Raw genomic sequence first — 57,671 nt, 5'->3', positions numbered from 1 at the left:
GTCAGTTGCCGGAGCACATGATCCCGTCCGCGATCGTCCAGCTGGACGAGTTCCCGCTGACCCCTAGCGGCAAGCTGGACCGCAAGGCCCTGCCCGCGCCCGACTTCGCCGCGCTGGCGGGCAAGGCCGAGCCCGCCACCGAACGGGAAGCGCTGCTGTGCCGGCTGTTCGCCGAGGTCCTGGGCCTGGCTGAGGTCGGCGCGCAGGACAGCTTCTTCGCTCTCGGCGGCGACAGCATCGTGTCCGTCCAGCTGGTCAGCCGCGCCCGCAAGGCCGGGCTGACCATCACGCCGCGGCAGGTGTTCGAGCAGCGCACCCCGGCCGGGCTCGCCGCGGTCGCCAAAACCGCCGTTTCGGACGCGGACGACGGCACCGGCCGCATCGAGCCGACGCCGATCATGCGCTGGAGCGAACGCGGCCTCGCCCAGGCGATGCTCCTGGTCGCGCCCGACGGCCTCACCCGGGACGGCCTGGTACGGGTGGTGCAGGCGATCCTAGACCGCCACGACGTGCTCCGCGCCCGCTGGGACGGCTCGCTGGTAGTCCCGGGCGAATCGTTCGACGCGGCCGAGATCGTCCGGGACGCCACCGGTGACCTGGACGCGGAGCTGCGCGCCGCGCGCGAGCGGCTCACCGACGAGCGGTTGGTGCAGGTCGTCCGGTTCCCGGAGCGGGTGCTGGTCGTGGCCGACCACCTCGTCGTGGACGGCGTCTCGTGGCGGATCCTGATGGACGACCTCGCCGAAGCCTGGCGCGGCACGGCGTTGACCCGCACCGGCACGTCGTTCCGGCGCTGGAGTGAACTGCTCGCCGCGCAGGACCGCAGTGCGGAAACCGAGCTGTGGCGGGAAATCCTCGACGGCGCCGATCCGGTGCTCGAACCCGGCGGTGAACGGCACGAAACCGAGTTCAGCGTGCCGCTGCCCGAGGGCGCCGAACAGGCCGGGGTGCAGGAACTGCTGATCAGCGCGTTCGCCGAGGCGCTGGAAACTTGGCGCGGGCGCGGGGACGCGGTGATCGCCGTCGAGGGGCACGGTCGTGAGGAACAGCTCGGGGCCGACCTGTCGGCCACGGTCGGCTGGTTCACCACGATCTTCCCGCTCCGGTTGCGGCCGGGCACGCGGCTGCGGGACGTCCGTGAGCAGCTGGACAGCCTGCCCGACCACGGCCTCGGCTACGGGCTGCTGCGCCCGCTCGGCCTCCCGGAGCCGACGATCGTCGTCAACTACCTCGGCCGCCTGCGGACCGGGACCGGCGAGCCGTGGTCGGTCGCGCCCGAAGCCCCGATGCTGCGGGTGCCGCCGCGCGTCCCGCAGTGGGCGATGGAGGTCAACGCGGTCAGCGTCGACGGGCACCTGCGCGTCGCGATCACCGGGCCCGCGCTGCCCGAGCTGACCGAGCTGTTCCGCAAGGCGCTGAGCAGTGCGCCGACCGCGGTGGACACCGCACTGGTGGACGTTTCCGAAGAAGACATCGACGAGTTCGAAGAGGAGCTGGGCACGTGGTGAGTCAGCAGCCGACGGTGGGAGAGCTCCTGCGCGAGGTCACCGACCTGCTGGGGCCCGAGGCGGCGGAGCTGTCCGAGAACGACAGCCTCATCGAGTGGGGCCTCGACTCGATCCAGCTCATGCAGGTCGCGAACAAGTGGCGCAAGCAGGGCATCAAGGTCGGCTTCGCGAAGCTGGCCAAGAACCCGACCCTGGCCGGCTGGCGCGAAATCCTGTCGGCCGCCGCCGGTGTCGCGCCGGAGCCCGAGGTGACCGTCGAGGTCGATGAGACCGAGCCGTTCCCGCTCGCGCTGATGCAGCACGCGTACTGGATCGGCCGGGACGAGGAGACCACGCTCGGCTCGGTCGCCGCGCACCTCTACGTCGAGTTCGACGGCCCGGACCTGGACCCGCGGCGCCTGGACGTCGCCGTGCGCAAGCTGGTCGCCCGGCACGGGATGCTGCGCGCGGCCTTCCTCGACGACGGCCGCCAGCGGATCCTGCCCGAACGCGCCCAGCCGTCGCTGCTCGTGCACGACCTGCGTGACCTCGACGAAGAGGCGGAAGCGCGGAAGCTCGAGGGACTGCGGGACGCCTCCTCGCACGCCCGGCTGGATGTCGCCAACGGCGAGGTGTTCAAGATCCAGCTCAGCCGCCGGCCCGGGGACCGCGCACGGTTGCACGTCGACGTGGACATGCTCGCCGCCGACGCGCTGAGCTACCGCGTTCTGCTGTCCGACCTGGCCCGGTTCTACGACGAGCCGGAAGCCGACCTGGCGCCCATCGACTACAGCTACCCGCGTTACCTGGCCGAACGCGCGGTGACCCGGCAGGCCGAGCAGGAGAAGGCCCGCGAGTGGTGGCAGCGGCGGATTCCCGAGCTGCCCGGCGCGCCCGACCTGCCGCTGGTGCCGGAGACCGAGCGCGCCGACGCCACCCGCGTCACCCGCCGGCACCACTGGCTCGCGCCCGAGGACCGCAAGCGCCTCGGCGCCCGCGCGCACGAGCACGGCCTGACCCCGGCGATGGTGGTCGCGGCCGCGTTCGCCGAGACCCTGTCGTCGTGGAGCGCGCAGCCGCGGTTCCTGATGAACCTGCCGATGTTCGACCGGCACAGCACCCACCCGGACGTCGACAAGCTGGTCGGCGACTTCACCAGCTCGGTGCTGCTGGAAGTCGACTTCTCGACCGAGGCGTCCTTCGTGGACCACGCGAAGGCGCTGCAGGACCGGATGCACGCCGACGCCGAGCACGCGGCCTACTCGGGTGTGGAGGTGCTGCGGGACCTGTCCCGGCACCACGGTGAGCAGGTGCTCGCGCCGGTGGTGTTCACCAGCGCGCTGAACCTGGGCGAGCTGTTCGACGCCCGCGTGCGGCGCTGCTTCGGCGAGGCCGTGTGGATCATCTCGCAGGGCCCGCAGGTGCTGCTGGACGCGCAGGTCACCGAGGTCAACGAGGGCCTGCTGATCAACTGGGACGTGCGGGAGCACGCGTTCCCGGCCGGGATGATCGACGCGATGTTCGCCGCGTTCCAGGACCTGATCACCCGGCTCGGGCAGCAGGACGACGCGTGGGAGCAGCCGGTCGGCGGCGCGCTGCCGCGGGAGCAGGCCGAGGTGCGGGCGCGGGTCAACGCCACCGACGGGCCGCGCAGCGGGCGGTTGCTGCAGGACGGGTTCTTCTCGCGTGCCGTCGCGCAGCCGGACGCGCCCGCGCTGCTGTGGGGTGCCGATGGGGTGCTCAGCTACGGCGCGCTGCGGGAGCGGGCACTGCGGATCGCGAAGTCGTTGCAGGACAAGGGTGTCGTCGCGGGCGATTTGGTCGGGGTGAGCCTGCCGAAGGGGCCGGACCAGATCGCGGCGGTGCTCGGCGTGCTGGCCGCGGGCGCCGGGTACGTGCCGATCGGGGTGGACCAGCCTCCGGCGCGGGCGGAGCGGATCCGGCGGATCGCCGCGGTGAAGCACGTGCTGACCTCCGCCGAGGAGGCGGACGAGCCGCTGGCCGAGCCGGTGCGGGTGGACGAGGAGCAGATCGCGTACGTGCTGTTCACGTCCGGCTCGACCGGCGAGCCGAAGGGCGTCGAGGTGCCGCACCGGGCGGCGATGAACACGATCGACGACCTCGACGAGCGGTTCTCCGTGGGCGCCGACGACCGGTGCCTCGCGGTGTCCGCATTGGACTTCGACCTGTCCGTGTACGACGTGTTCGGCCTGCTGTCCGCGGGCGGCGCGGTCGTGCTGGTCGAGGAGGGCGACCGCAAGGAGGCGCGGCAGTGGGTCGAGCTGGCCGCGTCGCGCCGGGTCACGCTGGTCAACTGCGTGCCGGCGTTGCTGGACATGCTGCTGTCCGCGGCGCGGCCGGGGGAGCTGAGCGGGCTGCGGACGGTGCTGCTCGGCGGTGACTGGGTGGGCACGGACCTGCCCGGCCGGGTGGCGGAGCAGGCGCCGCGGTGCCGGTTCGCCGGGCTGGGTGGCACGACTGAGACGGCCATTCATTCGACGGTGTGCGAGGTGCACGGAGTGCCGTCGACGTGGCGGTCGGTGCCGTACGGGACGCCGTTGCGGAACGTCGTGTGCCGGGTGGTGGATGCGCGGGGGCGGGACTGCCCGGACTGGGTCGCGGGGGAGCTGTGGATCGGCGGCGACGGGGTCGCGCACGGCTACCGGGGTGATGAGGCGCGGACGGCGGACCGGTTCGTGACGTACGAGGGCCGCCGCTGGTACCGGACGGGTGATCTGGCGCGGTACTGGCCGGACGGCACGCTGGAGTTCCTGGGGCGCCGGGACTTCCAGGTCAAGGTGCGGGGCGTCCGGATCGAGCTGGGCGAGGTCGAGGCCGCGCTGGCGGAGTTCCCCGGGGTGCACCGGGGTGTCGCTGGCGTGGCCGGGAACCAGCTGGTGGCGGCCGTCGGGGGTGCTGTCGATGGTTCGGAGGTGCGGGAGTTCGTGCGGACGTTGTTGCCGCCGCACATGGTCCCGGCGCGCGTGGTGGTGCTGGACGCGCTGCCGCTGACCGCGAACGGCAAGGTGGACCGGCGCGCGGTGGCGGCGCACTGGCAGGCGTCGGCGGACACGTACGTGGCGCCGGAGACGCCGTTGGAGCAGGTGCTGGCCAAGGTGTGGGCCGAGGTGCTCGGAGTGGAGCGCGTCGGCCGCGACGACCCGTTCTTCGCGCTCGGCGGAGACTCCGTCCTGGCGACGATGATCGTCGGCCGGCTGCGGGAGGCGCTGGACACGTCCGAGGTGACCGTGCGGACGCTGTTCTCGACGCTGACGGTGGGCGCGATGGCCGCGCGGTTGGTGGCGGACCAGTCGGTGCCGGGGCGGTTGGAGCAGGTGGCGGAGATCTACCTGGAGGTGGACGCGCTGTCGGAGGAGGACTTGAACGCGCAGTTGTGAGGGATTGCCGGTTGCCGAAACGGGCAGCCGGCAACCAACAAAAGGGCCCTCCCCAAAATCGGGGAGGGCCCTTCAGTCAGGAAATCAACCCAGCTTCGCGAACCCCGGCTTCAACTTCTCCAGCACCCACGGGATGTCCAGCACCGTCGGGTACCGCAGCGCCGAAATCGTCTGCATGTCCGTCACCAGGTAGTTGCCCGCCTTGATCCCCGACACCAGCTGGTTGCTCTCGAACGCCTGCTGCAGGTCCGGCGAGGTGAACGCGACGATCACCAGATCAGCGGCCACCTTGTCGTACTGCTCCGGCGTCAGCGTGCCCGTCGGGCTGCCGGACTCGTTCTTCGACGCGTCCGCCACGGCCGGGCTCAGCTTGAGGCCCGTCGACTGCAGCAGCTGCACCGCGAAGTCCTTTTCGGACGCCAGGGTGAACATCTTGCCCGCCGTGTTGCCCACCGACGCGGTGAACGTCTTGCCCGCGGCCGCCGGGTACTGGGTCTTTACCTGGTCGATCGCGGCCTGCGCGGACGCCTTCACCGAAGCCGCCTCGCCGGTCTTGCCCAGCGCCTGCGCCACCACGTCCACGTGCTCCTGCCAGGTCTGCGCGCCCCACTCGGTTGCGTACCCGATCGTCGGCGCGATCTTGGCCAGGTTTTCGTACTCCTGCTCCAGACCGTAGTCCGCGGTGGCCAGGATCAGGTCCGGCGTCAGCGCGCCGACCTGCTCGGCGTTGACCCCGCTCGCCGCGTCGATGATCTGCGTCTTCGCCGGGTCGAGCTTGCCCTGCAGCCAGGGCGGTACACCGTTCATACCGGACTTGTCGAAGTAGGCGACCGGCGTGACACCGAGAGCCACGGCGGCGTCGAGATCATCACTGGACGTGCCGATCACGACCACCCGCTGCGGGGCCTTCTCGATCTTCGTGGTGCCGAACTTGTGCGTGATGCTCACCGGGAAGGCCGACGCGTCGGCACTCGCTGAGGACGCCGTCTGCGTCGACGAATCCTGCACATTGCCACACGCCACGAGCCCGAGGCCGAGCACGCCCGCGACCGAGGCGGCCACGAGCGAGCGGAGTCCGGGCAGGCGAACCCTGCGAGACATGGCAACACCCTTTCGAAGGAACTGCGACAAAGTGCGCCAAGTCAAGCAAGGCTAACCTAACGAAAGCAACCCTCACCGATGCGACGCGGATCACCCGGCATCGCGTTCACCCGGCCAGCCGCAGGTCCCAGCCCTCCGGCAGCCCCCGGACCTTGGCCACTTCGTGATCTGCCTCGACGTGCACGGTCAGCTCCCCGAGCCGCAGGTCCGACAACCGCACCCGGCCCCACTGCCCGGGCAGGTGCGGCCGGACCACCAGCCGCTGCTGCGGGACGTGCGGTTCGAGCCCGAGGAACGACCGCACCAGCAGCAACGGCGCCGCGCTCGCCCACGCCTGCGGCGAACACGACGTCGGGTAGGGGATCGGCGGGCTGAACTCCGACCGCGAGAACCCGCAGAACAGCTCGGGCAGCCGCCCGCCGAACGACGCCGCCGCGTCGAGCAGCCCGGTCGCCAGCCGCTGCGCCAGGTCCACCGCGCCCGGCAGGTGCGCGTACCGCAGCAGCCCGGCCACCGCGATCGCCGTGTCGTGCGGCCACACCGAACCGTTGTGGTAGCTCATCGGGTTGTACGCGCCCATCGCCGAGGACAGCGTCCGCAGCCCGTAGCCGGTGTCCATCTCCGGCCGGCTGAGCCGCTCGATCAGCACGGCCGCGTGCTCGTCGGTCGCGATGCCCGACCACAGGCAGTGCGCGGTGTTGCTGGTCAGCGCGTCCAGCGGTTGCTTGCGCCCGTCCAGCGCGACGGCGTACCAGCCCTGCTCCGGCAGCCAGAACGCCTCCGCGAACCGCTCCCGCAGCCGCTCGGCTCGCTCGCGGCACCGCGCCGAGGTGGCCGGGTCGTTGAACGCGTCGGCCAGTTCGGCGCGCGCCAGCCACGCGGCATACGCGTAGCCCTGGACCTCGCACAACGCGATCGGCGTCGTCGCCAGGCGTCCGGCCGCGTCGTTGATGCCGTCGAAGCTGTCCTTCCAGCCCTGGTTGAGCAGGCCGCGGTCGGTCGCCCGCCGGTACTCGACGAACCCGTCGCCGTCGCGGTCGCCGTAGCGCTCCAGCCAGTCCAGCGCCGCGTCGGCGGCGGGGAGCAGCGCCCGCACCGCGGTTTCGCCCGCGCCCCAGCGCCAGCATTCGGCCAGCAGCATGACGAACAACGGCGACGCGTCCACCGTGCCGTAGTAGTGGCTGCCGCCGAGCACCTGGTCGCTGTCCGGACCGAGCCGCAGTTCGTGCAGGATCCGCCCGGGCTCCTCCTCGGTCAGCGGATCGACCCGCTTGCCCTGCAGTTCCGCCAGCGTCTCCAGGGTGCCCAGCGCGAGGCCGACGTCCAGCGGCAGCGCCATCCACGCGGTGAGCAGGCTGTCCCGGCCGAACAGGGTCATGAACCACGGCGCGCCGGCCGCGACGAACGGGCGGCCGTCCTGGCTGCTGTCGTGGATCTGCAGCGCGCCGAGGTCGCTTTCGGTGCGCTGCAACACCTGCGTGAGCACCGGGTCGTCGGCGGCGATCACCGTGCTCACGTCCCGCCACGCGCGGATCTTGCGCGCCGGCCCGCTCGCCTCGACCTCCTCACCGCGGTCGAACTGCGGCCGCACCCGCCGGTTCCCGACGGTCGGCTGCACCACGATCTCGGTCGACCACTCGCCCCGTGCGGGCACGACGACGCGCCAGTTCAGCACGCCGGGCGCGGTCAGCGGGTCCGCGGTGGCGCTCACCGACAGGCCGCGCGAGCCGTCGGACCGGTCGCGCAGCAGCAGTTCCGCACCGGCCACGGTGGCGTCCGCCCCGCCGTGCGCGGGGCGGCCCTCCTTGACCGCGAACAGGTCCGAGAAGTCAGCGTCGACGTGCAACGTCAACGTCGCGACGGTGTTCTCCCGGCCCAGGTTCCGCAGCGTGATCGTCTCCCGCAGGCCGTCGCCGACCAGGCGTTCCCGCACCAGCAGCAGCGTGCTGTCGGCCTGCCCCGGCTTCGGGTTGCGGCGCAGCACGAACTGCGCCGCGAACGCCTCCGGCGAGAGGACCGACAGCGGGTGCGGGGCCTGCCCGTCCAGCCGCAGCTCCCACCGCGAAATCAGCCGCGCGTCCCGGAAGAACAGGCCGTGCGAGGTGCCCGGCTGGATGTCGCCGTTCGTGCCGGACAGGCAGAACGTGCTGCCCTCGACGAGCGTGACCGTGCCGCCCGCGCTGGTCACGGGCACCGGTTCGCCGGCGTTGAACGCCTCCGGCGTCATGGCCGTCCTCCGGATGGCTGCAGGGCGGGTCCGTTGTTGTCCATCTGGTCGTACGCGCGGTCGAGCGCCGAGTCCAGCGCCGCGTAGTCCCGGCGCAGGCGGCTGACCTCGACCGCCCGCCGGTACGCGGCCTCGTAACCGGCGCCCAGCCCGCCGACGTCGAAGTGCTCGGCGACGTGGGCGCGGCACTTGGCCGGGTCGAGGTGGCGGACGTCGTGCAGCGCCTGGACCAGGTCGGCCGGATCGTCGCGCACCAGGCCGGTGACCCCGTCCACGACGACCTCGGGCACCGCGCCGGACCGCAGCGCCACGACCGGGGTGCCGCAAGCCATGGCCTCGATCATGACCATCCCGAACGGCTCCTCCCACTGGATCGGGAAAAGCAGGCAGCGGGCCTTGGCGAGCAGCTCGCGCTTCGCGGTCGCGTCGGCGACGCCGAACACGTGGTCGTTCTCGGTGAGCCGCGGCCGGACCTCCCGCTCGAAGTACTCCTTCTCGATCGGCTCGGCGCACTTGCCGGCCAGCACCAGCCGCAACCCGGCGCGGTGCGCGGCCTCCAGCGCGAGGTGCGCCTTGTCCTGGTGGAACCGGCCGAGGAACAAGGCGTAGTCGTCCTTTTCGGACTCAAACGGCCAGTCGGCCAGCCGCAGTGCGTTGTGGACGGTGCCGATCCAGTTCAGGCCGGGGGCCAGCTCGCGCTGCCGGTCGCTGATCGCCACCAGGTGCACGTCGTCGCCCAGCTCGGTGTAGTAGCGCGCCATGTCCTCGCCCACCGGGCCGTGCACGGTCACCACCGTCGGCACGCCGTAGGCGGGAGCGTTGAGCGGCCCGGCCAGCGAGTGGTCGTGCACCACGTCGACGCCCTCGGCCGCGGCGAGGCGCTGCACCGCCCGGCGCGCGGCGATCGCGTGCATGACCTCGGGGTAGGGCTCGCCGAGCAGCTCCGGCACGGTGCGGTCCCACACCGGCACGAACCGGGCCTTCGTGCCGGGACGGCCGGCGCCGATCAGGGTGACGTGGTGCCCGCGGTCGACCAGCGCGTCCGCGAGGTCGGCGACCACCGCCTCGACCCCGCCGTACGCCTGCGGAGGAACGTCGAAGTAGGGCGGGACGACCATCGCCACGCGGAGCGGGCGGTCGGGGTCGTCGCGGCGCACGGCGGCGTGCGAAACAGATCGGGCTTTCCACGCGGGGCGATGCGCGCTGCTCAAGCTGCCTCCTCGGACCGACTATGCAATTAGCACTCTCCTCCTAAGAGTGCTAATACAGCGGTGATCGCCTCGGCAAGCTCCGGGCGGGCGAGATCTCCGTCACAAGGTGATCCGCCGGGACGCGAGCACGCCCGCGAGGCCGAGCGCCGCGGTGCCGGCGAAGATCACCAGGAACGCCGGTGTGGCCGCGCCCTGGGAGGCGATGAGCGCGCCGCCCAGTCCACTCGCGACCGCGGTCGCCAGGGTTTGCGCCAGTTGGAGCGCCGCGCTGACCGAGCCCTGCTGATCGTCCGCCGCGCGGCCGAGGGTTTCGGTGGTGGCGGCGTTGAACGCGACACCCATGCCGAACCCGCCGATCACCCAGCCGAGCACCGCGAGCAGCCCGGGGCCGGCGAGCACGCCGTAGGCCAGCACCGCCACCCCGGCCACCAGGACCGCGAAGCCCAGAGCCACCGCCGCCCGCCGGTCGCGGTCCCACTTCGCCTGCACCGCGGAGCCGGCCACCCAGCTCAGCGCCCCGGCCGACAGGCCCAGTCCGGCCTCGAACGCGCTCACGTGCCGCAGTTCGGTCAACCCCAACGGCAGGAACGCCTCGGTGCCGAAGTACACCGCGCACAGCAGGAACCGCACGACCACCCCGGCGGGCACGCCGCGCCGGACGGTGAGGGTCCCGGCCGGCGTGACGTGCCGCAGCGCCAGGACGGCGACGACCAACCCGGCCGCGGCGAGCGGGATCAGGACCGCGGCCGTGCGGAGTTCCAGCGCGGCCAGGACGAGCGCGGTGCCGGCGGCGAGCGCGACGCTGGCGACCAGTGGGCGCCAGCGGGAGCCGTCCGCCGCCGGTGTGAACGGCGTCTTCAGGCCGGGGAGCGTGCACCAGGCCGCGATTCCGGCGAGCGGGATCATGGCCAGGAACACCCACCGCCAGCCGATCGTGCTCGCCACCGCCGCCGCGACGACCGGGCCGACCAGGGATGGAACCGTCCAGGCCGACGACAGCAGGGCGAACATGCGGGCGCGCAGGCGTTCCGGGTAGACCAGCCCGATCAGCGTGTAGGCCATCGCCATCACCGCGCCCACGCCGAGACCCTGCGTGAACCGGCCGACCAGGAACAGCGGCCAGGACGGCGCGACGCCGGCGACCGCGCTGCCGACCGCGAACGCCACCAGCCCGGCGGCCAACGGACGGGCTGGCCCGCCGCGGTCCGCGGCGTGACCGGCGAGGACGGTGCCGACGATGTTCGCCAGCATCAGCGCGGCCAGCGCCCAGCCGTAGGAGCCGAGGCCGCCGAGCAGGCGGGAGATGTCCGGGAGGATGGTGGCCACGCCGAGCGATTCGAGCGCGACCAGTCCGACGGTGAGCACGATGCCGACGGTGCGAGCCCGGTAGCGGGGCGAGAGCACGCCCTCGGAAGTCGATGGGAGAGTCATGACGGCAATTATGTTCCGTACCGGAACGAAATGAAAGTGATAAGCTGCGAGGTGTGACGAGCACCCGGGCCGGACGGCCACGCGACGAGCGCATCGACGGGGCTGTCCGCGAAGCGACGGTGGAGCTGCTGAACGAGGTGGGCTACGCGGGCCTCACGCTGGAAGCCGTGGCGAGCAGGGCAGGCACGAGCAAGCCCGCGTTGCGCCGCCGGTGGCGCGGCCGGCCGCACCTGGTCGTGGACGCCCTGGTGACCACCGTGGGCGCGATGCCCACCCCGGACACCGGGTGCACGCGCTGCGATCTCGTCGCGGGGATCGGGACGCTCAGCGCGGCCTTCACGACCCGGATCGGGCGACGGGTGCTGCCCGCGCTGGTCGCCGACCTCGCCGACGATCCGGAGCTGGCGGAGGTGTTCCTGCGCGACTACTTCCACACGCGACGGACGTCCACCGCGGCGGCCCTGCGCCGGGGCGTCGAACGCGGCGACCTCGACCCGGACCTCGATTTCGACCTGGTGCTCGACATGCTGGCCTCGACGACCTACTACCGCGTCCTCTTCGGACACCTCCCGGTCACCGAGGACCTGGCGGAGCAGGTGGTGGACGTGGTGCTCAGCGGGGTCGCCACGCCGCGATGGCGCGGCTGCGGCCACTAGGGAGTGTCCTGTAACTGATCTATCTGCAGGCCTGGTTTGATCTCGGGTTGTGGTGGGTCGGGGTGAGGTGATGGATCGGGCGTGGGCGCGGATTGAGCCGTTGCTGCCGGTGTCGGGTCGGGGGCGGCGGTGGCGGGATCACCGGCAGCTGATCGACGCGATTCTGTGGAAGCTGCGGACCGGGTGTGCCGTGGCGTGACTTGCCCGAGCGGTATGGGCCGTGGAAGACCGCGCATGAACGGTTGCGGTGGTGGACCGCGGATGGCACCTGGCAGAAAGATTCTGGACGAGGTGATCGTCAAGGACGACTCGGTCGGTGAGGTCGAGTGGGTCATCTCGGTCTATTCGAGCGTGGTCCGGGCGCATCAGCATGCTGCTGGGGCTCGAAAAAGAGGGCTGCACGCCCGCGTCGAGGCGCTCGCGGTCGACGAGGAAGGACTCGGCCGGCCCGGGGCGGACTGAGCACGAAGATCCATCTTGTGGTCGATGGGCGCACAAGGCCTATTCGCATCCCTCAACTCGGCAGGCGATGCGGAACCGCGGGTCCGGTTTGACCAGTCAGAGCGGGAGGATCAGATCGCCCGCCGCGCCGCCAAGGGCTCCCGCGGCGGGCGTCCTCGCGCCTTCGATGCCGAGGCCTACCAGCAGCGAAACGTGATCGAACGCTGCTTCAACAGGCTGAAACAGTTCCGCGGCCTGGCCACCCGCTACGCCAAACGCGCCGCCACTACCAGGCCGAACTCACCATCGCCGCTATCGTCCTCTGGCTCAGATGACTTGCAGGACACTCCCTAACCCGCGTCGCCGGGGTGGACCAGGCCGGTTTCGTAGGCGATGTGCACCAGCTGCGCGCGGTCGCGGGCGTCCAGTTTGGACAGCAGGCGGCTGACGTAGGTGCGCGTGGTGGCCGGGCTCAGGAACAGCCGCCCGGCGATCTCGTCGTTGGACCGGCCGGCGGCGACCTCGGCGAGCAGCTCCCGTTCCCGTCCGGTCAGGTGCGCCAGCCGGGCCGGGTCGGTCCGGTGCCCGCGCGCCACCGCCGCCATCACGCGCCGGGTCACCGACGGCGACAGCAACGCCTCCCCACCGGCCACCGTGCGCACGGCCGCCCGCAGATCGTCGGGTTCGGTGTTCTTCAGCAGGAAGCCCGACGCTCCGGCGCGGATCGCGTCGAGGATGTGCTCGTCGGTGTCGAACGTGGTCAGCACGACGACCCGCACGTTGCGCAGCCGAGGGTCGGCGACGATGCGCCGGGTGGCCTCGATGCCGTCCACCCCGGGCATGCGGATGTCCATCAACACGACGTCCGGCCGCGCGGTCAGCGCGAGCGTCACCGCCTCCGCGCCGTCGGCGGCCTCGCCCACGACGGTGATGTCGTCGGCGCGGGCGAGCAGCGCGGACAGGCCGGCCCGCATCAGGTGCTGGTCGTCGGCGAGCGCGACCCGGATCATCGCGGCTCCACCGGCAGGCTCGCCTCGACGCGGAAACCCGCGCCCGGGCGGGAATCCAGCGTGACCGACCCGCCCAGCAGCTCGGCCCGGTCCCGCATCCCGTCGAGCCCACGGCCGCCGCGGACCGGCAGGTCGGCTCCGGCGCCGTCGTCGCGGACCTCGATCCGCAGCCGGTCCGGTTCGTAGCGCAACCGCACCTCCGCGTGCGTCGCCCGGGCGTGGCGGAGGCTGTTGGTCAGCGCTTCCTGCACGATCCGGTACGCCGTCGTGTCCACCGCGGCCGGCAGCGCGACCGGTTCGCCCTCGGTGGACACGGTCACTTCCAGACCACTTCGGACGGTCGCGGTGACCAGAGTGTCCAGGTGCCGCAGGCTGCCGACCGGGGCGCGGCCGGTGTCGTCGGTCAGCAGGCCGAGCGTGGTGCGCAGGTCGTGGGCGGCTTCGTCGGCGGCCAGCCGCAGGGTCGCCAGCGCCGAGCGGGCGGTGTCCGGATCGTCGTCCAGCGCCTCGGCGGCGACGCTGGCCTGCACCGACACCACGGCCAGCGTGTGCCCGACGGCGTCGTGCAGGTCCCGCGCGATCCGCAGGCGTTCCTCCTCGACCCGGCGCCGGGCCTCCCACTCCCGTTCCGCGGCGGCCTGCCGCGCGGTGCGGCGCTGTTCGGCACGCAACGCCCCCAGCGCGATCGCGCTCAGCATCAGCCCGGCCGTGGAAGCCAGCTCGAACCCGAGCAGGTAGTCCGGGTTCTCGCCCTGCCGCAGCCGGAAGAACGTGCTGACCAGCACCAACGCCGCCGCGGTCGTCGTAGCGACGCGTGCCTTCCCGGCTTCGGCCGCGGAGAACAGGGCCGCCGCGACCGGCAGCGCCAGCCCGACCGGCGGGTACCCGGCGGCGTAGTAGGCGAGCAGCCCGGCCGCGGTCGCGGCCAGCGCCAGCACCGGGAAGCGGCGGCGCACGAGCATCAGCGCGCCGAGGCACAGCGCGAACAGGTACGCCACCGGGTCGGGCGCCCGCGCGCCGCCGAGGTCCATCGCGAGGGCGACGGCCACCACGGTGGAGGTCGCGACCCCGAGAGCGGCGTCGGCGAGCACCCGCTTTCGCTCGCTCACGCCCCGAGAATAGCCAGGCCGCGCGCTTCGCACAGTCGTCCGATGTTGACTGTTCCGTCGCTCGCGGACGGACGACGGGCGGCGCGGAGGTGCCTACGTTCGACGGGCATGAGAACCCTGGGTGTCGCCATCCTCGGCCTGTTCGTCGGCCTCGCGGTGGGATTTCTGGTCTTCAGCGAACTCGTCGGACGGCTCGCCGCGCGGGACGGCCAGGTCGACGCGCCCTGGACGTTCGTGATCGGCTTCGGGCCCCAACTGCTCGCCGTCGCGGGCGCCGTCGTCGCCGTGCTGATCGACCGGCGGAGGCGGAACCGATGAACCTGTCCCGGCGCGGCCTGTTCCGCGTCACCGCGGCCGGCCTGCTGGTGGCGGGCTGCGCGAGCGGCGGCGCGAACACCGAGACCGAGTCCAGCGCGGGCACCCTGTTGCGCAGCACGGCGAAGCTGCCGGAGCCGTTCACCGTGCCGCTGCCGGTGCCGCCTGTGGCGCGGCCGGTCCGCCCCGGCCGCTACGAGATCACCCAGCGGGCCGCGGACGTGGAGATCCTGCCCGGCCTGCGCACGCGGATCTGGGGCTACGACGGCATCTTCCCCGGCCCCACGATCGAGACGCGACGAGGGCAGGCCACCGTCGTCCGGCACCGCAACGAGCTGGGCGTGCCCGTGGTGGTGCACCTGCACGGCGGCCGGACCCCGCCCGAGCACGACGGCTACCCGCTGGACCTGGTCGCACCCGGCGCGGCGCGCGAGTACGTCTACCCGCTGGACCAGCCGGCGGCCACGCTCTGGTACCACGACCACCGGGCCGACTTCACCGGCCCGCAGGTCTACCGCGGTCTCGCCGGATTCCACCTGATCCGCGACGACGAGGAGGACGCGCTGCCCCTGCCTCGTGGCGAGCGGGAGGTGCCGCTGATGATCACGGACCGGTCGTTCGCCGAGGACGGCTCCTTCGCCTACCCCTCGGTCGACCCGTCACTGCTCGGCGAACCGGGCGTGACCAGCGATTTCGTCAGCGGCGTGCTCGGCGACTGCGTCCTGGTCAACGGCGCGCCGTGGCCGGTGATGGAGGTGGACGCCGCGCGCTACCGGTTCCGGATCCTCAACGCCTCCAACGCCCGCCGGTACCGGCTCGCGCTCGACCCGCCGGGCGCGGGGTTCGTGCAGATCGGCGGTGACCAGGGGCTGCTGGCCGCGCCGGTCCGGCACGACCAGCTGCCGATCGCGCAGGCCGAACGGTACGACGTGGTGATCGACTTCTTGGCGTACCGGCCCGGCCAGGAGGTCACGCTGGTGAACCGGCTCGGCGAGGACGGCACGGCGCGCGTGATGCGGTTCGTGGTCACGCGGCGGGTGGCCGACGACAGCGCCATCCCGGCGCGGCTGGCCGATGTCCGGCCCCTGTCCCGTTCGGACGCGGTGGCCGAGCGCGAGTTCACGTTCCGCCGCGGCGGGGCCGAGCACCACGGGATGACACTGTGGACGGTCAACGGGATGCCGTTCAGCGCCGACGGCGTCGTGGCCGAGCCGGCACTGGGCACGGTCGAGCTGTGGCGGTTGCGGGCGCAGAACGTGCCGCACCCGATCCACATCCACCTCGCGGCGTTCCAGATCCCGGGCACGGCGCACGGCTGGAAGGACACGGTCGACCTGGGCAACGGTGACCAGGCCGAGGTGCTCGTCCGGTTCGAGGGCTACCGCGGCAAGTACGTCCTGCACTGCCACAACCTCGAACACGAGGACATGATGATGATGGCCAATTTCGTGGTGCGGTGAGAGTTACTCCTCGCCGTCGAACTCGAAGGCTTCCTCGATCATCTCGCCCATGATCATGCCGCCCACGACACCCGCCGCCGCGCCGGCGACCATGCCGCCCACGCCCATGCCGCGGCCGTGCCCGTGATGACCGGGGTGGTGGTGGCCGCCGAAGGCCGGGTTGCCGAACGCGGAGTGCCCGCCGCGCTGGGCGGCCTCGGTCAGCCACTGGCCGATGAGCGCGGCCCAGTCGGCGGTCTCCGCGTCCTGGTGCGACATCTGGAAGCGGCCGAACGAGTCGCCGCCGGCCTGCATGAAGCGGCCCCGCCGGTCGGCCTCGAGGACGACGGCCAGATCGTGCGGCCCGGCGACGAAGGTCAGCTCGACCTCGTTGATCCGCCCGGCGAACTCGGCCGGCGGGAAGAACTCGATCTCCTGGTAGAAGCCCAGTTCCTGGCGCACGCCGTAGAGGCGGCCGGCCTCCACGTCGGCGTTGCGGAACCGGAAGCCGAGCTGCCCGAAGGCGTCCAGCACCCGGTCCTGCGACGGCAGCGGGTGCACGTGGACCGGGTCGAGGTCACCCTTGTCCGGGGCACCCGAGATCACCAGCTCGGTCCGCACGCCGACCGCCATGCCGTGCAGCAGGGTGTCCCCGACCGCGGTGATGGGCGTCTCCCACGGCAGCCGCAGCTCGAACGGCACGGTGACCAGCTGGCCGGACGGCACCCGCACGCCCTGCTGCACGAGCTGGCGGTGGAACTCCCCGGTGGCCGCGGACTCGTGCCCGCCGTGCTCGATCTCGACCCGCGTGACCAGGGAGAGGACGACCTGGTCGATGGCCGCGTCGGCGCTCCCGCCCTGGATCCGGACCTGCCCGGTGACCACCTGACCGGGCCCCGAGTGGGGCGAGTCGAGCACGGTGTCGACCGACGGCCCACCGACGCCGAAGGCGCTGAGCATCCGCTTGAACATGGACGGTTTCCTCCTGGGATCCGGACAAAACAGGCTCAAGATCGAGACTACCGGCAGCACCGCGGTGGGTCAGGAGCCCAGGTACCGCAAAACAGCCAGCACCCGCCGGCTGTACCCGGTCGTCCGGCTCAACCCCAGCTTGTCGAAGATCGCGTTCACGTGCTTTTCCACCGCGGACTGCGACACGTACAGCTCGGCCGCGATGCCGGCGTTCGTGTGCCCTTCGGCCATCTTCGCCAGCACCTCGCGCTCCCGGGCGGTCAGCGTCGCCAGCGGGTCGGCGTGCGTGGTGCGCGCCAGCAGCCGCCGGACGACCTCCGGGTCGAACGCCGCCCCGCCGGAACCGACCCGCTCCAGCGCGTCGAGGAACTCGCCGACCTGCATGACCCGGTCCTTGAGCAGGTACCCGACCCGCCCGCCGTCGTCGGTGATCAGCTCCGTCGCGTACCGCTTCTCGACGTACTGCGACAGCACCAGCACCCCGACCTCCGGCCACCGCCGCCGGATCTCCAGCGCCGCCCGCAGCCCCTCGTCGGTGTGGTCGGGCGGCATCCGGATGTCGGTCACCACCACGTCCGGCCGCACCCGCGCGACCTCGGCCAGCAGTGCCGACGCGTCCCCGACCGCGGCCAGCACCTCGTGGCCCTCCTCGGCGAGCAGCCGGATCAGGCCTTCGCGCAGCAACGTCGAGTCCTCGGCCAGGATCACGCGCACGGCAGCTCCGCCCGCACGACCGTCGGCCCGCCGGCCGGACTGTCCACAGTGAACACGCCGTCCGCCGCGCCGACCCGCCGGGCCAGGCCGGACAGGCCGCCGCCCTCGGCGCGGGCGCCGCCCACGCCGTCGTCGGTGATGGTCACGGTCAGCATCCTGCCGGTCCGCCCCACCACGATGTCGATCCGGCTCGCCGCCGCGTGCTTGATCGCGTTCGTGACCGCCTCCGACGCGACGAAGTAGGCGACGGTCTCGGTCGCCGGATCCACTCGCTGGTCCAGCTCACCGGACAGCCCGACCGGCAGGCTCGACCGCTCCGCCAGCGCCTCCAACGCCGTCCCGAGCCCGCCTTCGTCCAGCGCGATCGGGTACACCCGCCACGCCACGTCCCGCAGTTCCTGCAGCGCCAGCTGGGTCTCCTCGTGCGCCTGCCGCAGCAGCGCCTCCGCCCGCTCCGGCTCCTTCGCGCGGCGGGCGCGGCCGAGCAGCATGCCCAGCGACACGATCCGCTGCTGCACCCCGTCGTGCAGATCGCGCTCGATCCGCCGCCGCTCGTCGTTCACCGCCTCGACCACCTCGGCCCGGCTGTGGGTCAGCGCGTCGACGCGGCGCTGCAGCCGTTCCTGTTTCGTGGGGCCGAAGAAGTGGTGCGCGAGCCGGCGTTCCAGCGCGGCGACCCCGATGAGCCCCTGCACCGCCAGGAAGATCAGCAAGGCGCCCATCAGCAGCAGCGCGGGAACGTCGTACCAGTCCTGGTCTTCGCCGAGCGGCCGCCCGCCCACCATCTGCCACACGGTGATCACCGCCGTCGCCACGCCCAGCGCGATCAGCACGAAGATGCCCGCGCCGAGCCCGCCGACGACACTGCGCACCGCCAGGTACCGCAAGGCGCGCGGGTCGCGGTAGTCGTCCGGGGTGGGGTAGTCCAGGAACCGCCGCAGCCGCGACCGGTCGCGCTCGGCGAACCAGCGCGTGGCCCCGAACACGGCGGGCCGCGCGGCCGGCACGGCGAGGGCGAGCGTCGCCACGATCACGAAGACCGCCTCGGCGAACGCGCTCAGCCCACCGAGCGCCAGCCCCGCGGTCACCCGCATCGGGCGGCGCAGGTCCACTGTGGGCATATCCCGAGGTTAGCCGGGTTCCACCCGTCCGGTACTGAGGTTTTCCGCAGGATGATCGGGTGCCGCACCCCATGGTCGGGGCCGCCCCGGATTCCTAGTTTCGAAGCATGGATCTTCACCTCGCACAGGCCGAACCGCTCGGGGGACTCGCCGGTTGGGCCGTCAGCCTCATGGACTCCCTCGGCGGCCTCGGCGCCGCCGTCATCGTCGGCCTGGACAACCTGTTCCCGCCCATCCCGAGCGAGCTGGTCCTGCCGCTCGCCGGGTTCTCCGCCAGCCAGGGCACCTTCAGCCTGCTCGCCGCGCTGGCCTGGACCACCTTCGGCTCGGTCGCCGGCGCGGTCATCGTCTACTGGCTGGGCGCGCTGCTCGGCCGCGACCGCACCCGCGCGTTGCTGCTGCGGATCCCGCTGGTCAAGGCGTCCGACTTCGACCGCACCGAGGCCTGGTTCGCCAAGCACGGCACCAAGGCGGTGTTCTTCGGCCGGATGGTGCCGATCTTCCGCAGCCTGATCTCACTGCCCGCGGGGATCGAACGGATGCCGTTCGGCCGGTTCCTGGTGCTCACCACGCTGGGCAGCCTGATCTGGAACACGCTGTTCGTCGTCGCCGGCTACCTGCTCGGCGCGAACTGGCACGTGGTGAACGACTACGCGGGGATCTTCCAGTACGTGGTGATCGGCGCCGTCGCGATCGCGCTGGCGGTGTTCGTCGTCACACGGCTGCGCGACCGCGTCCGGGCGTGAGACAAGAGGCCGCCCTCCCGCGGGGGTGGGAGGGCGGCCTCTCCGGCGGGCGTCAGGCGGCCTGGACCACGGGGGTGGTGGCCGGCGCCAGCGCCAGGTCGAGGACTTCCCGCACGTTCGACACCGGGTGCACGTCGAGCTGGGCCAGCACGTCCGCGGGGACGTCGTCCAGGTCCGGCTCGTTGCGCTGCGGGATGATCACCGTCTTCATCCCGGCCCGGTGCGCGGCGAGCAGCTTCTGCTTGACCCCGCCGATCGGCAGGACCCGGCCGGTGAGCGAGACCTCACCGGTCATCGCCACGTCGGCCCGCACCACGCGGCCGGACAGCAGCGACGCCAGCGCCGTGGTCATCGTGATCCCGGCGCTCGGCCCGTCCTTGGGCACCGCACCCGCCGGGACGTGGACGTGCACGCCCCGGTCCTTCAGGTCGCCGACCGGCAGTTCCAGCTCGGCGCCGTGCGAGCGCAGGTAGGACAGCGCGATCTGCACCGACTCCTTCATCACGTCACCCAGCTGCCCGGTGACCGTGAGCCCGGAGCTGCCCGATTCGGGATCGGCCAGCGACGCCTCGATGTAAAGGACGTCCCCGCCGGCGCCCGTGACGGCCAGCCCGGTCGCCACACCCGGCGTCGCGGTCCGCTGGGTCGACGCGGGCAGCGCCGACTCCGGCAGGTGCCGCGGCCGGCCGAGGTAGCCCTCCAGGTCCGCCGCGTCGACGGTCACCGGCAGCGTCGCCTCGTCCAGCGCGACCCGGGTCGCGATCTTGCGCAGCACCTTCGCGATGGTCCGGTTCGCGTTGCGCACGCCCGCCTCGCGGGTGTATTCGGCGGCGATCCGGCTCAGCGCGGCGTCGGTGAACCGCACGTCGTCGCGGCCCAGCCCGGCCCGCTCCAGCTCGCGGGGGAGCAGGTGGTCGCGGCCGATGACGACCTTCTCGTGCTCGGTGTAGCCGTCCAGCGTCACCAGTTCCATCCGGTCCAGCAGCGGCCCGGGAATGGTTTCCAGCGCGTTGGCCGTGGCGAGGAACACCACGTCCGACAGGTCCAGCTCGACCTCGAGGTAGTGGTCGCGGAACGTGTGGTTCTGCTCCGGGTCGAGCACCTCCAGCAGCGCCGCGGTCGGGTCGCCGCGGTAGTCGGCGCCCACCTTGTCCACCTCGTCGAGCAGGACCACCGGGTTCATCGACCCGGCCTCCTTGATGGCGCGGACGATCCGGCCGGGCAGCGCCCCGACGTAGGTGCGCCGGTGGCCGCGGATCTCCGCCTCGTCCCGGACACCGCCGAGCGCGACGCGGACGAACTTGCGGCCCATCGCCTTCGCGACCGACTCGCCGAGCGAGGTCTTGCCCACACCGGGAGGACCGACCAGCGCCAGCACCGCTCCGGAGTGACGCCCGCCGACCTGTCCCTGGCCGGTTTCGGCGCGGCGGGCGCGCACGGCCAGGTACTCGATGATGCGTTCCTTCACGTCGTCCAGGCCCGCGTGGTCGGCGTCGAGCACCGCCCGCGCCGCCGCGATGTCGTGGACGTCGGTGGTCCGGTCGTTCCACGGCAGCTCCAGGACGGTGTCCAGCCAGGTGCGGATCCAGCCGCCCTCCGGCGAGGCGTCGGAGGTGCGCTCCAGCTTGTCCACCTCGGCCAGCGCGGCCGTGCGGACGTGCTCGGGCAGGTCGGCCTGCTCCACGCGGGCCCGGTAGTCGTCCTGGTCGGCCGTGCCGTCCAGTTCGCCCAGCTCCTTGCGGATCGCCTCCAGCTGGCGGCGCAGCAGGAACTCCTTCTGCTGCTTCTCCATGCCCTCGGCGACGTCCTTGCGGATGGTGTCGGTCACCTCGAGCTCGGCCAGGTACTCCCGGCTCCACTCCAGCGCCTTCTCCAGCCGGGTCGCGACGTCGAGCGTGGTCAGCAGCTCCAGCTTCTGGGCCGTGCTCAGGAACGGCGAGTTGCCCGCCAGGTCGGCGATCGCGGACGGGTCCTCGACCTGCTGCACCGCGTCGATCATCTGCCAGCCGCCGCGCTGCTGGAGGATCGAGATCACGACGGTCTTGTACTCGGCGGCCAGCGTGCGGGCCCGCTCGCCGGAGATCTCGGCGACCGGCTCGGCGTACACCCAGCGCGCCGCGCCGGGGCCGTCGCCGTTCTCGCCGACCCGGGCGCGCCGGGTGGCGCGCAACAGGACGGCGGCCTTGCCGCCGGGGATGCGTCCGACGCGCTCGATGGTCGCGACGGCGCCCAGCTCGGCGTACTCCCCGTGCACCCGCGGGACGATCAGGACCTCGGCCTGCGTGGCCGGGAGCGACCGGATGCCCGGGAACGACGGCGCACTCGGTGCCTTCGCCTGCGCGGAATCGACCGCGGCCCGCGTCTCGGCGTCGTCGAGTTCGAGCGGGACGATCATGCCGGGCAGCACCACGTCGTCGTCGAGGGGCAGTACGGGGAGGAGCCTGGTGTCGGTCATCTGTTTGCTCCCTACCTGGTTGAGTCTGCCTAGCTCAACTTTCCGGCGGGCCGGTTTGTTTCCGCAGGTAGTTCGCTTGCAGCGGACGGCTTCCGGGAATAAACCGGGGCGGCTCCGGCAGGGGTCCCGTCGAGCGGGAGTGAGATGCTCGTCGCATTGCGGCGATCGTTTTCCCGGGTGTAACCCCGCTTGCCACGCTCCGTCATCGGCGCCGGTCAATCACGATCGCGATTGAATCGCGATCAATGCGGAGGAGTGCAGCACGGCGGCTCGCGGTGAACGCGTTGTAGCCGGGGGAGGCGCTTAACGTCGATTACCGGGAGCGATCGCCCGAAAGATCCATCTCACCCGTAAGTCTCCGCTGGTCACCGTAGTTGGCACGTTGTTAACTATGAGGTGATCTCATGGCGGCCGGAAAGAGGCTGAAGTACGCCCTCCGGGGTACAGTGATCCCCTCATTCGCACCGAGATCACCGTCTCGTGTGCGGTGAGTACCGGCGGGCGCACTGGGGCGAATGGGTGGAAGGAGGTTGCATGCCGGACTCCGATGGCAGGCCGGACGGCCCCATCCCGGCGGCAGCCGCCAATGCTGGTGGTGCCGAGGCGCGGGCGGACGAGCGCCGCTTCCGGGTCTACACGCTGACCGTCTTCTCCGTCGGCGCGCTCACCGCCGCCGCCGTGTCGCTGTGGCTGCCGTTCCACGGCTCGGCGAAGCTGTGGTGGATCGGCCCGGTGCTGGCGCTGTCGTTCCTGCTCGCCGAGCAGCTCGGCATCAACGTCGACGTCCGGTCCGGCATCTCCTGGACCATTTCGTTCACCGAGATCCCGCTGGTCATCGGCTTCTTCGTGGCGCCGTTCGAGGTCGTACTCGCCGCGCACCTGGTGGCCGGGATCAGCACGCTCGTGGTCCGCCGCGTCTCCGGGCGCGTGCTCTACAACGCCGGCGCGTTCCTGCTGGAGATCACCAGCGCGTTCGCGGTGGCCGGCCTGGTCGAGCGGATCATGGGCACCACCGAGATGACCTGGCCCGCCGCGCTCGCCGGCACCCTGACCGCGCCGCTGACCAGCACGCTGCTGGCGCTGGCCGCCGTCCGGGTGCTGCGCCGCCGCATGCGGATCGGCACCGCGCTCCGGCTCACCGGCCGCATCCTGGTGGTCGGGTTCGTCAACGCCTCGGTCGGCCTGAGCGGGTACCTGGTGATCGCCGGCACCGCCGACGCGTGGCCGCTGGTGCTCGCCGTCTTCGCCGGCCTGTCCGCGCTCTACTGGGCCTACTCCGACCTGCTGCGCGAGCAGCGGGACATGGAGGCGCTCTCCGACGTCAGCCTGATGGTCGCGCGCTCCGGTCAGCAGGCCGCCGCGCGCCCGGCCAGCGGCGCCGACGACCTCGCGGCCGGCGTGAACGTCAGCGAGTGGGAGACCATCGCCGAGCGCATCAAGGACCAGCTCTCCGCCGGCCGCGTGGTGCTGCGGCTGCGCCTGGAACCGACCGCGGACATGCGCGCCGTGGTCGCGGGGGAGCCGATGCCCTCGGCCGACCTGCCCGCCGACGACCCGATGCTGCGCCTGCCCGGCTCGCACGTGCGGCACTTCCGCATCACCGAGGCCAACAGCGACATCGCCGCCGGGCTGCTCAGCCGCGGCGCGCAGGAGGCGCTGGTGGTGCCGCTGCGCAGCGCGAACCAGCTGCTCGGGGTGGTCGAGGCGCACGACCGGCTGTCCCGGTGGCGGGGCTTCGGCAAGTACGACGTCCAGCTGCTCGGCACCATGGCCAGCCACCTGGCCACCGCGCTGGACAACCGCCGCCTGCTTGCCACCCTGCGCCACGACGCCTACCACGACCCGCTGACCGGCCTGCTCAACCGGCCCGGCTTCCGGCAGGTCGCGCGCGAGCCGCTGGCCGAGCGCAGCGCCTCCGCCGACTCCGCGGTGCTGCGCATCGACCTGGACGTGTTCTCCGCGGTCAGCGACGCGCTGGGCTACGCGTGGGCCGACCGGATGGTGATCGCCGCCGGACGCCGGCTGCGCGACGCCCTCGGCCCGGACGTGCCGCTGGCCCGCCTGGAAGGCGCGTCCTTCGCCGCCCTGCTCACCGGGGTGCGCGGGCAGGACGTGCACGACGCGGCCGAGCGGCTGCGCTCCCAGCTGTCCGTGCCCTACCCGGTCGACCGGCTCACGGTCGAGGCCAACGCGATGGTCGGCTACGCGTCGGCGGCCGACGACGACACCCTCGACCCCGGTGACGTGGATGGCCTGCTCCAGCGGGCCGACGTCGCCGTGCGGGCCACCCGCGGCGGCGAGGAGGTCCGCGGGTACGTGCCCAGCATGGGGCAGATCTTCCTGCGCCGGTTCCAGATGGTCACCCAGTTCCGGCAGGCCATCGAGGAGGGCCAGGTCAGCGTCCACTACCAGCCGAAGGTGTCCCTGCCGAGCAAGCAGGTCCTCGGCGTGGAGGCGCTGGTGCGCTGGCAGCACCCCGAGTTCGGCCGGCTCGACCCGGACGAGTTCGTGCCCGCGGTCGAGGCCGCCGGCCTGGTCGGCGTGCTGACCGGGTTCGTGCTGGAGCAGTCGCTGATCCGGGTGCGCAAGTGGATGGACGAGGGGCTGCGGATCTCGGTCGCGGTCAACCTGTCCGTGCGGAACCTGGCCGACGAGGACTTCCCGGCCAAGGTCGTCGAGGCGCTGCGGAAGTTCGGCGTGCCGCCCGAGCTGCTCACCTTCGAGCTGACCGAGTCCGGGGTGATGGCCGATCCGCAGAAGGCGCTGCCGATCCTGCGCGAGCTGCACGGTCTCGGCATCGTGCTGGCGGTCGACGACTTCGGCACCGGCTACTCGTCGCTGGCCTACCTGCGGCAGCTGCCGGTGGACGAGGTCAAGATCGACAAGAGCTTCGTCCTCGGCATGGGCACCGACCTGGGCGACCTGGCGGTGGTCCGGTCGATCGTCGAGCTGGGCCACTCGCTGGGCCTGGCGGTCGTCGCCGAGGGCGTCGAGGAGGACGTCGCGCGGGACCAGCTGGAGGCGATGGGCTGCGACGTCGCCCAGGGGTACCTGATCTCCCGCCCGCTGGCGGAGGACCGCCTGGAGGCCTGGTTGCAGGCGCGCACGGCCCGGTCCACTGGGCGCAAGATGGAGACGGTGCTGACGCTCCTGACGTAAAAGGGACCCCCCTGCACGGGCCGTCCGGCGGGGGATGTAATCTCTTCGAGGCTTCAACGTTCAGACGTTGGAACTCGCCCCAATAGCTCAGTCGGCAGAGCGTCTCCATGGTAAGGAGAAGGTCTACGGTTCGATTCCGTATTGGGGCTCGGTGGTCAGCAGGCCGCTTCCGCTTCGGCGGGGGAGCCTGACGGCCGGTCAAGGCGGTGTAGCTCAGTCGGTAGAGCAAGCGGCTCATAATCGCTGTGTCGCCGGTTCAAGTCCGGCCACCGCTACGCGGATGGGCGGGCTATGCTCACGGACTGCGTGAGCCTGATCCGCTTCGCCATTGCACCGGGGGTCGGACCCCCGGACCCCCGCCAGGGGGCTAGCCCCCTGGACCCCCACCCGGGGCGACTTGGGAGGTCAGGTCGCTTGTGGGGGTTTTCGTTGTGTAGAGAAAGGCTTTGCTGTGGCTGCCACCGACGTGCGACCGAAGATCACGCTGGCGTGCGAGGTCTGCAAGCACCGCAACTACATCACCAAGAAGAACCGGCGCAACGACCCGGATCGCCTGGAGATGAAGAAGTTCTGCCCGAACTGCGGTACGCACCGGGTTCACAAGGAAACCCGCTGACGCCAGCACCCAGGTTCCGCCGAAGGCCGCCCCGGTTCGCCGGGGCGGCCTTCGTGCTTTCCGGGCGCGCACGGCCGGTGGGTAGGCTGCTCGGGTGCCTTTGGACCCCTCGTTCGTCGGGCGGACGTATCCGCCGGACTCCACGTACGAAGTCGGCCGCGAGAAGATCCGCGAGTTCGCCGCCGCGATCGGCGACGCCAGCCCGCTCTACACCGACCCGGAGGCGGCCCGCGCGGCCGGCTACCCGGACGTCATCGCGCCGCCCACCTTCCTCACGGTGATCAACCTCGACGCGATCAACGCGATCGCCGACGACCCCGAGCTCGGGCTGGACTACAGCCGGATGGTGCACGGCGACCAGGCGTTCACCTACACGCGCCCGGTGCACGCGGGTGACCTGCTCCGCATCACCACGACGGTCGAGGACATCATGGCCCGCGCCGGCAACGACTTCCTGACCGTGCGCGGCGAGGTCGTCGACGCCGACGGGCAGCTGGTGTGCACGACGCGGGCGCAGCTCGTCGTGCGGGGAGAGGGGGCCTGATGGCGTACGAGAAGGGCACCGAGCTGCCGCCGCTGCGGGTGCACGTCACGCGCGACCAGTTGGTCCGGTACGCGGGTGCGTCGCTGGACTTCAACCCGATCCACTGGAACGAGCGGTTCGCCAAGGAGGTCGGGCTCCCGGACGTGATCGCGCACGGGATGCTGACCATGGCCCTGGGCGGCCGTCTCGTGACGGACTGGCTCGGCGACCCCGGGAAGCTGGTCGAGTACAGCGTCCGCTTCACCCGGCCGGTCGTGGTCTCGCCGGAGGGCGCGGACGTCGAGTTCACCGGCAAGGTGGCCGAGGTCCGCGAGGACGGCTCGGCGCGGGTGGACATCACCGCGAAGTTCGACGGCAAGACCGTGCTGGGGAAGGCTCAGGCCGTCGTCCGCTGACGGGTTGCATCCCAAACTGGTACCGTGTTGGTATGACGAAGCAGATCGCCGTTCGTCTGCCCGACGACCTGGTGTCCTTCATCGACCACGTGGTGGAGGAGGGTGGCGCCGCGAGCCGCGCCGAGCTGGTGTTCCGCGCCCTGGAGCGGGAACGCCGGCGGCTGATCGCGGAGCGCGACATCGCCCTGCTGACGGGCGGCGTGCCGGACGATCTCGCCGGGATCGAGGAGCACGCCGCCCCCTTGGACGACCTGGACTGATGCGCCCGATCCACACGGCCCGGCTCGACAAGGTGCGGCCGGTGCTGGTGCTGACGCGGGAGCTGATCCGCCCGCACCTGACCCGGGTGACGATCGCCCCGATCACGAGCACGATCCGCGGCCTGTCCACCGAGGTGAGGGTGGGCAGCCGCAACGGCCTGGACCACGACAGCGTCGTGAGCTGCGACAACATCCAGACCATCCGGAAGTCCGCGCTGGGCAAGCAGATCGGCTACCTGATGCCCGACCAGGAACGCGAACTCACCGAAGCCATCCGACTGGCCTTCGACCTCGACTGACGCGCACAGCGCGGCGCCCTTGGTCTTTGACCCCAAGGTAGCTGGGTGGTCATCCCGTCGCCTGACACCGCAACGATCACCTTGAGCCAGGGCCGCAACCCAGGCTCTCTCCGGCGGCCGACCATGCCAACCTTGCGGCCCTGGCTCAAGGTGATATGCACAAACCGGAAGGCGACGGGATGACCACACAGCGACCACCCACCCAAGGCGAGACGACAACGGTCCCCGTCATCCCGGAGCCTGCCCGTCCGGCGAGGACATCCCTTGATCTTTGAACCGGCGCCCGACACGGCGACGAGCCCGCCCAACGGGCGGCCCCCGCCCGGCAGGCAAGCGCAGATCAATCCACCAGATCCAGCACCACGTCCGCCATCCCGCGCTCCCCAACCGCATTGGGATGCAGCTCCATCGCCGGTGAGGACGGCACCACGTCCTCGACCCACTTCACCCGCGCCTTGGCGCACATGTCCTTCCCCTTGGACGGTGTGGCCGTGTCCGCGTACCCGGCCTGGTTCGCCTTCGCCTCGGTCGCCAGCATCGTGTTCAGCCGCGCCAGCGACGTCCGCAGGTAGGCCACGTCCTCCGGCCCGATGGGCAGGAACGGCCAGCACCCGTTGCCATCCGGCAGCGCCGTCGGGTACCCCACGACGATCACCTGCGCCCGCGGCGCCCGCTCGTGGATATCGGTCAGCGCGGCACGGATCTTCGGCGCGGTCGCGGCGATCCGCTCCGCCAGCTCGTCCCGTCCGCCCGCGGTCAGCCGCGGCTTGCACAGCGACACCGCGCGGTTGGTCGTCAGGCAGTCCCGCGCGAGGCTCACCAGCCCGACGTCGTTGCCCCCGATGCCGAGCGTGACCAGCGTCGTGTCCGGGGTGACCGCGTCCAGCTGCGGCGGGTTCACCCCGTCCGGTGTGGTCTGCGGCTCGGTCAGGTGCTGGGTGGTCGCCCCGCCGCAGCTCACGTCGGCGAACGACACCGGCCGCAGCTCGGCGGCGACCAGGTGCGGGTAGTTGTTGTCCGAGCGCGCGCATCCCGGCGGCGTGCCCGCGGGCGCCCCGGTGCGCGGCGCCGACGTGTAGGAGTCGCCCAGCGCGACGTACCTCCCGGTGCCCGGGCCGATCACCGAGCCCGGCGGTTTCGGCGGCTCGGCCGACTCGCCCCGGTCGGCGCGCCAGTACAGGACGCCGGCCGTCACCGCGCCGACGAGCGCGGCCACCACCACCCCGATCAGTACCTTCTTCCCCACCCGCTCCGGCTACCCCGAAAACGCCGGAGCGCCACTTCCGGCATGCGGAAGTGGCGCTCCGGTTGACCTGATCGAGTTACTTCGCCTCGGACAGCAGGGCGGCGATCCGCTGGACGCCCTCCACCAGGTCCGACTCGGCCAGCGCGTAGGAGAACCGGAAGTAGCCCGGCGTCCCGAACGCCTCGCCCGGCACCGCGGCGACGTCGGCCTCGCGCAGCATCAGGTCGGCCAGCTCCAGCGTGTCGGCCGGCTTCTCGCCGCGGATCTCCTTGCCCAGGAGCTCCTTGAACGACGGGTACGCGTAGAACGCGCCCTCCGGGGTCGGGCAGGTCACGCCCGGGATCTCCGACAGCAGCGAGACGATCTTCTTCCGGCGCGCGTCGAACGCGGCGCGCATCTCGGCGACCACGTCCAGCGGCCCCGCGACGGCGGCCAGCGCGGCCCGCTGCGCGACGTTCGACACGTTGCCGCACAGGTGCGACTGGTAGCCCGTCGCGGCCTTGATCACGTCCTTGGGCCCGGCGATCCAGCCGACCCGCCAGCCGGTCATCGAGTAGGTCTTCGCGACGCCGTTGAGGATCAGCGTCTGGTCGGCCAGCTCGGGCACCACGACCGGCATCGAGTGGTTCTCGGCGCCGTCGTAGGTCAGGTGCTCGTAGATCTCGTCGGTGATCACCCAGATGCCGTGCTCGTAGGCCCACTTGCCGATGGCCTCGATCTGCTCACGCGTGTACACCGCGCCGGTCGGGTTGGACGGCGAGTTGAACAGCAGCACCTTGGTGCGGTCGGTGCGCGCGGCCTCCAGCTGCTCGACGGTGACCCGGTACCCGGTCGACTCGTCCGCGGTGACCTGCACCGGCACGCCGCCGGCCAGCTTGATCGACTCGGGGTAGGTGGTCCAGTACGGCGCCAGCAGCAGGACCTCGTCGCCCGGGTCGCACAGCGTGGCGAACGCGGAGTAGACGGCCTGCTTGCCGCCGTTGGTGACCAGTACCTGGCTGGGCTCGATGGTGAAGCCGGAGTCGCGCAGCGTCTTCGCCGCGATGGCCTCCTTCAGCTCGGGCAGGCCGCCGGCCGCGGTGTAACCGTGGTTGGTCCGGTCGTGGACGGCCTTCGCGGCCGCCTCGACGACGTAGTCGGGGGTGGGGAAGTCCGGCTGCCCCGCACCGAAGCCGATCACCGGGCGGCCCTGCGCCTTCAGCTCCTTCGCCTTCGCGTCCACGGCGAGGGTGGCCGACGGCGTGATGCCGGCGATGCGGGCCGAGATGCGGGAGCCAGTGGTGACGGTTGCGGGTGCGCTCATGGCCCCCATCGTCGCACGTCCGGTGTGTCGAGAAGCACGCGGGAGCCGTTCGCGGCCCCTCGGTTGCGGGCCCGGGAAGGGCTTGCCGTAGACTTCCGAACTTGGAACGTCCGGCGCTTGACCCCGCAGGGCATGCGGGGAGGGTCAAGGGCGTCCAGCGAGCGGCTCGGTTGCTCGAAGGGGTGTAGCTCAATTGGCAGAGCAGCGGTCTCCAAAACCGCAGGTTGCAGGTTCAAGTCCTGTCACCCCTGCGTCGATGTAGGTGCCTTAGCGGAGGAGTGGTCGTGAGCGACAACGACGCCGGCGGCAAGGGCCAGGAGCAGGAGCCCAAGCGGGCTGCCCGTCCGGTCACGGCCGCGGCGCGGCGCGAACGTCGCGCCTCCGCGCGCCCTGCCGGCAAGGCGGCCAAGGACGGCGACAAGGCCCGTCCGTCGGGCAAGGCTTCGGTCAGCGCCCCCTCCGCCGACGGCAAGGCCAAGGCCGGCGAGGTCAGGAAGGGTCGCGCGACCCCGAAGCGGACCCGCAAGGACAAGAAGCCGTCGCTGTTCGCGAGGCTGGTGCGGTTCATCCGCGAGGTGTGGGCCGAGCTGCGCAAGGTCATCTGGCCGACGCGCAAGCAGATGGTCACCTACACCACGGTTGTGCTGGTCTTCGTGGCCTTCATGGTCGCGCTGGTCTCGTTGCTGGACTTCGCGTTCCGCAAGGGCGTGTTCTGGCTGTTCGGCTGAGCGCGTCTGCGGGGCCGGCACGGACACGACAAGCGATCAAGTGAGAGGACGGAACGTGACCTCCGAGAACGGCGTCGCAGCCGGCGACGAGTACGACGAGCCGGTCGAGGCGGCCACCGTGGCTGAGGACGAGGCCGCCCAGTCTGACGTCGCGCGGTCCGACCAGGACGCCGACGGCGCGGTCGCCGGACTCGACGCCGAGCCCGCCGAGGCCGCTGCCGAGGACGAGACCGTCGAGGACGAGCCCGCCGCCGAGGCCGCTCCGGCCGAGGACGACGACGAGGACCCGGTGGAGAAGCTGCGCAGGGAGCTGCGCTCGCTGCCGGGCGACTGGTACGTCGTGCACTCCTACGCGGGGTACGAGAACAAGGTCAAGAACAACCTGGAGACCCGTACCCAGACGCTGGACGTCGAGGACTACATCTTCCAGATCGAGGTGCCCACCAAGGAGGTCACCCAGATCAAGAACGGCCAGCGCAAGGTCGTTCAGGAGAAGGTGCTGCCCGGCTACATCCTGGTCCGGATGGAGCTCAACGACGCGTCGTGGAGCGCGGTGCGCAACACCCCCGGTGTCACCGGGTTCGTGGGCGCGACGTCCAAGCCGTCGCCGCTGACCGTCGACGACGTGGTGAAGTTCCTGGCCCCGCAGGTCGAGAAGGCCGCCCCGGCGAAGGCCAAGGGCGAGGCCGCGACGGCGGAGGCCGCCCTGGGCGCGCCCGCGGTCGAGGTCGACTTCGAGGTGGGCGAGTCGGTCACCGTCATGGACGGCCCGTTCGCGACGCTGCCCGCGACGATCAGCGAGGTCAACGCGGACGCGCAGAAGTTGAAGGTCCTGGTGTCGATCTTCGGCCGCGAGACGCCGGTCGAGCTGTCGTTCACCCAGGTCTCCAAGATCTGACGACCCAGTACACTGGATCGTTGGCCCTCGCGCGCAGGCAGGCGCGTGGGGTACTCGGTACTGAATAGGAACTAGGAATGCCACCCAAGAAGAAGAAGCTTGCAGCGATCATCAAGCTGCAGATTCAGGCGGGTGCCGCGAACCCGGCTCCGCCGGTCGGCCCCGCGCTGGGTCAGCACGGCGTCAACATCATGGAGTTCTGCAAGGCCTACAACGCCGCGACCGAGTCGCAGCGCGGCAACGTGGTGCCGGTCGAGATCTCCGTGTACGAAGACCGGTCGTTCGACTTCAAGCTGAAGACGCCGCCGGCCGCGAAGCTGCTGCTGAAGGCCGCGGGCATCGACAAGGGCTCGGCCGAGCCGCACAAGACCAAGGTCGCCAAGGTGACCTGGGACCAGGTGCGCGAGATCGCCGAGACCAAGAAGTCGGACCTGAACGCCAACGACGTCGAGCAGGCGGCGAAGATCATCGCCGGCACCGCTCGTTCGATGGGCATCACGGTCGAGTAATTCCGGGTTTCCCGGACGTGGGAGAGCCAGGCGCTGGCTCGTACCACAACTGATCCACTTTCTAGCTAAGGACAGACATGGCAAAGCGCAGCAAGGCTTACCGCCAGACCGCTGAGCAGATCGACCGCGAGCGGCTCTACGCCCCGCTCGAGGCCGTCAAGCTGGCGAAGGAGCTCTCCAAGTCCAAGATGGACGAGACGGTCGAGGTCGCGATGCGCCTCGGCGTCGACCCCCGCAAGGCCGACCAGATGGTCCGCGGCACCGTGAACCTGCCGCACGGTACCGGTAAGACCGTCCGCGTCATCGCGTTCGCCGTCGGCGACAAGGCCGCGCAGGCCGAGGCCGCCGGTGCGGACGCCGTCGGCAGCGACGACCTGATCGAGCGAATCCAGGGTGGCTGGCTCGACTTCGACGCCGCTGTCGCGACGCCGGACCAGATGGCGAAGGTCGGGCGCATCGCCCGCATCCTGGGCCCGCGTGGCCTGATGCCGAACCCGAAGAGCGGCACCGTGACGCCCGACGTGGCGAAGGCGGTCACCGAGATCAAGGGCGGCAAGATCGACTTCCGGGTCGACAAGCAGGCCAACCTGCACCTGGTGATCGGCAAGTCGTCGTTCGACGCCGAGAAGCTGGTGGAGAACTACGCGGCCGCCCTGGACGAGATCCTCCGGGCGAAGCCGTCCGCCGCGAAGGGCCGCTACATCAAGAAGGTGGTCGTCTCGACCACCATGGGACGCGGCATCCCGGTCGACCCGTCCCGGACGCGCAACCTCCTCGCGGAGGAAGCGACCGCCTGACGGTTGAGTTGTGAGAAGGGCCCCGGCGCTGCTGCGCCGGGGCCCTTCCGCGTTACCGGCTGGTGGGCGTGGCGGGAGCCGCGCAGGTGCGCGGGCCGGGTTCGTGCCCGGTGATCAACCACTGGTCGCCCACCTTCGTGACCACGAAGACGCCGAGCGCGGGTCCGCCGCTGATCTGGTAGGCGCAAGAATCGATCCGCACGACCGTGCCCTGCACCGGCTGGCTGCTGCCGAAGGGCAGTGAACCCGCGTACGCGGTCATGTTCGTGACCTGTTTCTTCAGGTCCAGGACGGCTTCCCGGCAGTCCGGGTACCGTAGGTCGGCGGCGAACTTCTGCTGAGTCGCGGTCTCGAACAGACCGCATGCCCGATCCGGCTGGCCGTACGCGACCTGCTGGTAGACCTGCCGCGCCGCTTCGTAGGGGTTGACGGACAGGATCTCGTTGGTGTGGTAAGTGCCACCCCCCGTCTGGGACGCCGGGAGATCCGGGTCGTCCTCCGGGAAGAAGTGGTTGTAGGCCAGCTTGCCGGCCACGATCAGGACTATCAGGAACAGCAGGGCGGACAGCAGCTTGCCCGCCAGGCGTTTGGCCCACTTCGGTGCCCTGATCTTCGGGCCGGGTTGGGGGGCGGGCTGGAGTTGGCCGTACGGCGGCGGAAGGACGGGAGGGCCGCCGGGGCCGGCTTGCGTCGGTGGGGTGTAGCCGGGCGCGCTTTGCACCGGGGCGTTCTGGGTGGGCACCAGCTGGCCGTTGCCCTGGCGCTGGGCCTCCTGGTAGCGGAGGAAGTCCTGGAACTGCTGGAACTGCTGGAATTGCCGCAGTTGCTCCGGATCCAGCTGCGGCTGCGCCGGCTCCACGGCTGAGCCGCCGCCGGCCGCGGGCAGCCCGCCGGCTGGGGTCGGCGCCTCCGGGCCCTCCTGCGGCTCGTCGGGCTGTTGGCCTGCTCGCTGCTCCACCACCCGCCCATGATGCCTGCCGCCCGGTGGCCGAGTCATCACGCACCGCGCAAACCGGCCCCCGCGTCGGGGACGAAAACCACCAGGTACGATGGACGACGGTTCTACCGAAGACCGCTGGTTCTTCACGCCCCCACAGGCGTGAAGCGAAGTGCCCCGAGCAGAAGGGGCGGCCCGCGCAGGAAGAACGAGGCCGGCGCACCCCGGTGTGCCCTCAACGCCCCGTGCTTGCTGCGCGTGGGCGTTTTCTTCTTCCCGGGACTCCTCGCACAAGGCGGTCATACCAGCCAAGAGAGGAGGCGACCCATGGCGAAGCCGGACAAGGTGGCGGCCGTCGCCGAGATCGCGGACCACTTCCGCAACAGCTCGGCCACCGTCGTCACGCAGTACAACGGCCTCTCCGTGTCCCAGCTGTCCCAGCTGCGCCGCGCTCTCGGCACCAGTGCCAAGTACCGGGTTGCGAAGAACACCCTCGTGCAGCGGGCCGCGGAAGAGGCCGGCATCGAGGGTCTGCAGGACCTCTTCGTCGGCCCGACCGCGATCGCCTTCGTGCAGGGTGAGCCGGTCGACGCCGCGAAGGCCCTGAAGAACTTCGCCAAGGACAACGCCGCCCTGGTCATCAAGGGCGGCTACATGGACGGCCGCCCGCTGTCCGTCGACGAGGTCAACCAGATCGCCGACCTCGACAGCCGCGAGGTTCTCCTCGCCAAGGCGGCAGGCGCGTTCAAGGCCAAGCTGTCCCAGGCCGCGGCGCTGTTCCAGGCCCCGGCGTCCCAGGTCGCCCGCCTCGCGCAGGCCCTGGCCGACAAGCAGCAGGGCGACGAGGCACCCGCCGAGAGCTGACGTACCACCCACCCCGTACCACCCGTTAGGAAAGGAACGCCATCATGGCGAAGCTGAGCACCGACGAACTGCTCGACGCGTTCAAGGAGCTGACCCTGCTGGAGCTCTCGGACTTCGTGAAGAAGTTCGAGGAGACCTTCGACGTCACCGCCGCCGCCCCGGTCGCCGCCGTCGCGGCCGCCCCGGGTGCCGCCGCCGCGGGCGCTCCGGCCGAGGAGGAGAAGGACGAGTTCGACGTCATCCTCGAGGGTGCCGGCGACAAGAAGATCCAGGTCATCAAGGTCGTCCGCGAGGTCGTCTCCGGTCTGGGCCTGAAGGAGGCCAAGGAGCTCGTCGAGGGCGCCCCGAAGCCGCTCCTGGAGAAGGTCGACAAGGACGCCGCCAACGCGGCCAAGGAGAAGCTCGAGGCTGCCGGCGCCAAGGTCAGCGTCAAGTAGTCGCGAATTTCGCATCTCGAAAAAGGCGGGTCACCCACAGGGTGGCCCGCCTTTTTCTCATCACCTGGATTGTGGCTTGAAAAACTCATGAGTAACCTGCTCGGGACTTGACTCGTTGCACCCTGTTGACGCCGGGCAGGCGTGTGCCAGGGTGTTGATCCACGGCGTCGGAGCTGCGGGAGGTTCGATGGGTGCCGAGGTGGTCATCGAGGGTCTGACCAAGTCCTTCGGGCGGCAGACCATTTGGCGGGACGTGACCTTGACACTGCCTCCGGGCGAGGTGTCGGTCATGCTGGGCCCGTCGGGCACCGGTAAGTCGGTGTTCCTGAAGTCCATGATCGGGCTGCTCAAGCCCGACCGGGGCAAGTGCGTCATCAACGGCGTGGACATCGTGCGCTGCAGCGAGCACAAGCTCTACGAAACGCGAAAACTGTTCGGTGTGCTGTTCCAGGACGGCGCGCTGTTCGGCTCGATGAACCTCTACGACAACGTCGCCTTCCCGCTGCGCGAGCACACCAAGAAATCCGAGACCGAGATCCGCCGGATCGTGCTGGAAAAGCTCGAGATGACCGGTTTGGCCGGCGCCGAGAAGAAGCTGCCGGGCGAGATCTCGGGCGGTATGCGCAAGCGCGCCGGCCTGGCCCGCGCCCTCGTGCTGGACCCGGAGATCATCCTGGTCGACGAGCCGGACTCCGGCCTGGACCCGGTCCGCACCACCTACATCTCGCAGCTGTTCATCGACGTCAACGCGCAGATCGACGCGACGTTCCTGATCGTCACGCACAACATCAACCTGGCCCGCACGGTGCCGGACAACCTGGGCATGCTGTTCCGCAAGGAGCTGGTCATGTTCGGTCCCCGCGAGGTGCTGCTGACCAGCGAGGAGCCGGTCGTCAAGCAGTTCCTCAACGGCCGGATGGACGGCCCGATCGGCATGTCCGAGGAGAAGGACACCGCCCAGATGGCCGCCGAGCGCGCCATGTTCGAGGCCGGCCACCACGCCGGCGGTGTCGAGGACGTCACCGGTATCCCGGCCCAGATGCAGCCGACGCCGGGCGTGCCGACCCGGCAGGGTGCGATCCGGCGCAAGGACCGGGTCATGAAGATCCTGCACACGCTGCCGCCCGCCGCGCAGGAGGGGATCATCGAGTCCCTGTCCCCGGAGGAGCAGCGCCACTACGGCGTCACGCCGCGCCGAGCGGTGGTCACCGGCAGCCGGCACGCCGCCCCCACCCAGCCGCTGCCGACGCAGCACCAGGGGCAGCTGCCGCAGGACGAGATCGCCCGCATGCCGCAGTCGGGCTGGTCCAGAACCGAGACCACCGACCGGCTGCGCGGCCCGGGGGCCGGTGAGGCATGAGCTCGACGGCCTCCCCGGCCAAGGTTCCCGGACTCGGAATGCTGCGTGAGACCGGGAAGTTGTTCGCCCTCGGGCTGGACATCATCCGCGGGTTCTTCCAGCGGCCGTTCCAGTTGCGGGAGTTCATCCAGCAGTCGTGGTTCATCGCGAGCGTCACGATCCTGCCCACGGCCCTCGTCGCGATCCCGTTCGGCGCGGTCATCTCGCTGCAGTTCGGCTCGCTCGCGCGTCAGCTCGGCGCGCAGTCCTACACCGGCGCCGGCAGCGTGCTCGCGACCGTGCAGCAGGCCGCCCCGCTGGTGACCGCGCTGCTCGTCGCGGGCGCCGGCGGCAGCGCGATCTGCGCGGACATCGGCGCGCGCACGATCCGCGAGGAGATCGACGCGATGGAGGTGCTCGGCGTCTCCGCGGTGCAGCGGCTGATCGTGCCGCGCGTGCTCGCGTCGATGCTCGTCGCGTTGCTGCTCAACGGCATGGTCAGCGTCATCGGCGTGCTCGGCGGTTACTTCTTCAACGTCGTGCTGCAGGGCGGCACGCCGGGCGCGTACCTGGCGAGCTTCTCGGCGCTGGCGCAGCTGCCCGACCTGTGGGTCGGCGAGATCAAGGCGCTCATCTTCGGCTTCATCGCGGCCGTGGTCGCCGCCTACCGCGGGCTGAACCCCGCCGGCGGACCGAAGGGCGTGGGTGACGCGGTGAACCAGTCCGTCGTCATCACGTTCCTGATGCTGTTCGTCGTGAACTTCGTCATCACGCTCATCTACCTGCAGATCGTCCCCGGAAAGCTGAGCTGATCATGGCGAGCATCGGTCAGACGGCGAAGCGGATCGCCCACCGTCCACTGGAGATCCTGGACAACTTCGGCGATCAGATGTCGTTCTACATCCGTGCGCTGGCGTGGACGCCGCGCACGATCCGCCGGTACACCAAAGAGGTCCTGCGGCTGCTGGCGGAGGTGAGCTTCGGCTCCGGATCGCTGGCGGTCATCGGCGGCACGGTCGGCGTGATGATCGGCCTGACCCTGTTCACCGGTGTGCTGGTCGGCCTCCAGGGCTACTCGGCCCTGAACTCGATCGGCACGTCGGCGTTCACCGGGTTCCTGACGGCGTTCTTCAACACCCGCGAGATCGCGCCGCTGGTCGCGGGACTGGCGTTGTCGGCGACGGTCGGCGCCGGGTTCACCGCCCAGCTGGGCGCGATGCGGATCTCGGAGGAGATCGACGCGCTCGAGGTGATGGGCGTGCCGAGCCTGCCCTACCTGGTGACCACCCGGATCATCGCCGGGTTCGTCGCGGTCATCCCGCTGTACGTGATCGGCCTGCTGTCGTCGTACCTGGCGTCCCGGCTGGTGGTCATCTACATCTACGGGCAGTCCGAAGGCACGTACGACCACTACTTCAACCTGTTCCTACCTCCCGAGGACGTCTTCTACTCGTTCATCAAGGTGCTGATATTCAGCGTCGTGATCATCCTGACCCACTGCTACTTCGGGTACCGCGCCTCGGGCGGCCCGGCGGGCGTGGGTGTGGCGGTGGGCCGCGCGGTGCGGCTGAGCATCGTCACGGTCGCCATCATCAACTTCTTCATCGGGTTCGCCATCTGGGGGACCTCGGTGACGGTCCGGATCGCGGGGTGAGGACACCGTGGTGACCTTGCGTCGCAGGCTGCTGGGCCTGCTCCTGATCGTGGTGCTCGCGGCGGGCGTCACGCTGTCGATCGCCATGTACAACCGGGCGTTCACGCCGACGGTCGAGGTGAAGCTGCAGGCCGGCGAGGTCGGCAACCAGCTGCTGCCGCAGTCGGACGTCAAGGTGCGCGGGCTGATCGTCGGTTCGGTGAAGTCGATCGACGCGAGCGCCGACGGCGCCACGCTGACGCTCGCGCTCGACCCGGAGTCGGCGAAGCTGATCCCGCAGAACGTCAGCGCCCGGTTCCTGCCGAAGACGTTGTTCGGCGAGCGGTACGTGTCGCTGGAGATCCCGGAGCGGCCGTCGGCGCAGACGATCGCGGCGGGTGACGTGATCCCGGAGGACCGCACGCAGAACGCCGTCCAGCTGTCGCAGGCGCTGGACAACCTGCTGCCGGTGCTGCAGGCCGTGCAGCCGGAGAAACTGTCCAGCACGCTGACCGCGATCTCCACCGCGCTGCAGGGCCGCGGCGAGACGCTCGGGCAGACCCTGTCCGAGCTGGGCACCTACTTCGGCGACCTGAACCCGCACCTGCCGCAGCTGCGGGAGAACCTGCGGGAGCTGGCGAAGTTCTCCGACAACCTGTCCGACGCGGCGCCGGACCTGGTGCAGACGCTGGACAACCTGTCCACCACGACGAAGACGGTGTTCGACGAGCAGCAGAACCTGCAGGCCCTCTACGCCAACGTGACCGCCGCCTCGCAGACCCTGGAATCGTTCGTGAGCGCGAACGCGAGCAACCTGATCAGCCTGGCCGAGAACTCGCGCCCGACGGCCGAGTTGCTGGCGAAGTACGCGCCGGAGTACCCGTGCCTGTTCGGGTCGATGGCGGAGCTGGTGCCCTACGTGGACCAGGCGCTGGGCAAGGGCACGAACCAGCCGGGCCTGCACGCGACGATCGAGATCGTCACCACCCGCGGGCCGTACGTGGCCGGCCGCGACGAGCCGCGCTTCGAGGACAAGCGGGGCCCGCGCTGCTACAACGTCAAGCAGTTCCCGCAGCCGTTCCCGCAGTACCCGCCGGAGGGCCCGATCAAGGACGGCGCCCAGCCGACCCCGGGCTCGCGTCCGGCCAGTGACGGCCTGCAGCCGGCCAACACGATCGCCGACGCCGGCGGTTACAACGGCGGCGGTGGCGCGGCGGGCGGCAACCCGGCCAACAGCCGGGCCGAACTCGACTTCCTGTCCCAGCTCGTCGGCCCGCAGGTCGGCCTCGACCCGGCGGCCATGCCGGGCTGGTCCGGCCTGCTCGTGGGCCCGCTCTACCGGGGTGCGGAGGTGACGGTCAAGTGAGGGGACTGGTCGCGCCGCTGGTCAAGCTGACCATCTTCATCGTGATCACCGTGCTGTTCACGGCGATCCTCGGCATCAGCATCGCCAACATCAACACCCAGGACACCACCGGGTACAGCGCGCGCTTCACCGACGCGACGCTCGTGCTGCCCGGTGACGACGTCCGCATCGCCGGCGTGAAGGTCGGCCAGGTCACGAACGTCAAGATCGTCGACCGGCGCCAGGCCCAGATCGACTTCGAGGTCGACCAGGGCCGCACCCTGCCCGCCGGGGTGACGGTGCAGATCAAGTACCGCAACCTGGTCGGCCAGCGGTACCTCTCGCTCGGGCAGGGCACCGGCGAGGGCACGCTCAAGCCGGGCAGCACCATCCCGCTCGAGCGCACCACGCCGGCCCTGGACCTCGACGAGCTGTTCAACGGGTTCAAGCCGCTGTTCCGCGCGCTCAACCCGGAGGACGTCAACAAGCTGTCCTACGAGCTGATCCAGGTGCTGCAGGGCGAGGGCGGCACGATCGACAGCCTGCTCGCCCACACCGCGTCGCTGACCACCACGATCGCGCAGAAGGACCAGGTGATCGGCCAGGTGGTGACCAACCTGAACACGGTGCTGGACGCGGTCAACGCGCACACCCCGCAGCTGACCGACCTGATCGACAAGCTGCAGCGGCTGACCACCGGCCTGGCGCAGGACCGCGACTCGATCGGCGACGCGATCGACGCGCTGGGCGGCCTGGCCACCACGACCGCGGGCTTCCTGGACGAGGCACGCGAACCGCTGAAGAACGACATCTCGGCGCTGGGCGGGCTCGCCCAGAACCTCAACGACAGCGAGCCACTGGTGGAGCACTTCATCCAGTTCCTGCCGCAGAAGGTCACGACGCTGGCGCGCACGGCCGACTACGGTTCCTGGTTCAACTTCTACCTCTGCTCGGCGACCGGGAGCGTGTCGCTGCCGCCGCTGATCAACCAGGAGATCAACCTGCCGATCATGCCGGTGACCAGGGAGCGGTGCGGATCATGAGGAGCTTCCAGTCCCGCAACCCGGTGCCGATCGCGGCCGTCGGCCTCGTGCTGATGCTGCTCGGCTTCATCGCCGCGCTCAACGCCGACGACCTGCCCATCATCGGCGCCGGGACGAGCTACGAGGCGGAGTTCACCGAGGCGGCCGGCCTGAAGGCCGACGACGAGGTGCGCGTCGCCGGGGTGAAGGTCGGCAAGGTCACCGACGTGACGCTGGACGGCGCGTCGGTGAAGGTGACGTTCAAGGTCAAGGACACCTGGCTCGGTGACAAGACCGCGGCGGCGATCAAGATCAAGACGCTGCTCGGCCAGAAGTACCTGGCGCTGGACCCGGTCGGGGAGAAGGCGCTCGACCCGGGCACGCCGATCCCGAAGGAACGGACGCTGGCGCCCTACGACGTGCTGGACGCGTTCCGGGACCTGTCCACGACGGTCAACGACATCGACACGGACCAGCTGGCCCAATCCTTCGACGTGCTGTCCCAGACGCTGTCCGGCACCTCGGACAACGTGCGCGGCGCGCTCAACGGCCTGTCCCAGCTGTCCGACACGATCGCCAAGCGGGACACCGAGCTGGCGCAGCTGCTGCAGAACACCAACCAGATCTCGCAGACGCTGGCCGACCGCGACCAGCAGCTCACCCGGTTGCTGCAGGACGGCAACCTGGTGCTGCAGGAGGTCGCCGCCCGCGAGCAGGCGATCTCGACGCTGCTGACCGGCTCGCAGGAGCTGTCCCGGCAGCTGCAGGGCCTGGTCAGCGACAACGACGCGCAGCTGACGCCGGTGCTGACCTCGCTGGACCAGCTGACCGCGATGCTGCAGCGCAACCAGGACAACCTGGCCCAGGGCATCGCCCGCTTCGCGCCCTACATCCGGGTGTTCACCAACACCGTCGGCAACGGGCACTGGTTCGACAACTACATCTGTGGTCTGATCCTGCCCTCGATCGGCCCCCTGAACGAAGAGGGGTGCAACCAGAAATGACGGAGACCCGCTTCGGCCGATCCCTCGCGCGCGGCGTCGCCGCGGCGTGCGCGCTCGGTCTCGTCGTGGCCGGCGTGCTCTGGTGGACCCTGAAGGACGCCGACCGCAAGCACATCACCGCCTACTTCACCAGCGCGACCGGCCTCTACGTGGGCAACAGCGTGCGGGTGCTTGGCGTGGACATGGGCAAGGTGACCTCGGTCGAGCCGATGGGCGACCGGGTCAAGGTCGTCATGGAGTACGACCGCGCGGTGCAGGTGCCCGCCGACGCGCAGGCCGCGATCGTGGCGCCGTCGCTGGTCAGCGACCGGTACGTGCAGCTCGCCCCGGCCTACACCGGCGGCCCGGTGATCAGCGAGGGCGCCACCATCCCGCTGGAGAAGACCGCGGTGCCGATCGAGGTCGACCAGCTCTACGACAGCCTGGACAAGATCAGCCGGTCGCTCGGCCCGAACGGGGTCAACTCCAACGGCTCGCTGTCGGACCTGCTCACCACGCTGGCGCAGAACATGGACGGCAACGGCCAGGCCCTGCACGACACGATCACCAAGCTGAGCCAGGCGTCGCGGACGCTGTCGGGCAACAAGGACGACCTGTTCGCCACGGTCTCCAACCTGGCTGACTTCACCACGACGCTCGCCAACAGCGACAACCAGGTTCGGCAGTTCGAGCAGCGGCTGGCCGACGTCTCCGGCTACCTGGCGGGGGAGAAGGACAACCTCGCCGCCACGGTGCAGCAGCTGGGCACCACGCTCGCCACGGTGCAGCAGTTCATCAACAACCACTCCGACCGCTTGAAGTCCAATGTGGACAAGCTGGCGAGTGTGACCCAGGTGCTGGTGGACCAGCGCAGCGCGCTCGCCGAGATCCTCGACGTCGCGCCGGTCGGCCTGAACAACGTGATCAACGCCTACAACGGCTCGTCGGGCACGCTCGACGCGCGGGCCAACCTCAACGAGCTGACCCAGCCGCCGATCGTGATGATCTGCAACCTGCTCAAGCAGACGCCGGACGCGCTGGACGCGATCGGCGACCTGTGCGGCTCGGTGGCGCCGCTGCTGGACGGCGCGGTGCCGCTGCCCTCGGTCGCGCAGACCGTGCACGCGCTGCAGAACGGCCAGCTGCCCCCGCTGCCGCTCCCGCTGGCCCAGACCGTCTACGGAACGGGGGCGTCGCGATGAGGAAGCCACTCGCCCTCGCCGCCGCCGGCCTGGCCACGGCGCTGACCCTGACCAGCTGCTCGTTCGGCGGCATCTACGACGTGCCGCTGCCCGGCGGCGCCGACCTGGGCGACCACCCGTACACCGTCAAGGTCCAGTTCAACGACGTGCTCGACCTCGTGCCGCAGGCCGGGGTCAAGGTCAACGAGGTCCCGGTCGGCCGCGTCGAGTCGATCGGGCTGACCGAGGACGGCTGGCACGCCGAGGTCACGGTCAGGCTCAACGGCGACGTCAAGCTGCCCGCGAACGCGCTGGCGAACATCCGGCAGTCCAGCCTGCTCGGCGAGAAGTACGTCGAGCTGGCCTCGCCGGGCGAGGACCTGGCGCAGGGCACGCTCGCCGACGGCGCGGAGATCCCGCTGGCGCGCACCAACCGCAGCGTCGAGGTGGAGGAGGTGCTCGGCGCGCTGTCCATGCTGCTCAACGGCGGCGGGGTGGAGCAGCTCAACACCATCACCAAGGAGCTCAACGCCGCCACCGAGGGCCGCGAGCCGGACATCCGGCGCCTGCTGGACAACGCCGACCGGCTGGTGTCCACACTGGACGCCCAGTCCGGTGACATCACCCGCGCACTGGACGGCCTGAACCGGCTCTCCAGCACCCTGGCCGGGCAGAAGGACCAGATCGTCGGCGCGATCGACGACCTCGGCCCCGGACTCGGGGTCCTGGAGCAGCAGCGGAGCCAGCTGGTCACCATGCTGCAGGCGCTGCAGAACCTCTCCGGCGTCACCGTCGACACGCTGAACAAGAGCCAGGAGAACCTGGTCGCCGACCTGCGGGCGCTGCTGCCGACGCTGCAGAAGCTCGGCGAGGCCGGCGCCGACCTGCCCAAGTCACTGGAGATCCTGCTGACCTACCCGTTCACCGACGCGGCGGTCGACGGCGTGAAGGGCGACTACTTCAACCTCTACGCCAAGATCGACCTGAACCTGCAGAACGTGCTGCAGAACCTCAGCCGCAGCAGGCAGAACCCGCTGGCCGGGGTGCTGCCGGACAGCCTGGCCGGGCTCACCGGCGGGGTCGAGGGCGAGCAGGCCAACCAGCCGCCACCGCTGCCGTTGCCGCTCCAGGGCGCGCAGCAGAGCACAGCGGCTACCGGGGCCACCGGGGCCACCGGGGCGCAGCCGCAACAGACCGGGGTCGCGGGCATCTTCGGCCTGCTGGCGGGGGGTGCGTGATGCTGGTCCGCAAGACGAAGATCCAACTGGTCGCGTTCCTGGTCATCTCCGTGGTGGCCGTGGTCTACGCGCTGATCCGGTTCGCCGGGCTCGGGCAGGTGTTCGGCCAGACCGGGTACACGGTGAAGCTGGAGCTGACCCAGTCCGGCGGCATCTTCACCGGGGCCGAGGTCACCTACCGCGGCTACAACATCGGCAAGGTCGGCCAGCTGCGGCTCACCGCCGACGGTCTGGAGGCCGACCTGGAGATCGACCCGGACACCCCGCAGGTCCCGGCGAACCTGCAGGCCGTCGTCGCCAACCGGTCGGCGGTCGGGGAGCAGTTCGTCGACCTGCGGCCGGTCACCGACGGCGGGCCGTACCTGGCGGGCGGCGCGGTCATCCCGGCCGCGAAGACCGAGGTGCCGATCGGCACCGACCAGATCATCACCGACCTGGACAGCCTGGCCTCCTCGGTGCCCAAGGACGCGCTGCGGACCGTCGTCGACGAGTCCTACAACGCCTTCAACGGCACCGGGCCGGGGCTGCAGCAGCTGCTGGACACCGCGCGGGACTTCACCGCCACCGCCCAGCAGTACCTGCCCCAGACGGTGCAGCTGCTGGACTCCGGGGAGCGGGTGCTCCAGACGCAGAACCAGCAGGCGGGCAACCTGAAGGAGTTCAGCCGCAACCTCAACGAGCTGTCGGCGACCCTGAAGGGCTCCGACGCCGACATCCGGCGGCTGATCGAGGTCGCCCCGGGTGCGGCGCAGACGCTCAACCAGTTCGTGGCCGACCTCGGGCCCGGGCTCGGCGAGCTGACCGCGAACCTGCTGACCACGTCGAACCTGCTGCTGACCCGGCAGGACGGCATCCAGCAGGTGCTGGTCAGCTACCCGGTGCTGGCGGTGGGCGCCCGCAGCGTGGCGCCCGGCGACGGCACCGCGCACCTCGGGCTGGCGCTCAACCTGTTCGACCCGCCGGTGTGCACCAAGGGCTACATGAGCCCGGAGCAGTACCGCACGGGGGCGGAAACCACGCCACGGGAGCCGAACCTGAACTCCTACTGCGCGGAGCCCCCGGGCAGCCCGATCGGCGTGCGCGGTGCGCAGAACGCGCCGTACAACGGGGTGCCGGTCGACCCGACGCCGCAGGAAGTGGCGCAGAACTCCGACCGGGACGAGGAGCAGCTGGCGTACATGCGGGGCACCCCCGGCGTCGTCGGCTCGCCGGGCGTCTCGATCACCAGCCTGTCCGCCCTGCTGGGGCTGCCCGGCTGACGCCGCCCACACGCGACCTACCTACTCTGGAGAGTTATGAGTTCGGACGAGGCACGGACCGAGGAAGCCGGTTTCCCGGATCCGCCGGCCGCGGACCCGGCCGCCGGGGACAAGCTGGGCCGGTACCTGGTGCTGGGCACCGCCGCGCTGGCCGCGGCCGCCCTGATCGTGGCCGGGATCTTCGGCGTCCAGTGGTGGGTCGCCTCCGCCGACGACAACCTGGCGCTGGCCCAAGCCCGCGACGACGTGGTCAAGGCGGGCACCACGGCGGTCAAGGCGTACACCGAGCTGGACTACACCAACCCGGACGCCTACTTCGCCCAGCAGAAGGCCGTGTCGACCCAGGATCTGGCCGACCAGATCACCGCGACCGAGCAGAACTACCGCCAGGCCATGACCGAGGCCAAGACCAAGGTGACCACCACGGTCCAGGACATCGGGGTGGAGGAGCTGGACCTGCACGGCGGGAAGGCGAGCTTCCTGGCCGCGATCAGCACGCTGGTCGCCAAGGAGGGCGCGCAGCCGGTCGCCAAGCCGTTGCGGCTGGAGGTGCAGATGACCCGGGTCGGGGACGAGTGGAAGGTGTCCGGGATCGGGTCGGTGCCGCTCGTGAGCGGGCAGTAACGGTCGCCGCAGGCGTACGAGGAGAGGACCAGTCATGCCACCGTCTCGCCGGCAGACACCGCCGGTGCGCCGTCGTCCCAAGGTCGCCGGCGCCGGGATCCGGCGTCCCTCGCCGACGCCCCGCGACGAGGAGTACGCCGAGACCGAGGAGGTCACGGGCCGGCACGCCGCGCCCGAGCCCGAGGTCGATGAGGTCGAGGTCGCCGAGGCTGAAGCCGCTGCCGAGGCTCCGGCCGAGCCGCGCCGGCCCAGCCCGCGGCCCAAGGCCCGCGACGAGGGCGAGCCGAAGCCGGAGAGCTACGCCGAGGCCGAAGCGGCCACGTCGGACGAGGAGCCCGAGGCTTCTGGGGTGCGGCGGAAGATGAACCCGTACACCCTGGCCGGCGCGTTGTTCGGCTTGGCGCTGGTGCTGGCCGGGTTCGCGGTGTGGTTCAAGATCGAGGGCAACCGGGTCGACGCGATGACGTCGAACACGGCGCTGCTGGACACCGCCCGCACGGCGGAGGTCAGCAAGGCCGCCTCGGGTGCGGTGGAGTCGCTGTTCTCCTACGACTTCAACAACATCGCCAAGACCCAGGACGCGGCCAAGGACCTGCTGCTCAACGACGAGGTCAAGGCCACGTACAACCGCATCTTCGGCGAGGTCGAGCGGCTGGCCCCGCAGCAGAAGATCGTGGTCACCGTGAAGGCGACGCGCAGCGCGGTGATCATGCTCGACGGTGACCGCGCGAAGGTGATGGTGTTCGTCGACCAGACCTCGACGCGCACGGACCAGAACCAGACCGCGAGCGGCAGCGCCCAGCTGTGGGTGAACATGCAGTACGTCGACGGGAAGTGGAAGGTGTCCGCGCTGGACACCTACACAGCCGACCAGCCCACGCCGACGCCCGCGCCGTCCAGCGCACCCCCGGCGAGCCCGGCGCCGTCACGCTGACCCGCATCCGGACGCCCCCGCCGAGCCTCGGGTTCGGTGGGGGCGTTCTGCTGTTCCTGGGGCACCCTGCCGCGGCGGGACGCGCGCGATGGGACACCGCCGCGGGCACCGTCCCGCTGAGCCGATTTCGGGTGCCCCGCCGCGCCCCCACCCCGCGGCGGCGCCGCGAGCTTCGTTCCGCCGAGCCGTGCGCGTCCCCGCACGGTCCTGCTGCGCAGGCTCCGCCCGCCGAGCCCGCGCATGCCACCGTTGCGGACGCTCGGCCCGCCAGGGCCATTCCGCTGGGACACCCCGCGCCGCGCGCGTGAAGCGCGCCACTCCGCACCGCCGCGAACGCTCCTCCGCGACGGCCGCACCCGGGGCCCCGCGCCGCTTCCGCGGGGCCCGCAACAACACCCGACGACGATCTTGGACCGGCGTGACCCAGCCCGCAACCCCTCGCGGCCGAGTACGGCCCGGACCGGCCCCAACCCGGCGAATCCCCAGGTCGAAGCCGTGTACGGACCGCGATCGCGTTGCGCCAACCGGCGGGTTCGCCGCGTGGCATCTTGACTCTTCGGCGCCGGGGGTTCACGCTTATCGCCAACGGCAGCGCCCTGCGGGAGGGCCTGCCGGGAGGCGATGCCTGAGGACGTCGTGATCGAGGTGCGGGCCCCATCGAGAGGCCCCCTCGACAGAACGCGTCGTTCGGGCTAGACTGCTTCTTTGCGCTGCCCTCTTTCAGGCTGCCCGGAGACGGAAGCTAGGATAGTGGGCACACGGCACCCTTGACAGTCGCTTTAGCTGTTGCTAACGCGGCTGCGCACCGCTCATTGTCCCCGGAAGGACGCATCTTGGCAGTCTCTCCCGCGAACCAGGCCACTGCTGCGACCACCTCGGCTGTAACGGAGCCGAACCCGACGGGAATTCCCGGAGCCCCCAAGCGGGTCTCGTTCGCGAAGATTCGCGAACCCCTCCCCACCCCCAACCTGCTGGACGTGCAGATCCAGTCCTTCCAGTGGTTCACCGGTGACGAGAAGTGGTTCGAGCGCCGCGTGAACGAGGGCGAGGAGAACCCGGTCGGCGGCCTCGAAGAGGTCCTCAACGAGATCTCCCCGATCGAGGACTTCTCCGGTTCGATGTCCCTGTCCTTCTCCGACCCGCGCTTCGACGAGGTCAAGGCCTCCGTCGAGGAGTGCAAGGACAAGGACATGACGTACGCGGCCCCGCTGTTCGTGACCGCCGAGTTCGTCAACAACAACACCGGCGAGATCAAGTCCCAGACGGTCTTCATGGGCGACTTCCCCGTGATGACCGAGAAGGGCACCTTCATCATCAACGGCACCGAGCGTGTCGTGGTGTCCCAGCTGGTCCGGTCGCCCGGTGTGTACTTCGACACCAGCGTCGACAAGACCACCGACAAGGACGTCTTCAGCGTCAAGATCATCCCGAGCCGCGGCGCGTGGCTCGAGTTCGACGTGGACAAGCGCGACACCGTCGGCGTCCGCATCGACCGCAAGCGCCGCCAGCCGGTCACCGTGCTGCTGAAGGCGCTGGGCTGGACCACCGAGCAGATCCGCGAGCGGTTCCACTTCTCGGAGACCCTGCTCGCGACGCTCGAGAAGGACCACACCGCGGGCACCGACGAGGCGCTGCTCGACATCTACCGCAAGCTGCGCCCGGGCGAGCCGCCCACCAAGGAGAGCGCCCAGACGCTCCTGGAGAACCTGTTCTTCAAGGAGAAGCGCTACGACCTGGCCAAGGTCGGCCGCTACAAGCTCAACAAGAAGCTGGGCCTGAACCTGCCGTACGAGACCGGCACCCTCACCGAAGAGGACATCGTCTCGACCATCGAGTACCTGGTCCGCCTGCACGCCGGCGAGACCAAGATGGGCGAGGGCGAGAACGAGGTCCCGGTCGAGGTCGACGACATCGACCACTTCGGCAACCGCCGCATCCGCACCGTGGGCGAGCTGATCCAGAACCAGATCCGGGTCGGCCTGTCCCGCATGGAGCGCGTCGTCCGCGAGCGGATGACCACCCAGGACGTCGAGGCGATCACGCCGCAGACCCTGATCAACATCCGCCCGGTCGTGGCGGCGATCAAGGAGTTCTTCGGCACCTCGCAGCTGTCGCAGTTCATGGACCAGAACAACCCGCTGTCGGGCCTGACCCACAAGCGCCGCCTGAACGCGCTGGGCCCGGGTGGTCTGTCCCGTGAGCGCGCCGGCATGGAGGTCCGCGACGTCCACCCGTCGCACTACGGCCGCATGTGCCCGATCGAGACGCCGGAAGGCCCGAACATCGGCCTGATCGGCTCGCTGTGCTCCTACGCGCGGGTCAACCCGTTCGGCTTCATCGAGACGCCGTACCGGAAGGTCGTCGAGGGCCGGGTCACCGACCAGGTCGACTACCTGACCGCCGACGAGGAGGACCGCTACGTCAAGGCGCAGGCCAACGCGCCGCTGACCGAGGACGGTCACTTCGCCGAGGACAAGGTCCTGGGCCGCCGGAAGGGTGGCGAGGTCGAGCTGCTCGACCCGCTGGAGATCGACTACATGGACGTGTCGCCGCGTCAGATGGTGTCGGTCGCCACCGCGATGATCCCGTTCCTCGAGCACGACGACGCCAACCGCGCGCTGATGGGTGCCAACATGCAGCGCCAGGCCGTGCCGCTGCTGCGTGCCGAGTCGCCGCTGGTCGGCACCGGCATGGAGCTGCGTGCCGCGGTCGACGCCGGTGACGTGCTCGTCGCCGAGCAGGCCGGTGTCGTCGAGGAGCTCTCCGCCGACCTCGTGACGATCATGCACGACGACGGCACCCGCAAGAGCTACGGACTGCACAAGTTCCGCCGCACCAACGCGGGCACCTGCTTCAACCACCGCCCGATCGTGTCGGAGGGCGACCGCGTCGAGGCCGGCCAGGTCATCGCCGACGGCCCGTCCACCGACCAGGGCGAGATGGCGCTCGGCAAGAACCTGCTCGTGGCGATCATGCCGTGGGAGGGCCACAACTACGAGGACGCGATCATCCTCTCCGAGCGCCTGGTGCAGGACGACGTGCTCACCTCGATCCACATCGAGGAGCACGAGATCGACGCCCGCGACACCAAGCTCGGCGCCGAGGAGATCACCCGGGACATCCCGAACGTCTCCGAGGAGGTCCTGGCCGACCTGGACGAGCGCGGCATCGTGCGCATCGGTGCCGAGGTCCGCGACGGCGACATCCTGGTCGGCAAGGTCACGCCCAAGGGTGAGACCGAGCTGACCCCGGAGGAGCGCCTGCTCCGCGCGATCTTCGGCGAGAAGGCCCGCGAGGTCCGCGACACGTCGCTGAAGGTGCCGCACGGCGAGACCGGCAAGGTCATCGGCGTCCGCGTGTTCTCCCGCGAGGAGGACGAGCGGGGCAACGCCGACGAGCTGCCCCCGGGCGTCAACGAGCTGGTCCGCGTCTACGTCGCGCAGAAGCGGAAGATCCAGCCGGGCGACAAGCTCGCCGGCCGCCACGGCAACAAGGGTGTCATCGGCAAGATCCTGCCGGTCGAGGACATGCCGTTCATGGAGGACGGCACCCCGGTCGACATCATCCTGAACACCCACGGTGTGCCGCGACGGATGAACATCGGCCAGATCCTCGAGCTGCACCTGGGCTGGCTCGCCTCGCAGGGCTGGAAGATCGAGGGCAACCCGGAGTGGGCGCAGAACCTCTCCGAGGAGCTCTACGACGTCGAGCCCGGCACGAACACCGCCACCCCGGTGTTCGACGGCGCCAAGGAGGAGGAGCTCACCGGCCTGCTCGCGTCGACCCGGCCCAACCGGGACGGCGAGCGCATGGTCAAGGAGAACGGCAAGGCGACGCTGTTCGACGGCCGGTCCGGCGAGCCGTTCCCGTACCCGGTCGCGGTCGGCTACATGTACATCCTCAAGCTGCACCACCTGGTGGACGACAAGATCCACGCCCGCTCCACCGGCCCGTACTCGATGATCACCCAGCAGCCGCTGGGTGGTAAGGCGCAGTTCGGTGGCCAGCGCTTCGGTGAGATGGAGTGCTGGGCGATGCAGGCCTACGGCGCGGCCTACACGCTCCAGGAGCTGCTGACGATCAAGTCGGACGACGTGGTCGGACGCGTGAAGGTGTACGAGGCGATCGTCAAGGGCGAGAACATCCCCGACCCGGGCATCCCCGAGTCGTTCAAGGTTCTCCTCAAGGAGCTGCAGTCGCTGTGCCTGAACGTGGAGGTCCTCTCCAGTGACGGCGCCGCGATCGAGATGCGCGACTCCGACGACGAGGACCTGGAGCGCGCCGCCGCCAACCTCGGCATCAACCTGTCCCGCAACGAGTCGCCCTCGGTGGACGACGTCGTGCAATGACGTAGGAACCCGGGCGGGGCCGCACCGCCCCGCCCGGGTCCCCGCTTCCTCTAGCCGAATCAACCCCAAAGGGGATGCAACGACGTGCTGGACGTCAACTTCTTCGATGAGCTCCGGATCGGCCTGGCGACCGCCGACGACATCCGTCAGTGGTCCTTCGGCGAGGTCAAGAAGCCGGAGACCATCAACTACCGCACCCTGAAGCCGGAGAAGGACGGGCTCTTCTGCGAGAAGATCTTCGGTCCGACCCGGGACTGGGAGTGCTACTGCGGCAAGTACAAGCGGGTCCGCTTCAAGGGCATCATCTGCGAGCGCTGTGGTGTCGAGGTGACTCGCGCCAAGGTGCGCCGTGAGCGGATGGGCCACATCGAGCTGGCCGCGCCCGTCACGCACATCTGGTACTTCAAGGGTGTTCCGTCTCGCCTGGGCTACCTGCTCGACCTGGCGCCGAAGGACCTCGAGAAGATCATCTACTTCGCGGCGTACGTGATCACCGGTGTGAACACGGAGCTGCGGCACAACGACCTGCCGACGCTGGAGAACGAGATCAGCGTCGAGCGGAAGAACATCGAGGCGAAGCGCGACGCCGACATCGAGGCGCGCGCGCAGAAGCTCGAGGCCGACCTCGCCCAGCTCGAGGCCGAAGGCGCGAAGTCCGACGTGCGCCGGAAGGTCAAGGAGGGCGGCGAGCGCGAGATGAAGCAGCTCCGCGACCGGGCCCAGCGCGAGCTGGACCGGCTCGAGGAGATCTGGACGACCTTCACCAAGCTCGAGCCGCGTCAGCTGATCGCGGACGAGACCCTCTACCGCGAGCTGTACGACCGCTACGGCGAGTACTTCACCGGTGGCATGGGCGCGGAGGCCATCCAGAAGCTGGCCACCGAGTTCGACGTCAACGCCGAGGCCGAGAAGCTGCGCGACACCATCCGCAACGGCAAGGGGCAGAAGAAGCTCCGCGCGCTGAAGCGGCTCAAGGTCGTCGCGGCCTTCCAGGCCACCGGCAACGACCCGCGCGGCATGGTCCTCGACGCGGTCCCGGTGATCCCGCCGGACCTGCGCCCGATGGTGCAGCTCGACGGTGGCCGCTTCGCCACCTCGGACCTCAACGACCTGTACCGCCGGGTGATCAACCGGAACAACCGCCTCAAGCGGCTGATCGACCTCGGCGCGCCCGAGATCATCGTCAACAACGAGAAGCGGATGCTGCAGGAGGCCGTCGACGCGCTGTTCGACAACGGCCGCCGCGGCCGTCCGGTCACCGGCCCGGGCAACCGGCCGCTGAAGTCGCTGTCCGACCTGCTCAAGGGCAAGCAGGGCCGGTTCCGCCAGAACCTGCTCGGCAAGCGCGTCGACTACTCGGGCCGTTCGGTCATCATCGTCGGCCCGCAGCTGAAGCTGCACCAGTGCGGTCTGCCCAAGGACATGGCGCTGGAGCTGTTCAAGCCGTTCGTCATGAAGCGGCTGGTCGACCTGAACCACGCGCAGAACATCAAGTCCGCCAAGCGGATGGTGGAGCGGGCCCGGCCGCAGGTGTGGGACGTGCTGGAAGAGGTCATCACCGGTCACCCGGTGCTCCTCAACCGTGCGCCGACCCTGCACCGGCTGGGCATCCAGGCCTTCGAGCCGCAGCTGGTCGAGGGCAAGGCCATCCAGCTGCACCCGCTGGTCTGCGAGGCGTTCAACGCGGACTTCGACGGTGACCAGATGGCGGTGCACCTGCCGCTGTCGGCCGAGGCGCAGGCCGAGGCCCGGATCCTGATGCTGTCGGCGAACAACATCCTCTCGCCGGCGTCGGGCCGCCCGCTGGCCATGCCGCGTCTGGACATGGTCACCGGTCTGTTCCACCTGACCCGTCTCGACGAGAACGCGGTCGGCGCCGGCCAGGCGTTCAGCTCCCCGGCCGAGGCCATCATGGCCTTCGACCGCAAGACGCTGGGCCTGCACGCGCCGATCAAGATCCGGATCAAGGACCGTCAGCCGAACAAGCAGCAGATCGCCGAGCTCACCGAGAAGGGCTGGGAGCCCGGTCAGCCGTGGCTGGCCGAGACCACCCTGGGCCGGGTGCTGTTCAACGACCTGCTGCCGGCGGACTACCCCTACATCAACGAGCCGCTGCCGAAGAAGCGCCAGGCGGCGATCGTGAACGACCTCGCCGAGCGTTACTCGATGACGCAGGTCGCGCAGGTCCTGGACCGGCTCAAGGACGCCGGCTTCTACTGGGCCACCCGCTCGGGTGTCACGGTGTCGATGTTCGACGTCATCGTGCCGCCGGAGAAGAAGGAGATCCTGGACACCTACGAGGCCAAGGCCGCGCAGGTGGAGAAGCGGTACCAGCGTGGTCAGCTCTCGCACGCCGAGCGCAACAACGAGCTGGTCAAGGTGTGGAGCCAGGCGACCGACGAGGTCGCCGAGATCATGGAGAACGCCTTCCCGGAGGACAACCCGATCTCGATGATCGTGAAGTCCGGGGCGGCGGGCAACATGACCCAGGTCCGTTCGCTGGCCGGTATGCGTGGTCTGGTGTCGAACCCGAAGGGTGAGTACATCCCGCGCCCGATCAAGTCGAACTTCCGCGAGGGCCTGTCGGTGGCGGAGTACTTCATCGCCACCCACGGTGCGCGGAAGGGTCTGGCCGACACCGCGCTGCGGACCGCCGACTCGGGTTACCTGACCCGTCGTCTGGTGGACGTGTCGCAGGACGTCATCGTCCGGGAGACCGACTGCGGCACCACCCGCGGCGTGACCCGGCCGATCGGCGAGAAGCAGCCGGACGGCACCGTGCTGCGCGGCGCGCACGTGGAGACCAGCGTGTACGCCCGGACGCTCGCCCAGGACGTCACCGACGACCAGGGCAACGTCGTGCTCAACGCGGGCGACGACCTGTCCGACCCGGCGATGGACAAGCTGATCGCCTTCGGCGTCACCAAGGTCAAGGTCCGCTCGGTGCTGACGTGCGAGTCGGCCGTCGGGGTCTGCGCGATGTGCTACGGCCGCTCGATGGCGACCGGCAAGCTCGTCGACGTGGGTGAGGCCGTCGGTATCGTCGCCGCCCAGTCGATCGGTGAGCCGGGTACCCAGCTGACGATGCGTACCTTCCACCAGGGTGGTGTCGCCGGTGACGACATCACCACGGGTCTGCCCCGTGTCACCGAGCTGTTCGAGGCCCGGGTCCCGAAGGGCAAGGCGCCGATCGCCGACGTCGATGGCCGCGTGCGCATCGAGGAGAGCGAGCGGTTCTGGAAGATCACGCTCATCCCGGACGACGGTGGCGAGGAGATCGTCTTCGACAAGCTGTCGAAGCGTCAGCGCCTGGCCAACACGCCGAACGGGCCGCTGCAGGACGGCGACCACGTGCACGTCGGCCAGCTGCTGCTCGAGGGCACGCCGGACCCGCACGAGGTGCTGCGTGTGATGGGCCCGCGCGAGGCGCAGATGCACCTCGTGGAAGAGGTCCAGAAGGTGTACCGGGCCCAGGGTGTGTCGATCCACGACAAGCACATCGAGGTCATCGTCCGGCAGATGCTGCGCCGGGTGACGATCATCGACTCCGGTTCGACGGACTTCCTGCCGGGCGAGCTGCCCGAGCGGACCAAGTTCGAGAGCACGAACCGGTCGGTCGTGGCCGAGGGCGGCGAGCCGGCCTCGGGCCGCCCGGTGTTGATGGGTATCACGAAGGCCTCGCTGACCACGGACTCGTGGCTGTCGGCGGCGTCGTTCCAGGAGACCACGCGTGTCCTGACCGACGCGGCGATCAACGGCCGCAGCGACAAGCTCGTGGGCCTCAAGGAGAACGTGATCATCGGTAAGCTGATCCCGGCAGGCACGGGCATCAACCGGTACCGCAACATCCAGGTGCAGCCGACGGAGGAGGCCCGGGTGGCGGCGTACGCCATCCCGTCCTACGACGACGGCTACTACACCCCGGACGTGTTCGGCACCGGCACGGGTGCGGCTGTCCCGCTGGACGACTACGACTTCGGTCGCGACTTCCGCTGATCGACGGTTGTGTGAAGCCCCCGGCTCCGGTTTCGGAGCCGGGGGCTTCGTCGTGTCCGGGGCGGGGCGCGGAGGTAGCGTGAGGCCCGAGTTCACACCGATGCGACACGAGGAGGGCGTTGTGAACGCAGAGCAGGCCCCGGAGGAGGCGCCGTCGAGGGGACGGCACGCAGCGCCCGAGGGCGCACCCACCCACCCGGCGATCGACCTGTCGAGGGACCCCAACCCGGGCAAGCCGGACCACGCCAAACCCGACGAGGACGACTAGGTCTACCGACGCGAAGGGGCCCCAGGCGCGTGCCTGGGGCCCCTTTCACGTGACTCAGAAGTCGAGCTTGCCGCTGATCTCGGCGTCGGACATGTCCGTGTCGCCGTGCTCCTCGGCCTGCCCGGCCTTCTCGGTGAAATCGTCGAACGTTTTCTGGGCCTTGTCGATCGTGCCGGGAACGTCCGGCAGCTTGCGCTCGCTGCCCGGGACGTCCTCGCCGCCCGGGCGTTCCTGCATCGAGATGACCTGGTCCTTCACCGCCTCGCCGGCGAATTCCTTGAGCTTGCCGCCGGCCTGCTCGCCGATGGCGTCGCTGATCGCCCCGCGCAGTTCGCGCGTCAGGTTGGGTGACTGCTCCGCGGCCTTTTTGGCCCGCTCAAGGATGTCGTCCGCGGCGTCCTCGCCGAGGTTCTCCTTCAGAACACCCTCGGTCAGCTGCTGCGCGACCTTGTCGGTGACCTTCTCGGGGCTGAGGCTGTTCCCGGCCTTGCCGACGGCGTCCGCGAGCTTCTTGAACCCCGGGATCTTCTCGAGGAACGCCTTGATCTTGTCGAGCAGGTCCTTGATCTTGTTGATGACCGTGGTCAGCTTCTGCACCCAGCGGCTGACCTTGGACGTTTCGGTCGCGGCCCGGACCCCGGTGGCGGCCATCGCCGCGGCCTCCGAGCCGCCCAGCGTGACTACCGTGGCGGCGAGCGCGGCCAGCCAGGTGACGATCAGCCACTCGACGAAGTCGCTGATGATGCTCAGCACGAGGTCCTTCGCGATGCTCATCACGGCCGAACTCACCGCGAGCAGCGTCGCCAGCTCGGTCGTCGCGCCGGCCGTGCCGGACAAGCCGTCGCGGAACTCGCTCAGCCGCTTCGCCGCCGCCGCGGCACCGTCGCCGTGCCAGTTGGCGAGCCCGGTCGCCAGGAGCTCTTCGGTCTCCTGCTTCAGCGCCTCGATCTGCTCGCCGAGCTGGTTGAACGCCTTCGCGCCGTCCTCCAGCGCGTCGGGGTCGCCGGTGACGAGCTCGAGCGCGTCCTCGAGCGGTTTGATCCAGCTGACCAGGAAACCGACCCCGTTCGAGATCAGCCAGCCGAGCGGGTCGCTCACGATGCCACCGATGGTGTCGGCCGCCTCGTTCACGAACGAGCTGGCCGTGGAGAAGGCCTCCGCACCGTCCGCGACCAGGGCGTCGATGTCACCCTTCGCCAGGTCCTCGCCGAGCCGGAAACCCGCGTCGAGGGTGTCCTTCGCGCCGGAGTAGAGCTTCACCGGAGCGGTGTCGTCGATCTTCTCCTGCACCTCTTCGGCGTCGTACCCGGAGCCGAAGTTCTCGGCGAGCGCCTCCGCGTCCGTGGGCACGTCAGATCGCCTCCGTTCCCGCGTCGGTCTCCTCGAGCAGCTCGGCGATGTCGCCGAACGCGCGGACCACCTCGTCGTCCATCGAGCTGTAGGCGTCGGCCGCGCTGGTCAGCTTCGCCCCGATCGACTGGTAGCCCTCGGACATCTCGTTCAGGTGAGTTTTGAGCTGACCGAGCAACTGCTGGTAGAACGCGTGCACGGGGACTCCGAGCAGGCCCCACGACACCGTCGGCACGTCCGCCTCGTGGGTCGCCTGCTGGAGCGCCGACACCTTTCCCGTCAGATCAGCCGCTCGTGCACCGGTGGTGCGCAGCGCTTCGACGTCGACCTGGAACCCGCCGGCCATCAGGCGTTCCCGAACGGGTCGATGTAGTCCTCGTCCGCCGGTTCGCGCCGGGGCGGGGGAGCGGGACGAGCCGGGCGTTCCGCGGGCCGTTCCTCCAGGAAGTCCTCCTCGGCGAAGTCCGCGCCCTGGTCGATCGGCCGCGGTGCGGCGACCGGCCGTTCGTCGGCCAGCTTCGCCTTGAGGTCCGCCACGCTCATGCCGAACGCCTCGGCCTGGGTCTCCAGCACCGACTCCAGCACGTTGCTCTGCTCGCCGAGGGCGTCCTGGACGATCGCGGCCTGCTGCCGCGCCGCCGCCGCGACCGCCTCGCGGATCGTGCTGGTGATCGTCGACGACAGCTGGATGGCGCTTCCCCCGAGCGCGTCCTCGCTGACCCGGACCGACTGCACACCGCCACCCGGCCCGGCGACGACCGTCACGGTCCGGTCGGGGGAGGAGACGGTGACCGACAGCTCACCGATCTGTTCCTTCATCCGGGTGAGAGCGGCCTTGCGCTGCTCCCCGTTCCGCTTGTGCTGCTCGACCTGGTCCAGCTTCTGCTGCAGCTGCTCGACCAGATCGCCATGGCTGCCGTACGCCATGTGGTCCCTCCCCGTGGTGAAATCGCACCTTCGGTATCGGATCATGCACCACACGTGTGGTCCGCGGGCGCGCTTCCCGGCAACTCACCGATTCGATTGATCACTTTTCGCCACGCGGGAATTCCGCCGCCATTTCCGGCGTTGAAACTGTCGCCGAAGATGCCCGCCGACCTGGTCGAACGCGCCGGCCGACGGGGACCCGACACTGAGCGGAACACCTCCTGCGAGGCCGTCTTTCCGCTAGACTCGCCACACCACCTTCTCGCCGGAGCCGGGGTGTGAGCCCGTTAGGGACCCCCGATGCCACCGCCTGCCGCAAGGGCGGGTATCTTTGACGACTGTGCCCGGCATGCGTCGGGCCGCTCTGCGTGCTTTTCGGCCAAGCGGGGATGCTCCGG

At 70.4% G+C, this 57,671-nt stretch carries 48 protein-coding genes, 3 tRNA genes and 1 pseudogene (1 of these 52 cut by a window edge); 36 read left to right on the top strand and 16 right to left on the bottom strand.

Features of this window, described 5'->3' with window-relative positions; translation table 11 throughout:
- Both IE290_RS15840 and IE290_RS15835 read left to right on the top strand, forming a co-directional pair.
- Positions 1-1,508, top strand: partial view of a non-ribosomal peptide synthetase gene (locus IE290_RS15840; RefSeq protein ID WP_191245336.1) — the final stretch only. Its footprint begins 5,674 nt before the window's first position; 1,508 of the gene's 7,182 nt are visible here — the last part of the coding sequence; its start codon lies beyond the left edge, outside the window; it ends in the stop codon at positions 1,506-1,508.
- On the top strand, positions 1,502-4,885 hold the full coding sequence (locus IE290_RS15835; protein WP_191245335.1) for a non-ribosomal peptide synthetase: 3,384 nt from the start codon (positions 1,502-1,504) through the stop codon (positions 4,883-4,885). Before IE290_RS15840 ends, IE290_RS15835 begins: the two co-directional genes overlap by 7 nt.
- Before the next feature lie 84 nt (positions 4,886-4,969).
- Here the strand turns inward: IE290_RS15835 and IE290_RS15830 are convergent, their stop codons facing one another.
- The 4 genes from IE290_RS15830 to IE290_RS15815 all read right to left on the bottom strand — a co-directional run bounded on the left by IE290_RS15830 (position 4,970) and on the right by IE290_RS15815 (position 10,855).
- Positions 4,970-5,986: an ABC transporter substrate-binding protein gene (locus tag IE290_RS15830; protein ID WP_229874521.1), complete on the bottom strand. Its 1,017-nt coding sequence runs from the start codon at positions 5,984-5,986 to the stop codon at positions 4,970-4,972.
- Positions 5,987-6,092: 106 nt separating this feature from the next.
- Complete coding sequence (locus tag IE290_RS15825; RefSeq protein WP_191245334.1) at positions 6,093-8,213, bottom strand: amylo-alpha-1,6-glucosidase; 2,121 nt, start codon at positions 8,211-8,213, stop codon at positions 6,093-6,095.
- Positions 8,210-9,370, bottom strand: coding sequence for a glycosyltransferase family 4 protein (locus tag IE290_RS15820; RefSeq protein ID WP_191245757.1), 1,161 nt, complete (start codon positions 9,368-9,370; stop codon positions 8,210-8,212). The genes IE290_RS15825 and IE290_RS15820 overlap by 4 nt, the downstream gene beginning before the upstream one ends.
- Before the next feature lie 153 nt (positions 9,371-9,523).
- The gene (locus tag IE290_RS15815; RefSeq protein ID WP_191245333.1) at positions 9,524-10,855 is read right to left on the bottom strand and encodes an MFS transporter; all 1,332 of its coding nucleotides are present in this window, start codon (positions 10,853-10,855) and stop codon (positions 9,524-9,526) included.
- Positions 10,856-10,908: 53 nt separating this feature from the next.
- Here IE290_RS15815 and IE290_RS15810 point away from each other — a divergent pair, with 53 nt between their 5' ends.
- A complete protein-coding gene (locus IE290_RS15810; protein ID WP_191245332.1) occupies positions 10,909-11,511 on the top strand; it encodes a TetR/AcrR family transcriptional regulator in 603 nt (200 codons plus the stop codon).
- Positions 11,512-11,581: 70 nt separating this feature from the next.
- Positions 11,582-12,287 (top strand): annotated as a pseudogene (locus IE290_RS15805) (IS5 family transposase).
- Positions 12,288-12,302: 15 nt separating this feature from the next.
- On the opposite strand, the gene IE290_RS15800 reads toward IE290_RS15805, so the two are convergent.
- Both IE290_RS15800 and IE290_RS15795 read right to left on the bottom strand, forming a co-directional pair.
- Complete coding sequence (locus IE290_RS15800) at positions 12,303-12,962, bottom strand: response regulator (protein WP_191245331.1); 660 nt, start codon at positions 12,960-12,962, stop codon at positions 12,303-12,305.
- Positions 12,959-14,071 carry a sensor histidine kinase gene (locus IE290_RS15795; RefSeq protein ID WP_229874520.1) on the bottom strand — a complete coding sequence of 371 codons (1,113 nt, stop codon included), beginning with the start codon at positions 14,069-14,071 and terminating at the stop codon, positions 12,959-12,961. The genes IE290_RS15800 and IE290_RS15795 overlap by 4 nt, the downstream gene beginning before the upstream one ends.
- Before the next feature lie 108 nt (positions 14,072-14,179).
- On the opposite strand from IE290_RS15795, the gene IE290_RS15790 reads away from it, so the two are divergent.
- Positions 14,180-14,389 carry a DUF5957 family protein gene (locus IE290_RS15790; RefSeq protein WP_191245330.1) on the top strand — a complete coding sequence of 70 codons (210 nt, stop codon included), beginning with the start codon at positions 14,180-14,182 and terminating at the stop codon, positions 14,387-14,389.
- Complete coding sequence (locus IE290_RS15785; protein WP_191245329.1) at positions 14,386-15,846, top strand: multicopper oxidase family protein; 1,461 nt, start codon at positions 14,386-14,388, stop codon at positions 15,844-15,846. Before IE290_RS15790 ends, IE290_RS15785 begins: the two co-directional genes overlap by 4 nt.
- A 3-nt stretch (positions 15,847-15,849) precedes the next feature.
- Here IE290_RS15785 and IE290_RS15780 read toward each other — a convergent pair whose 3' ends face one another.
- The 3 genes from IE290_RS15780 to IE290_RS15770 form a co-directional block, all read right to left on the bottom strand.
- Positions 15,850-16,797, bottom strand: a complete 948-nt coding sequence (locus tag IE290_RS15780) for a sporulation protein (protein WP_191245328.1) — start codon at positions 16,795-16,797, stop codon at positions 15,850-15,852.
- Positions 16,798-16,866: 69 nt separating this feature from the next.
- Positions 16,867-17,511: a response regulator gene (locus IE290_RS15775; protein WP_191245327.1), complete on the bottom strand. Its 645-nt coding sequence runs from the start codon at positions 17,509-17,511 to the stop codon at positions 16,867-16,869.
- Positions 17,502-18,632, bottom strand: a complete 1,131-nt coding sequence (locus tag IE290_RS15770; protein ID WP_191245326.1) for a sensor histidine kinase — start codon at positions 18,630-18,632, stop codon at positions 17,502-17,504. The genes IE290_RS15775 and IE290_RS15770 overlap by 10 nt, the downstream gene beginning before the upstream one ends.
- 107 nt (positions 18,633-18,739) lie before the next feature.
- Between IE290_RS15770 and IE290_RS15765 the strand changes: the two genes are divergently transcribed.
- The gene (locus IE290_RS15765) at positions 18,740-19,378 is read left to right on the top strand and encodes a DedA family protein (RefSeq protein ID WP_191245325.1); all 639 of its coding nucleotides are present in this window, start codon (positions 18,740-18,742) and stop codon (positions 19,376-19,378) included.
- Positions 19,379-19,430: 52 nt separating this feature from the next.
- On the opposite strand, the gene lon is transcribed toward IE290_RS15765, so the two are convergent.
- Positions 19,431-21,833, bottom strand: coding sequence for an endopeptidase La (lon, locus tag IE290_RS15760; protein ID WP_191245324.1), 2,403 nt, complete (start codon positions 21,831-21,833; stop codon positions 19,431-19,433).
- A 534-nt stretch (positions 21,834-22,367) separates the two neighbouring features.
- Between lon and IE290_RS15755 the strand changes: the two genes are divergently transcribed.
- The 8 genes from IE290_RS15755 (at position 22,368) to IE290_RS15720 (ending at position 27,106) form a co-directional block, all read left to right on the top strand.
- Positions 22,368-24,992: a putative bifunctional diguanylate cyclase/phosphodiesterase gene (locus IE290_RS15755; RefSeq protein ID WP_191245323.1), complete on the top strand. Its 2,625-nt coding sequence runs from the start codon at positions 22,368-22,370 to the stop codon at positions 24,990-24,992.
- Between the two features lie 76 nt (positions 24,993-25,068).
- A tRNA-Thr gene (locus IE290_RS15750) sits at positions 25,069-25,141 on the top strand.
- Between the two features lie 53 nt (positions 25,142-25,194).
- Positions 25,195-25,267 (top strand) — tRNA-Met (locus IE290_RS15745).
- A gap of 176 nt (positions 25,268-25,443) precedes the next feature.
- On the top strand, positions 25,444-25,608 hold the full coding sequence (rpmG, locus tag IE290_RS15740; protein WP_005453176.1) for a 50S ribosomal protein L33: 165 nt from the start codon (positions 25,444-25,446) through the stop codon (positions 25,606-25,608).
- A gap of 94 nt (positions 25,609-25,702) precedes the next feature.
- Positions 25,703-26,152, top strand: coding sequence for a MaoC family dehydratase N-terminal domain-containing protein (locus IE290_RS15735; protein WP_191245322.1), 450 nt, complete (start codon positions 25,703-25,705; stop codon positions 26,150-26,152).
- Positions 26,152-26,547 (top strand): MaoC family dehydratase, encoded by a 396-nt coding sequence (locus IE290_RS15730; protein ID WP_191245321.1) that lies wholly within the window; start codon positions 26,152-26,154, stop codon positions 26,545-26,547. Before IE290_RS15735 ends, IE290_RS15730 begins: the two co-directional genes overlap by 1 nt.
- Before the next feature lie 32 nt (positions 26,548-26,579).
- Positions 26,580-26,807: a ribbon-helix-helix domain-containing protein gene (locus tag IE290_RS15725; RefSeq protein ID WP_094003871.1), complete on the top strand. Its 228-nt coding sequence runs from the start codon at positions 26,580-26,582 to the stop codon at positions 26,805-26,807.
- Positions 26,807-27,106, top strand: a complete 300-nt coding sequence (locus IE290_RS15720) for a type II toxin-antitoxin system PemK/MazF family toxin (protein ID WP_191245320.1) — start codon at positions 26,807-26,809, stop codon at positions 27,104-27,106. Before IE290_RS15725 ends, IE290_RS15720 begins: the two co-directional genes overlap by 1 nt.
- Before the next feature lie 340 nt (positions 27,107-27,446).
- Here IE290_RS15720 and IE290_RS15715 read toward each other — a convergent pair whose 3' ends face one another.
- Both IE290_RS15715 and IE290_RS15710 read right to left on the bottom strand, forming a co-directional pair.
- Entirely contained in the window at positions 27,447-28,352 is a 906-nt protein-coding gene (locus IE290_RS15715) for an SGNH/GDSL hydrolase family protein (RefSeq protein WP_191245319.1), read from the bottom strand.
- Positions 28,353-28,428: 76 nt separating this feature from the next.
- A complete protein-coding gene (locus IE290_RS15710) occupies positions 28,429-29,655 on the bottom strand; it encodes a pyridoxal phosphate-dependent aminotransferase (protein ID WP_191245318.1) in 1,227 nt (408 codons plus the stop codon).
- A gap of 178 nt (positions 29,656-29,833) precedes the next feature.
- Here IE290_RS15710 and IE290_RS15705 point away from each other — a divergent pair.
- The 5 genes from IE290_RS15705 to rplA all read left to right on the top strand — a co-directional run bounded on the left by IE290_RS15705 (position 29,834) and on the right by rplA (position 32,587).
- Positions 29,834-29,906, top strand: a tRNA-Trp gene (locus IE290_RS15705).
- 27 nt (positions 29,907-29,933) lie between these two features.
- On the top strand, positions 29,934-30,383 hold the full coding sequence (gene secE / locus IE290_RS15700) for a preprotein translocase subunit SecE (protein ID WP_191245317.1): 450 nt from the start codon (positions 29,934-29,936) through the stop codon (positions 30,381-30,383).
- A gap of 55 nt (positions 30,384-30,438) precedes the next feature.
- Positions 30,439-31,281 (top strand): transcription termination/antitermination protein NusG, encoded by an 843-nt coding sequence (gene nusG / locus IE290_RS15695; RefSeq protein WP_191245316.1) that lies wholly within the window; start codon positions 30,439-30,441, stop codon positions 31,279-31,281.
- 77 nt (positions 31,282-31,358) lie between these two features.
- Positions 31,359-31,790 (top strand): 50S ribosomal protein L11, encoded by a 432-nt coding sequence (gene rplK / locus IE290_RS15690; protein WP_094003877.1) that lies wholly within the window; start codon positions 31,359-31,361, stop codon positions 31,788-31,790.
- 77 nt (positions 31,791-31,867) lie between these two features.
- Positions 31,868-32,587, top strand: a complete 720-nt coding sequence (rplA, locus tag IE290_RS15685) for a 50S ribosomal protein L1 (protein WP_191245315.1) — start codon at positions 31,868-31,870, stop codon at positions 32,585-32,587.
- A gap of 52 nt (positions 32,588-32,639) precedes the next feature.
- Here rplA and IE290_RS15680 read toward each other — a convergent pair whose 3' ends face one another.
- A complete protein-coding gene (locus tag IE290_RS15680; RefSeq protein ID WP_191245314.1) occupies positions 32,640-33,548 on the bottom strand; it encodes a hypothetical protein in 909 nt (302 codons plus the stop codon).
- 303 nt (positions 33,549-33,851) lie between these two features.
- Here IE290_RS15680 and rplJ point away from each other — a divergent pair, with 303 nt between their 5' ends.
- The 16 genes from rplJ to IE290_RS15600 all read left to right on the top strand — a co-directional run bounded on the left by rplJ (position 33,852) and on the right by IE290_RS15600 (position 54,996).
- Positions 33,852-34,388: a 50S ribosomal protein L10 gene (rplJ, locus tag IE290_RS15675; RefSeq protein WP_094003879.1), complete on the top strand. Its 537-nt coding sequence runs from the start codon at positions 33,852-33,854 to the stop codon at positions 34,386-34,388.
- Between the two features lie 44 nt (positions 34,389-34,432).
- Positions 34,433-34,825 (top strand): 50S ribosomal protein L7/L12, encoded by a 393-nt coding sequence (gene rplL / locus IE290_RS15670; RefSeq protein ID WP_094003880.1) that lies wholly within the window; start codon positions 34,433-34,435, stop codon positions 34,823-34,825.
- 187 nt (positions 34,826-35,012) lie between these two features.
- Positions 35,013-36,185: an ABC transporter ATP-binding protein gene (locus tag IE290_RS15665; protein WP_191245313.1), complete on the top strand. Its 1,173-nt coding sequence runs from the start codon at positions 35,013-35,015 to the stop codon at positions 36,183-36,185.
- The gene (locus tag IE290_RS15660; RefSeq protein ID WP_191245312.1) at positions 36,182-36,976 is read left to right on the top strand and encodes an MlaE family ABC transporter permease; all 795 of its coding nucleotides are present in this window, start codon (positions 36,182-36,184) and stop codon (positions 36,974-36,976) included. The genes IE290_RS15665 and IE290_RS15660 overlap by 4 nt, the downstream gene beginning before the upstream one ends.
- A 2-nt stretch (positions 36,977-36,978) precedes the next feature.
- Entirely contained in the window at positions 36,979-37,818 is an 840-nt protein-coding gene (locus tag IE290_RS15655) for an MlaE family ABC transporter permease (RefSeq protein WP_191245311.1), read from the top strand.
- A gap of 7 nt (positions 37,819-37,825) precedes the next feature.
- On the top strand, positions 37,826-39,163 hold the full coding sequence (locus IE290_RS15650; RefSeq protein WP_191245310.1) for an MCE family protein: 1,338 nt from the start codon (positions 37,826-37,828) through the stop codon (positions 39,161-39,163).
- Positions 39,160-40,185 (top strand): MCE family protein, encoded by a 1,026-nt coding sequence (locus IE290_RS15645; protein ID WP_191245309.1) that lies wholly within the window; start codon positions 39,160-39,162, stop codon positions 40,183-40,185. Before IE290_RS15650 ends, IE290_RS15645 begins: the two co-directional genes overlap by 4 nt.
- A complete protein-coding gene (locus IE290_RS15640) occupies positions 40,182-41,168 on the top strand; it encodes an MCE family protein (protein WP_191245308.1) in 987 nt (328 codons plus the stop codon). The genes IE290_RS15645 and IE290_RS15640 overlap by 4 nt, the downstream gene beginning before the upstream one ends.
- Entirely contained in the window at positions 41,165-42,349 is a 1,185-nt protein-coding gene (locus IE290_RS15635) for an MCE family protein (RefSeq protein ID WP_191245307.1), read from the top strand. Before IE290_RS15640 ends, IE290_RS15635 begins: the two co-directional genes overlap by 4 nt.
- Positions 42,346-43,566, top strand: coding sequence for an MCE family protein (locus IE290_RS15630; protein ID WP_191245306.1), 1,221 nt, complete (start codon positions 42,346-42,348; stop codon positions 43,564-43,566). The genes IE290_RS15635 and IE290_RS15630 overlap by 4 nt, the downstream gene beginning before the upstream one ends.
- Positions 43,566-44,825: an MCE family protein gene (locus IE290_RS15625; RefSeq protein WP_191245305.1), complete on the top strand. Its 1,260-nt coding sequence runs from the start codon at positions 43,566-43,568 to the stop codon at positions 44,823-44,825. The genes IE290_RS15630 and IE290_RS15625 overlap by 1 nt, the downstream gene beginning before the upstream one ends.
- A gap of 36 nt (positions 44,826-44,861) precedes the next feature.
- On the top strand, positions 44,862-45,449 hold the full coding sequence (locus IE290_RS15620) for a hypothetical protein (RefSeq protein ID WP_191245304.1): 588 nt from the start codon (positions 44,862-44,864) through the stop codon (positions 45,447-45,449).
- 34 nt (positions 45,450-45,483) lie between these two features.
- Positions 45,484-46,383, top strand: a complete 900-nt coding sequence (locus IE290_RS15615; protein ID WP_191245303.1) for a hypothetical protein — start codon at positions 45,484-45,486, stop codon at positions 46,381-46,383.
- 833 nt (positions 46,384-47,216) lie between these two features.
- The gene (gene rpoB, locus IE290_RS15610; RefSeq protein WP_191245302.1) at positions 47,217-50,732 is read left to right on the top strand and encodes a DNA-directed RNA polymerase subunit beta; all 3,516 of its coding nucleotides are present in this window, start codon (positions 47,217-47,219) and stop codon (positions 50,730-50,732) included.
- Between the two features lie 84 nt (positions 50,733-50,816).
- A complete protein-coding gene (locus IE290_RS15605) occupies positions 50,817-54,728 on the top strand; it encodes a DNA-directed RNA polymerase subunit beta' (protein WP_191245301.1) in 3,912 nt (1,303 codons plus the stop codon).
- Between the two features lie 121 nt (positions 54,729-54,849).
- Positions 54,850-54,996, top strand: coding sequence for a hypothetical protein (locus IE290_RS15600; protein ID WP_191245797.1), 147 nt, complete (start codon positions 54,850-54,852; stop codon positions 54,994-54,996).
- A 54-nt stretch (positions 54,997-55,050) separates the two neighbouring features.
- On the opposite strand, the gene IE290_RS15595 is transcribed toward IE290_RS15600, so the two are convergent.
- The 3 genes from IE290_RS15595 to IE290_RS15585 are packed head-to-tail and all read right to left on the bottom strand — an operon-like array spanning position 55,051 to position 57,273.
- Positions 55,051-56,346: a WXG100 family type VII secretion target gene (locus IE290_RS15595; protein ID WP_191245300.1), complete on the bottom strand. Its 1,296-nt coding sequence runs from the start codon at positions 56,344-56,346 to the stop codon at positions 55,051-55,053.
- A 1-nt stretch (position 56,347) separates the two neighbouring features.
- On the bottom strand, positions 56,348-56,692 hold the full coding sequence (locus IE290_RS15590) for a WXG100 family type VII secretion target (protein ID WP_191245299.1): 345 nt from the start codon (positions 56,690-56,692) through the stop codon (positions 56,348-56,350).
- On the bottom strand, positions 56,692-57,273 hold the full coding sequence (locus IE290_RS15585) for a YbaB/EbfC family nucleoid-associated protein (RefSeq protein WP_191245298.1): 582 nt from the start codon (positions 57,271-57,273) through the stop codon (positions 56,692-56,694). The genes IE290_RS15590 and IE290_RS15585 overlap by 1 nt, the downstream gene beginning before the upstream one ends.
- Between the last annotated feature and the right edge of the window lie 398 nt (positions 57,274-57,671).

The organism is Amycolatopsis deserti, assembly GCF_014653945.1.
GTDB lineage: Bacteria > Actinomycetota > Actinomycetes > Mycobacteriales > Pseudonocardiaceae > Amycolatopsis_E > Amycolatopsis_E deserti.
The sequence above is the reverse complement of the archived record's forward strand: the minus strand, read 5'-3'. Positions and strand labels throughout refer to the sequence as shown.

Bases quoted from the DNA above. Each gene is read 5' to 3' on its own strand.
- IE290_RS15790 (WP_191245330.1), top strand. From the start codon at position 14,180: ATGAGAACCCTGGGTGTCGCCATCCTCGGCCTGTTCGTCGGCCTCGCG.
- IE290_RS15710 (WP_191245318.1), bottom strand. From the start codon at position 29,655: ATGAGCGCACCCGCAACCGTCACCACTGGCTCCCGCATCTCGGCCCGC.
- IE290_RS15780 (WP_191245328.1), bottom strand. From the start codon at position 16,797: ATGTTCAAGCGGATGCTCAGCGCCTTCGGCGTCGGTGGGCCGTCGGTC.
- rplK (WP_094003877.1), top strand. From the start codon at position 31,359: ATGCCACCCAAGAAGAAGAAGCTTGCAGCGATCATCAAGCTGCAGATT.
- IE290_RS15655 (WP_191245311.1), top strand. From the start codon at position 36,979: ATGGCGAGCATCGGTCAGACGGCGAAGCGGATCGCCCACCGTCCACTG.
- IE290_RS15615 (WP_191245303.1), top strand. From the start codon at position 45,484: ATGCCACCGTCTCGCCGGCAGACACCGCCGGTGCGCCGTCGTCCCAAG.
- IE290_RS15720 (WP_191245320.1), top strand. From the start codon at position 26,807: ATGCGCCCGATCCACACGGCCCGGCTCGACAAGGTGCGGCCGGTGCTG.
- rplL (WP_094003880.1), top strand. From the start codon at position 34,433: ATGGCGAAGCTGAGCACCGACGAACTGCTCGACGCGTTCAAGGAGCTG.
- IE290_RS15665 (WP_191245313.1), top strand. From the start codon at position 35,013: ATGGGTGCCGAGGTGGTCATCGAGGGTCTGACCAAGTCCTTCGGGCGG.
- IE290_RS15635 (WP_191245307.1), top strand. From the start codon at position 41,165: ATGACGGAGACCCGCTTCGGCCGATCCCTCGCGCGCGGCGTCGCCGCG.
- IE290_RS15590 (WP_191245299.1), bottom strand. From the start codon at position 56,692: ATGGCCGGCGGGTTCCAGGTCGACGTCGAAGCGCTGCGCACCACCGGT.
- IE290_RS15625 (WP_191245305.1), top strand. From the start codon at position 43,566: ATGCTGGTCCGCAAGACGAAGATCCAACTGGTCGCGTTCCTGGTCATC.
- IE290_RS15825 (WP_191245334.1), bottom strand. From the start codon at position 8,213: ATGACGCCGGAGGCGTTCAACGCCGGCGAACCGGTGCCCGTGACCAGC.
- IE290_RS15730 (WP_191245321.1), top strand. From the start codon at position 26,152: ATGGCGTACGAGAAGGGCACCGAGCTGCCGCCGCTGCGGGTGCACGTC.
- IE290_RS15765 (WP_191245325.1), top strand. From the start codon at position 18,740: ATGGATCTTCACCTCGCACAGGCCGAACCGCTCGGGGGACTCGCCGGT.
- IE290_RS15785 (WP_191245329.1), top strand. From the start codon at position 14,386: ATGAACCTGTCCCGGCGCGGCCTGTTCCGCGTCACCGCGGCCGGCCTG.
- IE290_RS15830 (WP_229874521.1), bottom strand. From the start codon at position 5,986: ATGTCTCGCAGGGTTCGCCTGCCCGGACTCCGCTCGCTCGTGGCCGCC.
- IE290_RS15630 (WP_191245306.1), top strand. From the start codon at position 42,346: ATGAGGAAGCCACTCGCCCTCGCCGCCGCCGGCCTGGCCACGGCGCTG.
- IE290_RS15585 (WP_191245298.1), bottom strand. From the start codon at position 57,273: ATGGCGTACGGCAGCCATGGCGATCTGGTCGAGCAGCTGCAGCAGAAG.
- IE290_RS15660 (WP_191245312.1), top strand. From the start codon at position 36,182: ATGAGCTCGACGGCCTCCCCGGCCAAGGTTCCCGGACTCGGAATGCTG.
- IE290_RS15640 (WP_191245308.1), top strand. From the start codon at position 40,182: ATGAGGAGCTTCCAGTCCCGCAACCCGGTGCCGATCGCGGCCGTCGGC.
- IE290_RS15800 (WP_191245331.1), bottom strand. From the start codon at position 12,962: ATGATCCGGGTCGCGCTCGCCGACGACCAGCACCTGATGCGGGCCGGC.
- IE290_RS15815 (WP_191245333.1), bottom strand. From the start codon at position 10,855: ATGACTCTCCCATCGACTTCCGAGGGCGTGCTCTCGCCCCGCTACCGG.
- IE290_RS15755 (WP_191245323.1), top strand. From the start codon at position 22,368: ATGCCGGACTCCGATGGCAGGCCGGACGGCCCCATCCCGGCGGCAGCC.
- lon (WP_191245324.1), bottom strand. From the start codon at position 21,833: ATGACCGACACCAGGCTCCTCCCCGTACTGCCCCTCGACGACGACGTG.
- IE290_RS15725 (WP_094003871.1), top strand. From the start codon at position 26,580: ATGACGAAGCAGATCGCCGTTCGTCTGCCCGACGACCTGGTGTCCTTC.
- IE290_RS15620 (WP_191245304.1), top strand. From the start codon at position 44,862: ATGAGTTCGGACGAGGCACGGACCGAGGAAGCCGGTTTCCCGGATCCG.
- IE290_RS15770 (WP_191245326.1), bottom strand. From the start codon at position 18,632: ATGCCCACAGTGGACCTGCGCCGCCCGATGCGGGTGACCGCGGGGCTG.
- rplJ (WP_094003879.1), top strand. From the start codon at position 33,852: ATGGCGAAGCCGGACAAGGTGGCGGCCGTCGCCGAGATCGCGGACCAC.
- rplA (WP_191245315.1), top strand. From the start codon at position 31,868: ATGGCAAAGCGCAGCAAGGCTTACCGCCAGACCGCTGAGCAGATCGAC.